This is a genomic window from Xylanibacter rarus, assembly GCF_001275135.1.
Classification (GTDB): Bacteria; Bacteroidota; Bacteroidia; order Bacteroidales; family Bacteroidaceae; genus Prevotella; species Prevotella rara.
In genome coordinates this window covers 57,672-109,424 of the sequence record NZ_LFQU01000011.1, presented here as the reverse complement: position 1 = coordinate 109,424, position 51,753 = coordinate 57,672, and the positions used below count along the sequence as shown (strand labels likewise).

General features: G+C 46.9%; 47 protein-coding genes and 1 pseudogene (1 of these 48 cut by a window edge). 34 read left to right on the top strand and 14 right to left on the bottom strand.

What is annotated here, in order from left to right; genetic code table 11:
- Nucleotides 1-52: 52 nt before the first annotated feature.
- Together ahpF and ahpC are read right to left on the bottom strand one after the other, a co-directional pair.
- The gene (gene ahpF / locus ACU52_RS07320) at nt 53-1,615 is read right to left on the bottom strand and encodes an alkyl hydroperoxide reductase subunit F (RefSeq protein WP_053398310.1); all 1,563 of its coding nucleotides are present in this window, start codon (nt 1,613-1,615) and stop codon (nt 53-55) included.
- 105 nt (nt 1,616-1,720) lie between these two features.
- Entirely contained in the window at nt 1,721-2,287 is a 567-nt protein-coding gene (gene ahpC / locus ACU52_RS07315; protein ID WP_021854734.1) for an alkyl hydroperoxide reductase subunit C, read from the bottom strand.
- 340 nt (nt 2,288-2,627) lie between these two features.
- Here ahpC and ACU52_RS07310 point away from each other — a divergent pair, with 340 nt between their 5' ends.
- The 3 genes from ACU52_RS07310 (at nt 2,628) to ACU52_RS07300 (ending at nt 7,267) form a co-directional block, all read left to right on the top strand.
- Nucleotides 2,628-3,554, top strand: coding sequence for a hydrogen peroxide-inducible genes activator (locus tag ACU52_RS07310; protein ID WP_053398315.1), 927 nt, complete (start codon nt 2,628-2,630; stop codon nt 3,552-3,554).
- Between the two features lie 332 nt (nt 3,555-3,886).
- A complete protein-coding gene (locus ACU52_RS07305; protein WP_053398309.1) occupies nt 3,887-6,133 on the top strand; it encodes an inorganic phosphate transporter in 2,247 nt (748 codons plus the stop codon).
- A 390-nt stretch (nt 6,134-6,523) separates the two neighbouring features.
- Entirely contained in the window at nt 6,524-7,267 is a 744-nt protein-coding gene (locus ACU52_RS07300; protein ID WP_162207755.1) for a head GIN domain-containing protein, read from the top strand.
- A gap of 231 nt (nt 7,268-7,498) precedes the next feature.
- Here the strand turns inward: ACU52_RS07300 and uraH are convergent, their stop codons facing one another.
- Nucleotides 7,499-7,915, bottom strand: coding sequence for a hydroxyisourate hydrolase (uraH, locus tag ACU52_RS07295; RefSeq protein ID WP_053398307.1), 417 nt, complete (start codon nt 7,913-7,915; stop codon nt 7,499-7,501).
- A 1,110-nt stretch (nt 7,916-9,025) separates the two neighbouring features.
- Here uraH and ACU52_RS07290 point away from each other — a divergent pair.
- From ACU52_RS07290 to ACU52_RS07265, 6 genes are all read left to right on the top strand, one after another.
- On the top strand, nt 9,026-9,754 hold the full coding sequence (locus tag ACU52_RS07290; protein ID WP_053398306.1) for a sugar phosphate nucleotidyltransferase: 729 nt from the start codon (nt 9,026-9,028) through the stop codon (nt 9,752-9,754).
- On the top strand, nt 9,751-10,548 hold the full coding sequence (locus ACU52_RS07285; protein WP_053398305.1) for an ATP-grasp domain-containing protein: 798 nt from the start codon (nt 9,751-9,753) through the stop codon (nt 10,546-10,548). The genes ACU52_RS07290 and ACU52_RS07285 overlap by 4 nt, the downstream gene beginning before the upstream one ends.
- Before the next feature lie 25 nt (nt 10,549-10,573).
- A complete protein-coding gene (locus ACU52_RS07280; RefSeq protein ID WP_053398304.1) occupies nt 10,574-11,509 on the top strand; it encodes a CDP-alcohol phosphatidyltransferase family protein in 936 nt (311 codons plus the stop codon).
- On the top strand, nt 11,506-12,204 hold the full coding sequence (locus tag ACU52_RS07275; protein WP_021854724.1) for an HAD family hydrolase: 699 nt from the start codon (nt 11,506-11,508) through the stop codon (nt 12,202-12,204). The genes ACU52_RS07280 and ACU52_RS07275 overlap by 4 nt, the downstream gene beginning before the upstream one ends.
- A gap of 68 nt (nt 12,205-12,272) precedes the next feature.
- Nucleotides 12,273-14,831 (top strand): DUF5686 family protein, encoded by a 2,559-nt coding sequence (locus tag ACU52_RS07270; protein WP_053398303.1) that lies wholly within the window; start codon nt 12,273-12,275, stop codon nt 14,829-14,831.
- Between the two features lie 49 nt (nt 14,832-14,880).
- Nucleotides 14,881-15,366 carry a PaaI family thioesterase gene (locus ACU52_RS07265; protein WP_053398302.1) on the top strand — a complete coding sequence of 162 codons (486 nt, stop codon included), beginning with the start codon at nt 14,881-14,883 and terminating at the stop codon, nt 15,364-15,366.
- A 198-nt stretch (nt 15,367-15,564) separates the two neighbouring features.
- On the opposite strand, the gene ACU52_RS07260 is transcribed toward ACU52_RS07265, so the two are convergent.
- The gene (locus ACU52_RS07260) at nt 15,565-15,753 is read right to left on the bottom strand and encodes a hypothetical protein (RefSeq protein WP_053398301.1); all 189 of its coding nucleotides are present in this window, start codon (nt 15,751-15,753) and stop codon (nt 15,565-15,567) included.
- Nucleotides 15,754-15,792: 39 nt separating this feature from the next.
- On the opposite strand from ACU52_RS07260, the gene ACU52_RS07255 reads away from it, so the two are divergent.
- The gene (locus ACU52_RS07255) at nt 15,793-16,809 is read left to right on the top strand and encodes a LacI family DNA-binding transcriptional regulator (RefSeq protein ID WP_021854720.1); all 1,017 of its coding nucleotides are present in this window, start codon (nt 15,793-15,795) and stop codon (nt 16,807-16,809) included.
- 100 nt (nt 16,810-16,909) lie between these two features.
- Here the strand turns inward: ACU52_RS07255 and ACU52_RS07250 are convergent, their stop codons facing one another.
- Nucleotides 16,910-17,200 carry a DciA family protein gene (locus tag ACU52_RS07250; RefSeq protein WP_021854719.1) on the bottom strand — a complete coding sequence of 97 codons (291 nt, stop codon included), beginning with the start codon at nt 17,198-17,200 and terminating at the stop codon, nt 16,910-16,912.
- On the bottom strand, nt 17,193-18,308 hold the full coding sequence (gene recF, locus ACU52_RS07245) for a DNA replication/repair protein RecF (protein WP_053398300.1): 1,116 nt from the start codon (nt 18,306-18,308) through the stop codon (nt 17,193-17,195). Before recF ends, ACU52_RS07250 begins: the two co-directional genes overlap by 8 nt.
- A gap of 210 nt (nt 18,309-18,518) precedes the next feature.
- On the opposite strand from recF, the gene ACU52_RS07240 reads away from it, so the two are divergent.
- From ACU52_RS07240 to ACU52_RS07230, 3 genes are all read left to right on the top strand, one after another.
- Nucleotides 18,519-19,214: a tetratricopeptide repeat protein gene (locus ACU52_RS07240; protein ID WP_021854717.1), complete on the top strand. Its 696-nt coding sequence runs from the start codon at nt 18,519-18,521 to the stop codon at nt 19,212-19,214.
- Entirely contained in the window at nt 19,214-19,690 is a 477-nt protein-coding gene (gene ribH / locus ACU52_RS07235) for a 6,7-dimethyl-8-ribityllumazine synthase (RefSeq protein WP_021854716.1), read from the top strand. Before ACU52_RS07240 ends, ribH begins: the two co-directional genes overlap by 1 nt.
- Before the next feature lie 89 nt (nt 19,691-19,779).
- Nucleotides 19,780-20,532, top strand: a complete 753-nt coding sequence (locus ACU52_RS07230; protein WP_193391575.1) for an exodeoxyribonuclease III — start codon at nt 19,780-19,782, stop codon at nt 20,530-20,532.
- A gap of 872 nt (nt 20,533-21,404) precedes the next feature.
- Here ACU52_RS07230 and ACU52_RS07225 read toward each other — a convergent pair.
- The 6 genes from ACU52_RS07225 to ACU52_RS07200 are packed head-to-tail and all read right to left on the bottom strand — an operon-like array spanning nt 21,405 to nt 27,488.
- A complete protein-coding gene (locus tag ACU52_RS07225; RefSeq protein ID WP_053398314.1) occupies nt 21,405-22,517 on the bottom strand; it encodes an ABC transporter permease in 1,113 nt (370 codons plus the stop codon).
- A gap of 10 nt (nt 22,518-22,527) precedes the next feature.
- Nucleotides 22,528-23,631, bottom strand: coding sequence for an ABC transporter permease (locus tag ACU52_RS07220; protein WP_053398298.1), 1,104 nt, complete (start codon nt 23,629-23,631; stop codon nt 22,528-22,530).
- Between the two features lie 49 nt (nt 23,632-23,680).
- Complete coding sequence (locus ACU52_RS07215) at nt 23,681-24,421, bottom strand: ABC transporter ATP-binding protein (RefSeq protein ID WP_082335202.1); 741 nt, start codon at nt 24,419-24,421, stop codon at nt 23,681-23,683.
- Entirely contained in the window at nt 24,418-25,359 is a 942-nt protein-coding gene (locus ACU52_RS07210) for an ABC transporter ATP-binding protein (RefSeq protein ID WP_053398297.1), read from the bottom strand. Before ACU52_RS07210 ends, ACU52_RS07215 begins: the two co-directional genes overlap by 4 nt.
- On the bottom strand, nt 25,340-26,230 hold the full coding sequence (locus tag ACU52_RS07205) for an HlyD family secretion protein (protein WP_053398296.1): 891 nt from the start codon (nt 26,228-26,230) through the stop codon (nt 25,340-25,342). The genes ACU52_RS07210 and ACU52_RS07205 overlap by 20 nt, the downstream gene beginning before the upstream one ends.
- Nucleotides 26,231-26,234: 4 nt before the next feature.
- The gene (locus ACU52_RS07200) at nt 26,235-27,488 is read right to left on the bottom strand and encodes a TolC family protein (protein WP_053398313.1); all 1,254 of its coding nucleotides are present in this window, start codon (nt 27,486-27,488) and stop codon (nt 26,235-26,237) included.
- Nucleotides 27,489-27,738: 250 nt separating this feature from the next.
- On the opposite strand from ACU52_RS07200, the gene ACU52_RS07195 reads away from it, so the two are divergent.
- Nucleotides 27,739-28,650, top strand: coding sequence for an AraC family transcriptional regulator (locus tag ACU52_RS07195; protein ID WP_053398295.1), 912 nt, complete (start codon nt 27,739-27,741; stop codon nt 28,648-28,650).
- A gap of 149 nt (nt 28,651-28,799) precedes the next feature.
- Here the strand turns inward: ACU52_RS07195 and ACU52_RS07190 are convergent, their stop codons facing one another.
- Nucleotides 28,800-29,369 carry a DUF4738 domain-containing protein gene (locus ACU52_RS07190; protein WP_082335201.1) on the bottom strand — a complete coding sequence of 190 codons (570 nt, stop codon included), beginning with the start codon at nt 29,367-29,369 and terminating at the stop codon, nt 28,800-28,802.
- Between the two features lie 211 nt (nt 29,370-29,580).
- On the opposite strand from ACU52_RS07190, the gene ACU52_RS07185 reads away from it, so the two are divergent.
- Both ACU52_RS07185 and ACU52_RS07180 read left to right on the top strand, forming a co-directional pair.
- Complete coding sequence (locus tag ACU52_RS07185; RefSeq protein WP_021854706.1) at nt 29,581-30,261, top strand: DUF4230 domain-containing protein; 681 nt, start codon at nt 29,581-29,583, stop codon at nt 30,259-30,261.
- Nucleotides 30,245-30,901, top strand: a complete 657-nt coding sequence (locus tag ACU52_RS07180) for a DUF4230 domain-containing protein (protein ID WP_053398294.1) — start codon at nt 30,245-30,247, stop codon at nt 30,899-30,901. Before ACU52_RS07185 ends, ACU52_RS07180 begins: the two co-directional genes overlap by 17 nt.
- 28 nt (nt 30,902-30,929) lie before the next feature.
- On the opposite strand, the gene ACU52_RS07175 is transcribed toward ACU52_RS07180, so the two are convergent.
- Complete coding sequence (locus tag ACU52_RS07175) at nt 30,930-31,628, bottom strand: aromatic aminobenezylarsenical efflux permease ArsG family transporter (protein ID WP_021854704.1); 699 nt, start codon at nt 31,626-31,628, stop codon at nt 30,930-30,932.
- 361 nt (nt 31,629-31,989) lie between these two features.
- On the opposite strand from ACU52_RS07175, the pseudogene ACU52_RS07170 reads away from it, so the two are divergent.
- The 18 genes and pseudogenes from ACU52_RS07170 to ACU52_RS07085 all read left to right on the top strand — a co-directional run.
- Nucleotides 31,990-32,268 (top strand): annotated as a pseudogene (locus tag ACU52_RS07170) (serine acetyltransferase); the annotation flags it as partial.
- Nucleotides 32,269-32,367: 99 nt separating this feature from the next.
- A complete protein-coding gene (locus ACU52_RS07165) occupies nt 32,368-33,864 on the top strand; it encodes a THUMP domain-containing class I SAM-dependent RNA methyltransferase (protein WP_021854700.1) in 1,497 nt (498 codons plus the stop codon).
- A gap of 2 nt (nt 33,865-33,866) precedes the next feature.
- Nucleotides 33,867-36,065, top strand: a complete 2,199-nt coding sequence (locus ACU52_RS07160; protein ID WP_082335200.1) for a S9 family peptidase — start codon at nt 33,867-33,869, stop codon at nt 36,063-36,065.
- A gap of 27 nt (nt 36,066-36,092) precedes the next feature.
- Nucleotides 36,093-37,361, top strand: a complete 1,269-nt coding sequence (gene purD, locus ACU52_RS07155) for a phosphoribosylamine--glycine ligase (RefSeq protein WP_053398292.1) — start codon at nt 36,093-36,095, stop codon at nt 37,359-37,361.
- Nucleotides 37,362-37,629: 268 nt separating this feature from the next.
- A complete protein-coding gene (locus tag ACU52_RS07150) occupies nt 37,630-38,556 on the top strand; it encodes a hypothetical protein (RefSeq protein WP_053398291.1) in 927 nt (308 codons plus the stop codon).
- On the top strand, nt 38,544-38,996 hold the full coding sequence (locus ACU52_RS07145) for a YqaA family protein (RefSeq protein WP_053398290.1): 453 nt from the start codon (nt 38,544-38,546) through the stop codon (nt 38,994-38,996). The genes ACU52_RS07150 and ACU52_RS07145 overlap by 13 nt, the downstream gene beginning before the upstream one ends.
- A 261-nt stretch (nt 38,997-39,257) precedes the next feature.
- Nucleotides 39,258-42,575 carry a DUF2723 domain-containing protein gene (locus ACU52_RS07140; protein ID WP_053398289.1) on the top strand — a complete coding sequence of 1,106 codons (3,318 nt, stop codon included), beginning with the start codon at nt 39,258-39,260 and terminating at the stop codon, nt 42,573-42,575.
- A 210-nt stretch (nt 42,576-42,785) separates the two neighbouring features.
- Nucleotides 42,786-43,397: a polysaccharide deacetylase family protein gene (locus ACU52_RS07135; protein WP_021854693.1), complete on the top strand. Its 612-nt coding sequence runs from the start codon at nt 42,786-42,788 to the stop codon at nt 43,395-43,397.
- A complete protein-coding gene (queG, locus tag ACU52_RS07130; RefSeq protein ID WP_053398288.1) occupies nt 43,375-44,505 on the top strand; it encodes a tRNA epoxyqueuosine(34) reductase QueG in 1,131 nt (376 codons plus the stop codon). The genes ACU52_RS07135 and queG overlap by 23 nt, the downstream gene beginning before the upstream one ends.
- Nucleotides 44,502-45,011: a hypothetical protein gene (locus tag ACU52_RS07125; protein WP_053398287.1), complete on the top strand. Its 510-nt coding sequence runs from the start codon at nt 44,502-44,504 to the stop codon at nt 45,009-45,011. Before queG ends, ACU52_RS07125 begins: the two co-directional genes overlap by 4 nt.
- A 1,387-nt stretch (nt 45,012-46,398) precedes the next feature.
- Nucleotides 46,399-46,683, top strand: coding sequence for a hypothetical protein (locus ACU52_RS14725; protein ID WP_082335199.1), 285 nt, complete (start codon nt 46,399-46,401; stop codon nt 46,681-46,683).
- Nucleotides 46,684-46,739: 56 nt separating this feature from the next.
- A complete protein-coding gene (locus tag ACU52_RS07115; RefSeq protein ID WP_147630808.1) occupies nt 46,740-47,462 on the top strand; it encodes a hypothetical protein in 723 nt (240 codons plus the stop codon).
- Nucleotides 47,463-47,992: 530 nt separating this feature from the next.
- Nucleotides 47,993-49,204 carry a radical SAM peptide maturase, CXXX-repeat target family gene (locus ACU52_RS07110; RefSeq protein WP_053398284.1) on the top strand — a complete coding sequence of 404 codons (1,212 nt, stop codon included), beginning with the start codon at nt 47,993-47,995 and terminating at the stop codon, nt 49,202-49,204.
- A gap of 4 nt (nt 49,205-49,208) precedes the next feature.
- Entirely contained in the window at nt 49,209-50,210 is a 1,002-nt protein-coding gene (locus ACU52_RS07105; protein ID WP_053398283.1) for a CXXX repeat peptide maturase, read from the top strand.
- The gene (locus ACU52_RS07100) at nt 50,203-50,421 is read left to right on the top strand and encodes a CXXX repeat peptide modification system protein (protein ID WP_239684894.1); all 219 of its coding nucleotides are present in this window, start codon (nt 50,203-50,205) and stop codon (nt 50,419-50,421) included. Before ACU52_RS07105 ends, ACU52_RS07100 begins: the two co-directional genes overlap by 8 nt.
- Entirely contained in the window at nt 50,418-50,669 is a 252-nt protein-coding gene (locus tag ACU52_RS07095) for a Sec-independent protein translocase subunit TatA/TatB (RefSeq protein ID WP_021964870.1), read from the top strand. Before ACU52_RS07100 ends, ACU52_RS07095 begins: the two co-directional genes overlap by 4 nt.
- Nucleotides 50,659-51,450: a twin-arginine translocase subunit TatC gene (tatC, locus tag ACU52_RS07090; protein WP_053398281.1), complete on the top strand. Its 792-nt coding sequence runs from the start codon at nt 50,659-50,661 to the stop codon at nt 51,448-51,450. The genes ACU52_RS07095 and tatC overlap by 11 nt, the downstream gene beginning before the upstream one ends.
- Nucleotides 51,451-51,712: 262 nt before the next feature.
- A protein-coding gene (locus ACU52_RS07085; protein WP_147630807.1) for a tetratricopeptide repeat protein crosses the window boundary here: on the top strand, nt 51,713-51,753 show its start. 1,576 nt of this gene lie beyond the right edge of the window; only the first 41 of its 1,617 coding nucleotides appear in the window; the start codon lies at nt 51,713-51,715; the stop codon falls past the right edge of the window.

Genomic DNA, 51,753 nt, shown 5'->3' with positions numbered 1-51,753 from the left:
ATAAAATGAAAATATGTGATTATTACCTATTGAACTAAACCGCACTCAGGCATCATATCAGTCCTCTCACCCTATCGTCGAAAGCAGAAAGGGCAGCCTTGGCACCCTCGCCCATCGCAATTATAATCTGCTTGTAAGGCACGTCGGTAACGTCGCCGGCAGCATACACGCCTGCTATAGAGGTTCTGCAATAAGCATCTGTCTTTATCTCCTTCCGCGGCGTAAGTTCCAGCTGACCTTCAAACGACTTGCTGTTTGCTGCCAGTCCTATCTGCACAAATATGCCGTCGAGCTCCACGGTCTTCACCTCTTCGGTCTTGCGGTCTTTCACCTCAATGGCCGTCACCTTCTTGCCGTCGCCAATCACTCTCATTGTCTGCATCGACGTGAATATCTCAACATTGTCAAGGCTCCTGGCCTTATCCTGAAGCACAGTGTCGGCACGCAACTCATCTGCAAACTCAAGTACGGTTACCTTTGAACATATTCCGGCAAGGTCTATGGCTGCCTCTATGCCCGAATTGCCTCCGCCGATGACTGCCACATGCCGGCCTTTATAGAACGGACCGTCGCAATGAGGACAGAAAGCCACTCCGCGGCCGATATAGTCGGCCTCACCTTCTACGCCCAGTCTGCGCCAGCTTGCACCTGTTGCTATTATCACTGCCGGCGAAACAAAGCTCTCGCCTCCTGCCGCATGGATATACTTCTGCTTACCGCCCAGTTCGGCTTTCACCACCGTTCTGTTTTCAAACACGTCAATGGCATAATGTCCGAGATGGCTCATCAGGTCGGATGCCAGCTTGTCGCCCGTGGTGTGAGGCACCGAGATAAGGTTCTCTATCCCGACAGTGTCTTTAACCTGACCGCCGACACGCTCGCCTACAACGGCTACACGGAGTCCCTTGCGAGCCGAATAGATTGCGGCAGACGCACCGGCTGGTCCTCCGCCAACAACTACAACGTCATAGCTTCGCTCAACAGGCTCGAAGCTGTCGGCAGTCTGAGCAGTGCCGAATTTTTCTTCAAGTTTAGACAGCAATGCCGACAAGTCGCCGCGGCCTACATGGATAAGCTCGTCGCCGGCATAAACAGACGGTACGCCCTGTATGCCGAGACGCTCAACCTCGTCCTGCCACAGTGCCCCGTCGATAACTTCATGACTCACCGACGGATTGAGCAGTGCCACAACATTCAGCGCCTGAACCACGTCAGGACAGTTGGTACATGTAAGCGAGACATAAGTGCGCAGCTTTATATCACCACCGATGGCTCTGATGCGGCGCGCAACAATATCGTCGGGCATGTTCTTTCCCTGTCCGTCGGCATTGAGAACTGCAAGCAGCAGCGATGAGAACTCATGTCCGCCGGGGATGCCACGGAACACGATGCCTGTGTCGGCGCCGTCTTTATATAATGTAAACTCAAGTCTGAGACTATCCTCTACGGTCAGTTCAAGCTTCAGCTTGTCTGAACATGAGCAGAAATCCTTCAAGAAGTCGCCAAACTCCTCTGCCTTTGTATGCGCAGCGCCACAAACGGCCTTAATTCCTATTTCAGACTTCAGTCCGCCAAAAAGCGATTTAACCTGATCTAATATACCTTTATCCAACATACCCGTTCTGTTTTTTCTATAAATTAAAAAATGCTGTCCGTAAAAGTCAAGAAAGGCCGGATTCGTTGACATGTCATATCAGAAAATCCGGCCGAACAATAAAGACTAAATCTTACCAACCAAGTCTATGCTGGGTTTCAGTGTTTCGCTGCCAGCCTTCCATTTAGCCGGACAAACCTCGCCGTCGTGTGTTGCCACAAACTGTGCAGCCTCAACCTTGCGCAAGAGCTCGTCGGCATTACGGCCTATGCTGTTATCTTGTATCTCTGCAATCTTTATAAGTCCTTCCGGGTTCACGAGGAATGTTCCGCGATAAGCCACGCCTTCATCTTCTTTCATCACACCGAATCCGCGGCAGAGCACGCCTGTGGGGTCGGCAAGCATTGCATATTCAATCTTCTTTATGCTGTCAGAAGCATCGTGCCATGCCTTGTGGACAAAATGTGTATCAGTGCTGACAGAGAACACCTCCACGCCCATCTGCTTCAGCTGTTCATACTTGCCTGCGAGGTCAACGAGCTCGGTAGGACAAACAAAAGTGAAGTCGGCAGGATAGAAGAAGAATAAAGCCCACTTGCCTTTCAAATCCTCGTTGCTAACTGTCTTGAAACTTCCATTCTGAAAAGCCTGTACCTTGAACTCAGGCATCTGTGCATTGATAATTGGTTCCATATTTCTATAAGTTTTTTAAATTGTTATTATTAAATTTCAGCTCTATGTCGTTTTGACAATGCAAAGATAGCTTGCGACACAAAACAAAGCAAACAGATTTTTTCTATTGCATGATAGAAAAAACCTATAACGGCCCCATAAGGCACATACAGACATGGAGCTACACCTGCCTGAAACAGGGCAAAACATGCTGCTGCAGGGACTAAGCCGCATGCGGCAGCGGAACATACAAAACGGCATACCCACAAATGATGACAACACAAAAATATTCTGTTCAAAAATTTATCTTTTCAGAATTTATGTGTATGTTTGCGACCTGAAGACAAAAAGCAACAGCAACATGACACTACAACAAATGGAATATATCGTGGCCGTCTACAGACTGCGCCACTTTGCCAAGGCAGCCGAATACTGCAAAGTAACGCAACCCACACTTAGCTCCATGATACAAAAGCTTGAAGACGAGCTGGGCATAAAGATATTCGACCGCACGGCACAGCCCGTTACTCCTACCGAAATAGGACAGAGAGTAATAGAGCAGTCGTGGAAGGTGCTGATACGCGCAAGAAAGATAAAAGACATTGTTGCTGAGGCCAAGCAGGCTCTTGGCGGAACATTCAGGATAGGCATACTGCCCACCATAGCGCCTTATCTGCTGCCGCGCTTCTTTCCTCAGCTTACATCGCAGCATCCAGAGATGGAGCTAAAGGTCATAGAGATGAAGACCGAAGAAATAAAAAGAGCCCTCGCAAGGGCCGAAATAGATGCGGCCATATTGGTAAGGCTGGACAACATGGAACATTTTGCATCTACCACACTTTTCTACGAGCAGTTCATTGCATACGTGTCGCGCGAGGACAGGCTGTTTGAGAAAAAGAGCATACGCACGGCCGACCTTAACAACGAATTTATATGGCTGCTTGACGAGGGACACTGCTTCCGCGACCAGCTGGTAAAATTCTGCGACCTTAAGGAGGCACGCACAAGCAAGACAACATATAGCCTGGGGAGCATAGAGACATTCATGCGCATGGTTGAGAACGGCAAGGGCATAACTTTCATACCCGAACTTGCCCTGCCGCAGCTTTCCGACAGGCAGCGAGAACTGATACGCCCCTTCGCCATCCCCATACCGACAAGAGAGATTATCATGATGACGACAAAGAGCTTCGTAAGGCATGCCGTGCTCAACATGCTCATAGATACAATAAAAAGCAGCGTGCCCGAAAACATGCTGAAACTGAACAACACCGAGCAGAGGGTGTAATACTACGTCTGCAACATCGGCGCATAAGGGCCGGCATGGTCAAGCGGTCTGACTCATAACGCAAAAAGACTCACCCATGCCGGCCCTTATGCCGTTATCACAGGCACAGTGCTATTCGGAACTCTTATCACCTTAACCTGCAAAAAATCAATATAACACAACGCTGCCGCCACAAAACACAAAGGTATACCTTATTATATAATACGACCAAAAAAGTGCGCAATGTCATAATTGTAACATAAATGAAACATCTGTTTAAAACCGCTGTAACACGTATTTTCTACTTTTGCAGCGTGAAATAAAACGGAATCACTCATAACAAATTACAGTTTATGACAGAAATTTATTTTTTAATTGTCGCATTTCTGCTTTTGCTTGCAGTCTTCGACCTGTTTGTTGGCGTCAGCAACGACGCGGTTAACTTTTTAAACTCGGCCATTGGCGCCAAGGTAGCCAAATACCGTACGGTGCTGATAGTTGCCTCCGTCGGTGTACTTATCGGAGCCGTGATGAGCGCCGGAATGATGGACGTGGCACGCCATGGCATAATGAGGCCGGAGAACTACACCTTTCAGGAAGTAATGACGATATTCCTGGCCGTAATGGTTACTGACGTCATCATACTCGACGTGTTCAACACTCTCGGTATGCCTACGTCAACCACAGTATCGCTTGTGTTCGAGCTTCTCGGAGGTACATTCATCCTGGCTATGCTGAAGATGCATGCCGATCCGTCACTCACCATCTACGACCTGCTTAACAGCGACAAGGCGCTGAGCGTAATCATTGCCATATTCGTGTCGGTGGCCATCGCCTTCTTCTTCGGAATTATCGTGCAATGGATTTCACGACTGATCTTTACATTCAACTACAAGAAACACCTGCGCTACACAATAGCCATATTCGGCGGTATAGCGTTCACCACACTTACATACTTCATCCTTATCAAGGGTATCGGCAAGTCGCCGTATATCGCTGAGACAGCGCGTACATGGATTGAGGAGAACACATCAATGCTGATGATTATCACACTGATAGCCTCAACAATACTCATGGAGATAATCCATCTTCTGCGCATCAACGTGTTCAAGCTGATTGTGCTTCTCGGCACATTCGCCCTTGCCATGGCTTTCGCAGGCAACGACCTTGTAAACTTCATCGGTGTGCCTCTTGCCGGTCTCGACTCTCTTAACGACTTCCTTGCCAACGGTCACGGCAACTACGACTCATTCATGATGGACTCACTCATGACATCAGCCAAGAGTCCCCTGCTCTATCTGCTTATTGCCGGAATCATAATGATCATAGCAATGGCCACATCAAAGAAGGCACAGAACGTGGTTAAGACCAGCGTTGACCTGAGCCGTCAGGATGAGGGCGACGAAATGTTCGGATCATCACGCGTGGCACGCAGTATGGTAAGAGCCACACAGGACATCGGCGAAACCGTATCAAAGATAATACCTGCCAAAGCCATCAAATGGATTGACAGCAGATTCAACAAAGAAGAAGTGATACTTGCTCAGGGCGCAGCATTCGACGAGGTGCGTGCAGCTGTCAACCTGGTGCTTGCGGCATTGCTCATCGTAGTTGGTACAAACTATAAATTGCCTCTTTCAACAACATACGTTACATTCATGGTTGCCATGGGTAGCTCACTTGCCGACCGCGCATGGAGCCGCGAGAGCGCCGTGTTCCGTGTAACAGGTGTAATATCAGTAATCGGCGGATGGTTCGTAACAGCCGGCGTTGCCTTTGCAGTCTGCGCAATAGTATGTGCCCTGATGCACTTCGGCGGATTCATCGTAATGATTGCCTTCATGTGCCTCGACATCTACCTGCTCTGGAGAAGCAACCGCAACTATGCAAAGAAAGTGAAGGAGGAGAAGAAAGACGACGTGTTCCAGCTGATGATGCGCACAAAGGACAAAGAGATTGTATGGGATCTGCTGTCAAAGCATGTTGCCCGCACACAGAGCTTCGTAACAAGATTTGCCCTCGAGCAGTACAACCGCATAGTTGAAGGCATCAGCAACGAGAGCCTGCGCGAACTGCGCCACTGCGGAAGCGCACTGAAAGAGGAGCAGTCGCAGCTGAAGAAATTCCGCCGCAAGGAACTTCTTGCAATGAGACGCATACCGGGAGACATAGCTATCGAGCGCAACACATGGTTCCATCTGGGAGCCAACAGCAACCAGCAGTTTATCTACTGTCTGAAACGTATGCTCGACCCGATAAAGGAGCACGTTGACAACAACTTCAACCCGCTGCCTAAGGTTTATCTCAACGAGCTTGAAAGCGTGCGCCGCAAGATAAGCGAACTGATGAACCACACAGAGCAGATGATTTCGACCAACAGATACGACCTGTATCAGGAGACTCTCGCCATAGCAGAGGAACTTAAGGAAGAGCTGTCTGCAATGCGCAAGAATGTGATAGACCACATGTATCAGGACAACAGCACAAACCTGAAAGTGTCGCTGCTCTATCTTAATATTCTGCAGGAGAGCCAGGAGTTTGTCAGCATCATGCGCCATCAGCTGCGCGCCGCAAGAAAGTTTCTTGAGGAAAGACAATAATAATATTCTCAGATAATCAAAACTGTTTAAACTGGGGTTGGCAACGGCCGTAAGGCCTGAGCCAACCTTTTTCGTTTTTATCCTGACCAGCCGTTGTCATCCTGCCGTATCTTTACGCTGCATCAGGCAGGCAAGCACCTGCTTTCTTTAACGGCATAACTGCCTATGCAAATAAAAGCAGACTGCAAGACAACCAAGGAAATTAAAAGACTGACAACAGCATCAATATGCAGAGTGAGCAGAACAACATACTGACCGACGTCCGACGGGATTCATAGTCAGACTTGCCTGAATATTTATTAATCTTGAAAAAAAGTCTGATAGCGTGCAACTTTTTCTGCTCCTGTTACGTCTTTATGATATAAAGAACAAAATAAAAATATGAAGAATATGAATATCAGACTACTTTTATTGCCGTTGATGGCCATTGCGCTACAGGCATGCAAGACGGAGAATGCCGTAAAAAACAGTGAAAATTATGTAGAGAGAAACATAAACGTGAACGACTTTACCGACATCAGCATTGAAGGAAGCAACAACGTCTACTTCATACAAGGGAACAAAACTTCCGTAAAAGTATCAGGAAATGAGGAAGACATAAAACGGATGAAGATATACAGCAAGGACAACACGCTGCACATCAAGGAAGAGTCGAAAAGCATATCACTGATGTCACTGCTAAGAAATCCGCGCAAGGATGTCAACGTATATGTAACCTCGCCCAACATAAGAGGCGTGTCTGTTCTCGGCTCAGGCAACTTCAGCGCCAAAGAGGGCATCGACACCGATAGGCTGAAACTTAAGATAACCGGAAGCGGAGACATTTCTATCAACAGCATAATATGCAACGAATCGTCAATAGGCGTCGTGGGCAGCGGAAGCATTGAAATAAACAGTCTCACTACGGCACAAAGCAACATGGGCATTCCTGGCTCAGGCTCGATAAGCATCAGCAACGCAACTATTAAAAACGTTACCGGCAGCATAACCGGATCGGGCTCAATAGAGCTTAACAATGCCAACATCGGCTATGCAAAAAGCAAAATAACAGGTTCGGGCTCTATCGACATCCAAGGCAAGGTGGATAAACATGATGAGAGCGTAACCGGATCAGGGAGCGTAAATGTGAGATAAGCACCGAGCGGATGTGTGCTTGAATACTGAAGAATTATTATTTACCAAAATGTTTTCTGCCGGATGTGTTACTCCCTTAATCGTCGGAACATCTTGTCTGAAACAAGACCCGGACGACGTAGACACACCGGCAGAAAACATTAATCAGCAATATGCGGCAATCAGATCTGCACATAATGCCATAAGACAAGCAGCAGACAGACCTGCATGAAGACGCAGATTGCTCCGGGTTCAGCTGCCCCGATAAGTAGAATATCCGTAAGGCGAAAGCGTTATCGGCACGTGGTAATGACTATCGTCCTTTATCTCGAACACCACGTCGATAAATGGATAGAAAGTGTCCTGTGCCTGCGACTCGAAATACGGGGCAACGTAATATGTAAGTTTATACACGCCACGGTTGTCTGCACCTGTCCTTTTCTCAAGAAAATCCTTAACGCGTCCGTTCCCGTCGGTAGTCCTTTCCTCCATGACGCTCCAGTTATTTTCACCTGACAGCTTAGACAACACAATCTTTACGCCCTGCGCAGGGCGACCGGTGTTAATGTCAAGTATATGACTCGACAACTGATAAACCTTGTCTTGAGCCATGACCGAAGATAAAGACATCATGAGCGCAATGACCGTAAGAATAACATTTTTTCTCATTACCTTAAAATTTTAGAGGTTAATATCAAATAAAACAAACAATGTTTACTCGCAATGAGCCGAAACACCGAAAGGTTTTTAGCTTGCACCACATCTCTGTCTGCCAATAGACACGTGCCAACAATCGGCGTATGACATAACAGAAAGAGAAACGGGCACTACCGCCGACGGCAAAGATAGCGAAATATTTTATATACAGGCATCATGACCTAATATTTTTTCAACAACATTAGTTTTAACCTAAATCATAATGAAAGCATCTGCCGCCATATGCTTTCATTATGATTTTTGTCGACGTTGCACAACGAGGGTATTTGAAAATTAAAATCATTTATCCGAAAATAGCGCAGAAATAGTGTGCAGACGTAAAGCATATTAAATCAGCGTGTTAGTTCAAATTCTGGCAATCTGTGCAACAAATCATCACATAAAATCCATATAAAAGGCAGCAAAATGCACTGCAAACTCACTGCTTTTGAAGTCAGAAACGTGGCTTTTGGAACGATAAAAGGCATGCTTTTACAAAAAGAAACGTAACATTTGCCGCATTTTGTAAACATGCTTTACCAAAAGCACTGATATGAACGACAAAGCATTTCTATTTCACACAAAAACTCAGACATAATCCGTCTGACACTTTGCTATGATTATCCGGCAGACATATTGCAACATGATGTACGGCGAGCACAAGCACCTCATCAATCCATAACCATCCTTTATACTATAAGGTCACCACACACTCCATGCCGTGCATGACACAAATGATGAATATACTATCTGAAATGCAGGCTGATACAGCTGCGACCTGTGCTGCCACACCTATATAAATATATATAAACGAACGTCATTGCCGCCGCTTGACGACATTACAGAACGGCACAAACCACAATAACAGACCTGCCGACATATTAAATTTTATTAATGACACTGATATGCAGATAAAATAACAAGGATATTCAAACACATTAATTTTAGGCACATTCAGAGCGGAAATGCGGCTAAGATATTGTAATTATAACCTTTATGCAAAAACAAAAATACACTAAAAAGTTTTCTACTTTCACCAATAATGGCTAACTTTGCGCACTCATTGAGTAAAAAGATATCTTTATGAAATATGCCATTATTGCCGCCGGCGAAGGTTCACGGTTGGCAAAAGAGGGCGTAAATGCCCCCAAACCTCTGGTCAAAGTCAACGGCGTTTGCCTGATTGACCGGCTGATTAGCGTGTTCATGGATAACCACGCGGAACAAATAATCGTAATATGCAACAGCAACATGACTGCCGTCAGCCAGCATCTGGCAGAGCTGAAGGAGAAAGGTCTTAACGGAACAGCCGTGCCGCTTGAATATATAGTGAAGAGCACGCCGAGCTCGATGCACAGCTTCTACGAAATAAGCAAATATCTTGAAGACGGCCCGTTCTGCCTGACCACGGTAGACACTATATTCCACGAAAAAGAATTTGCACAATACATCAAAGAGTTCAACAAATGTGTTGAGAACGGAACAGCCGACGGAATGATGGGCGTAACCGACTTTATCGACGACGAAAAGCCGCTGTATGTAGGAGCAGACAGCGACATGAATATAACGGGATTCTTCGACGAGCAGAACGGCTGCAAGCTTATTTCCGGCGGAATCTACGGACTTACCCCCGGAGCAATAACCATCCTGCGGCAGTGTATAGAACGCGGAGACAGCCGCATGCGCAACTTTCAGCGCGCGCTCGTTGCAGCAGGATGCCGCCTGAAGGCAAGGCTCTTCAGCAAGGTGCTCGACATTGACCATGCCGGCGACATAGCCAAGGCTGAAAAGTTTTTGAACGGAGAGTCATGAAGAAGGTGATAGCTATATACCGTGCCGAAAAGTTCTCACCTAACTCCGTTGAAAAAGACAAGGCCATAATGGACGCCGTATGCTCAAGACTTCAGGCAAAAGGGCACGAAACAACAGCCGTAAAGGAGGAGCAACTGGGCGAATGCGGACACGCTGACATGATTCTTACCATGGGACGCCTCAGCTCTACGCTAAACTTTCTGGAGGAACAGCAGCGTCTAGGCACAACGGTTATCAACTCGCCCGAAGGCGTAAGGGCATGCGCAAGAGCCAACATAGACAGCGTGATGCGCAGCAACGGCATACCCGTGGCACCGCTCACCGGCAACAGCGGCTACTGGATTAAGCGCGGCGACGAAGCAGCACAGAGCAAAGACGACGTGGTGTTCGCAGCAGACGAGACAGAAAGAGACAACAAAATAGCCGTTTTTGCGGCAAGAGGCATAACGCAGATTGTGGTAACCGCACACGTCAAGGGCGACCTCGTGAAATTCTACGGCGTCAGAGACACCGACTTTTTCAGGACATATTATCCCGGCGACGACGGCGTGTCGAAATTCGGCGACGAACGTGTCAACGGCAAGCCTGCCCACTATGAGTTTGACACCGCACACCTTAAGGCCGACGCCGAGAAAGCAGCATCGCTGATAAACATCGACATATACGGAGGCGACTGCATTGTGCGCGAGGACGGCTCGTATGCAATAATAGACTTTAACGACTGGCCCAGCTTTTCAAGATGCCGCGAAGAGGCAGCCGAGGCCATGGCAGAGATAATCTGCAAAAAGATGTAACGTTATAAAAAACAGAAAGAAACTTATGAGCAATTTTAAAGAGATGCTTAACGCATCACTGAAATCACAAGATACGGAAGAGTGGCTCGACGTTCACTTCACGCGCCCCATCGGACTAATGTTCGCCCTGATGTGGAAGAAGCTAGGCGTCCACCCTAACACGATAACAATATTGTCAATATTCTTGGGCGTCGGTGCCGGATGGATGTTCTCATACACAGACATAATGCACAACATTGCAGGCATCGTGCTGCTTATGTTTGCCAACTTCTGCGACTCAACCGACGGACAGCTTGCACGCCTTACAGGACAGAAGACGCTTCTTGGCCGAGTGCTCGACGGCTTCTCAGGAGACGTGTGGTTCTTTGCGATATATGCAGCCCTTTCATACCGCATGATGGGACAGACCATCCCCGGACTTGACATACAATGGGGCCTGTGGATATGGGTCATTGCCTTCATAGCCGGAGTGATGTGCCATTCGCCTCAGAGCTCGCTTTCCGACTATTACCGTCAGATACACCTGTTCTTCCTTAAAGGCAAGGAAGGCAGCGAACTCGACACTTACGAAAGTCAGATAAAGATATACAAGTCGCTGCCCAAGCGCGGAGCCTTGTTCGAGCATCTGTTCTACTACAACTACGCCAACTACTGCAAGAGTCAGGAGAAACGTTCGCCTGCTTTCCTGAAAATGATAAAGGTGATGAAAGAAAAATACGGCAGCGCATCGCAGGTGCCGGCCGACATCAGAGAGGAGTTTCTTGAGGGAAGCCGTCCGCTGATGAAGTACACCAACATCCTGACTTTCAACACGCGTGCGATATGCATCTACGTTACATGTCTGCTCGGCTGCCCGTGGGTGTACATGCTCATAGAGATAACGCTGATGAACATTCTGTATATCTACATGCACAAGAAGCATGAATCACTATGCAAGAAAATAACAAAAAAGATTCAATGACAAAAGGATATATCTTCGACTACGGCGGCACGCTCGACACAGCCGGCCGCCACTGGGGCAAGGTGCTATGGCATGCCTACAGCCGCCACAACATACCTGTAACTGAAGAACAGTTTCGCGAGGCATACGTTCATGCAGAACGCACGTTAGGCTCACACCCCATAATTCAGCCTGAATACACTTTCCACAAAACGCTCGACACAAAACTGCGCATAGAGATGGAATATCTCATGGCAGAAGGCTACTGGAACGTGTCAGAGGATGAATATGTAAAAAGCCATAAGACCATACTCGAAGACCTTTATGAAGAGGTGAAGAGAGAGACGAGTCACAGCCGCGAGGTGCTGACCCGCATAAACGAGAATCATCCGATGGTGCTCGTGAGCAACTTCTACGGCAACATCAGCGTGGTGCTTAAGGAGTTCGGACTCGACAATCTGTTTCTTAATATTATAGAGTCGGCCGTCGTTGGCATACGCAAACCCGACCCGCGCATATTCACTCTCGGCGTAGAGGCATTGAAGCTAAATCCCGCCGACACAACCGTAGTAGGCGACAGCTTCTACAAGGACATAACACCTGCCAAGAAAGCCGGATGCAAGACTATATGGTTCAAAGGCGAAGGCTGGACCGACGAAAAATATGATGAGACCATACCTGACAAGATCATAACCGACCTGAGTCAGATTCTTTAATGCAAAGGACACCGGACCCTTCATACGCTAAAAACAACAACGGTTCAAAATAAACAGAAAATCATATAATGAAAAATATTCTGATATTACTTCTTTTAATACTGGCACAGGCAGCAGGCGCACAGACAATAACAGGTGTTGTTGTTGAAGAATCCACCGGCGACACCATTCCGTTTCCCAGCGTGCAATATAAAAAAGAGAAGATTGCAACGTCGGGAAATGCCTACGGACGCTTCTCTATAAAGCGTCTTAACGGTGAGAAACTTACGTTCAGCGCCGTTGGATATCAGGAACTCACCATTCTGATAGGCCCGAACACGCCTTCAGAAATGAAAATCACGCTCAAGACTGACACCAAGCAGCTGAAAGGCGTAACGGTGAAGACGAAGCGAAGCAAATACAGCCGTAAGAACAATCCGGCAGTAGAGCTGATGAAGCGTGTCATTGCGGCTAAGAAACGCACCGACCTTGCCAACCACGACTATTATCAGTTTAACAAATATCAGAAAATAACGTTCGCCATAAACGACATTAAGCCTACCGAGCTTGAGAACGAAAAACTGAAAAAGAAAAAATGGCTGATTAACCAGATTGAGACCTGTCCGTACAACAATAAGCTCATTCTGCCGTTGTCTGTCGACGAGACAGTTACAAGAAACATATACAGAAAAGACCCTAAGACCGAAAAGTCGATAATAATGGGACAAAGTTCGTCGGGTGTCAACGACCTGATTGAAACAGGAGACATCCTGAACAACGTGCTAAAAGACGTATTCACAGACGTAGACCTGTATGACGACCAGATCCGTCTGCTGCAATATCCGTTTACCAGCCCTATCGGCAAGGACGCCATATCATTTTACCGTTTCTACATTGTCGACACCGTATACGTTGACAGAGACAAGTGTTTCCATCTGCAGTTCCTGCCCAACAACCAGCAGGACTTCGGATTCAGGGGCGAAATATGGATTCTGGCCGACTCAACGCTGCACGTAAAACGATGCAACCTGACGCTTCCAAAGAAAAGCGACGTCAACTTTGTCGACAATCTTCAGATTATACAGGAATACACCCGCCTGCCCGAAGGTGACTGGGCTTTGACAACCGACGACATGTTCGTTGAAATGTCGATAGCCAAGTTCCTAACCAAAGCCATAGTCATACGAACAACACGAATGAGCGACTATGCCTTTGACGAACTGCCCGACAAGCTGTTTAAAGGCAAGACGAAAGTACTGCATGAGTCTAATGCCATGATGCGCGACGAAGCTTTCTGGGACAAATACCGAAGCGTGGAGCTGACAAAAAGTGAAAGTTCGATGGATGCATTCATCAACAACCTGAGTCAGCAGAAAGCCTTCAAGTATATCATCTTTGGTGTAAGGGCATTCATAGAGAACTTTGTCGAGACAGGAAGTCAGAATCATCCGAGCAAGGTTGACATAGGACCTATCAACACGATGATAAGTTCTAACTTCATTGACGGAGTGCGCACTCGTATCAGCGCACAGACAACGGCTAACCTCAACCCGCACTGGTTCCTGTCAGGATATTATGCACGCGGATGGGACAGTCGCAAGAACTATTACAAGGGCGAGCTGACATACTCGTTTAACAAGAAGGAATATCTTCCGCGAGAGTTCCCTAAACGCACGCTGACATTCACTTCTACTTACGACGTATGTTCACCTTCAGACAAATTCATGCACACCGACAAGGATAACGTGTTCACGGCTCTGAAATGGACTAAGGTTGAAAAAATGATGTTCTACAACCGCCAGCAACTCTCGTTCGAACGTGAAGAGGAATGGGGATTCAGAACGACCATAAGCCTGAAGGCAGAAGAGAACGAAGCCTGCGGCGACCTTTTCTTCAAGCCTTTGTCTATGGTCGGCATGGAAGACGCCATGATCGGACAGGGAAAATTCAGGACAACCGAGGCACGCATTGAACTGAGATATGCTCCGGGTGAGACATTCATAAATACGAAGCAGCGCCGTCTGCCCGTAAACCTCGACGCACCAGTATTCACACTGTCGCACACCACAGGTATAAAAGGTTTCCTCGGAGGCGACTACGACTACAACTTCACCGAAGCAAGCATATACAAGCGCCTGTGGCTGAACAGCTGGGGAAAGATTGACATCCTGGCAAAAGGCGGCATACAATGGAACAAGGTGCCGTTCCCGCTGCTCATAATGCCGGCCGCCAACCTGTCGTATATCATCAGTGACGAAACTTTCAACCTGATAAACAACATGGAGTTCCTTAACGACAGATACGCAAGCCTTGACATATCGTGGGACTTGAACGGAAAGATATTCAACCGCATACCGCTCCTCAAAAAACTAAAGTGGCGCGAGTGGCTTGGCATAAAATGCCTTTGGGGCACACTTACCGACAAGAACAACCCTACCCTGGCAGCAAACGCAGGCGACGGTATGTTAATGGAATTCCCGGAAGGTTCATACATAATGGACAGCAAGCGTCCGTATATTGAGCTAATTGCCGGAATCCACAATATATTCAAGATTATACATATTCAGTATGTACACCGTCTGAACTACAACCATCTGCCTACGGCGACCAAGAACGGCGTAAGGCTTATGATGCGACTTACGTTCTAAGACATGGTGACACAGAAATCAGATAACAACCATAAATAATTTATTGCCTATGAGAAAGATTAAAAATCCATGGATGGATAAGGAAGGATACAACTGTTTTGGATGCAGCCCCGACAATCCAATAGGTGTACATATGGAGTTTTTTGAAGACGGCGACGACATAATAAGCTTCTGGAAACCGCAGACCCACTATCAGGGATGGATAGACACCATGCACGGAGGCATATTGTGCACGCTCATTGACGAAATAGCCGGATGGGTGATTTTCAGAAAACTGCAGACAAGCGGAATGACCACTCATCTCGAAATAAGATACAAGAAGCCGGTAATGACAACAGAACCGCAAATCACGCTGAGGGCGCACATAGCCGAACAAAGACGCAACCTGGTAACTATTGAGGTTACGCTCGAAAACTCAAAAGGCGAGATATGCACGGAAGGTAAAGCCACATACTTTGCATTCAACAAAGAAAAAGCAAAAGAAATGGGATTCACTTCATGTGAACTTGAAGGCGAAGAGCTTCTGCCCATGTAATCTCCTTATCTGCAACAAAGGTATAAATTAAATTGTCTCGACATAGCCCGAACCCTTAAGCTAACTACAGAACGGCTTAAGGGTTTGTGCTTTTTCACACATTCTGCCCCAAATGGGAGAAACAATATACTCACCATCTGACCGGACATCAGGAAACTGTCATACCCACAACCGGTGCCGCAAGCGCAAATCCCGGTATCAATCTGCACGCTTCAATAGTGCTCCTGAAAACAATATTTCACCGCTGTCAGCAACATCATTACATCTACGCATAACCTTCAGTATGCCATAAATCCGGCAATGAGCCATTGCTATTTGAGCGATTTTTATTAAAGTTACGTAAACGTTTGCGTATTTTATTTTTTTGATTACATTTGCAATAATCATTTAACTATTCCTTCAACAATTCGACAAACACAGGTAGCAATGGCAGCACGCAGAACGTCTTTAAAAGAAATGGCTGAACAGTTGGGAGTCAGCATTGCGACAGTGTCGCGCGCATTAAGAAACAGCCACGAAGTAGGTGAGGAAATGAGAACTCGCGTACAAGAGCTTGCCAAGAAGCTCAACTACCGCCCTAACCCATTCGCACAAAGCCTGAGGCAACAGAAGCCCAAAGTAATAGGCGTTGTTGTGCCGAATCTGGTAACACATTATTATGCGGCCGTACTCGACGGAATAGAAGATTTTGCAACGAAGGCCGGATATGCCGTTGTGGCAGCCAACAGCCATGAAGACCATATTAGAGAAGAAAAAGCCATTGACAACTTTGTCAGCATGTACGTTGAAGGCATTATAGCATGTCTGGCGCAGGATACTGTAGACTATTCTCACTTCACTGAAATCAACAAGATGGGTATACCGCTGGTATTCTTTGCCCGCACTTGCCTTCCTGACATATTCTCATCTGTCGTGTCAAACGGAGATGAAGCCGCACTTCAGGCTACACGCCACCTTATCGACACCGGCAGCAAGCGCATCGCATTTATCGGCGGACCAACACATCTCGACATGGTCAAGCGCCGCAAACACGGCTACCTGGAGGCTCTGCGCGAAAGAAACATCACCATTGACCGCTCTATTGTCATCAACGGCAACATCGACTACGAAAGTGCGCGAAACGAAACTCTGAAATTGCTAAAACGCGAAGACAGGCCCGACGCTATCCTTGCCTTCAACGACATCATAACCTATGCTGCCTTTGACGCAATAAAGACCCTCGGACTGCACATCCCGAAAGACGTAGCCATCATAGGCTTTACCGAAGCAGAGTCGTCTGCCTTTGTAACACCAAAGCTTTCGGCTATAATGGACCAGGCGCATCTTACAGGCGAAAAAGCATGCGACTTGCTTCTGAGAAACATCCGCGGCGACAAAAAGATTTACAAAGAAATCGTACCGATGATTCTAAAAATACGCGAAAGTTCTAACAAGCAAGAATAGGTTTGCTGCAAAATGATGGCGCAATCTGATTGCTGCTATGTTTTTTTAAAAGCAATCAGCACATCGCTACACATGCCGAAATGCGGCATGCGAAAAAACATCAGAAGAACTTTATGTCAACAATGATATTGGCGCCCACCTCCATGTTCAGATTCTTCACAAGTCTGTCTCTCATCATCGTAAGATCAGCACGCAGCGCCGGATTAAGAATCTTGACGAACAACGTCTGGTTCTTGATAAACTTTTCTGCCGTATATCCGGCAATAACCTTACCTACAACCTTATCCCACGAGTCGATGAGACGCTTCTGCTGCAGTGGCGTTTCTAGTCCGTCCTGCCTCAAACATTTCTGCAGGATATCCGCCAGAGTCTGAACATCACGCTTAAACATAGGCAACCTCCTTTGGCATAATGTCGCCGTTATCAACATAAAAGAGCCTGTAATCAAGCGACGAACTGCTCAATATACGGTCAAGATGGTCGCGGTTGGTGTCTGTCAGGAAAATCTGTCCGAACTCGTCCCCCGCAACAATCTTCACTATCTGCTCCACTCTCTGTACATCCAGTTTGTCGAACACATCGTCAAGAAGCAGTATCGGAGTGGTCTTTGAGCCAGTGCGCTTAAGAAAATAAAACTGAGCCAGCTTCAGGGCTATGACAAAAGTCTTGTTTTGTCCCTGGCTGCCCTCACGCTTTATCGGATATCCGCCAATAAGCATTTCAAGGTCATCGCGGTGAACACCATGGAGAGAATAGCCCACGGCAAGGTCTTTCATGCGGTCGCGACGGATAACATCAAGCAACGGACCTCGCTGACAATGAGACACATAGCCCAAAGAAACCTCTTCCTTATCCTGAGAGATACGGCTGTAAAACGTCTGAAACAAAGGAGTCAGCTCGGCTATAAAGTCGTTTCTCTTGTTATAAATTGTCTCTCCGTAAAAAGCCATCTGTTCCTCAAGCAGCGACAACAATTCAATGTCAGGCCCTTCCTCTGTCTTAAGCAGCGTATTTCTCTGCTGCAGAGCCTTATTGTAACGGTTAAGTGCATCGATATAAGAATTGTCATACTGCGAAATAACCACATCCATAAGCCGGCGTCTCTCTTCGCTCCCACCCTCAATTATCACCGTGTCCGACGGCGAGACAAATATCAGAGGTATCATGCCTAGATGCATCGACAGTTTCTTATATTCTTTCTTATTACGCTTAAAATGCTTTTTTGAGCCGCGTTTCATGCCGCAAAACACAGAATCCTCATCGCCATAATCGTTTACATAAACAGCATCTAACACGAAGAAATCCTCACCGTGGCGTATCACGTTGGCGTCGCTCGTTGTGTAAGCGCTGCGGCAGAACGACATATAATATACAGCATCAAGCATGTTGGTCTTTCCCTCGCCGTTATGCCCTATGAAACAGTTCATCTTGGGCGACAAGTCGAGAGTGGCCTCCCTGATGTTCTTATAATTGACTATGGATATCTTCTTTAAAAACATATTTACCGACAAATTATCAACTTGAGGACAGCAATAAAAATCATATACCGGCAATAACACATTTACGATTGCCCAATGCTGCTTTTGTCATGCAAAGTTACTCGATTTATCAATGAAAAACAAAAAAGTATGTAATAAATTTCACAATACCAGATAATTTACGTAATTTTGCCACGCTTTATAAACCGCTAATTATAAAAATAAATATAAATGGCAAATCTTAATGAACAGAAGGGCACAATGAACGACGCCCTCAACCAGAAAGAGGCTGTTTTCTTGAGACATAAGAAAACAATCTCAATCGCCATCGTGGCGATTATCCTTGTTGTAGCAGGTATCATCTGCTATGAGACCTATGTTTCAGGCCCAAAAGAGCAGGAAGCAAGCACAGCACTGGCTAAAGGTCAGGAGTATTTCTCTAATCAGCAATACGACAAGGCGCTGAAGGGAGACGGAGCCGGATATGTCGGATTCGTAAACATCGCATCTGACTACAGCAGCACAGATGCAGGCAACCTGGCAAACCTCTATGCAGGACTCTGCTATGCAAACCTCGACAAATGGAACGACGCAGTAACATATCTCGACAAGTTCTCTCCTGCCGATGATCAGATGATAAGCCCCTCTGCCGTAGCTGCACTTGGCAATGCTTACGCACACGTTAAGCAGCTCGACAAGGCCGTTGAATATCTCAAGAAGGCTGCAAGCATGGCCGACAGCGAAGCTGCCGACAACACAAACAACAGCATTTCGCCTATATTCCTGCTCCAGGCCGGCGAGATTCTCGAGAGTCAGGGCAAGAAGAGCGAAGCTCTGCAGATTTATCAGGATATAAAGACAAAGTATCTTAACTCTGCCGTTTCGCAGGATATTGACAAATATATTGAAAGAGTTTCTGTAAAATAATGGCTACCGCACTGCACAATCTTTCTGACTACGACTACGGTAAAGTACCCGACGCAAGCAACATGTGTTTCGGCATCGTCGTTGCCGAATGGAATCCTGAAATAACAGGAGCACTGCTCGAAGGTGCCGTAAGGACACTAGAGAAACACGGAGCACTGCCTGAAAACATACACGTAAAGACAGTTCCCGGAAGCTTCGAACTTATCTACGGCGCACACCAGATGACGCTCAACGGCGGATATGACGCAATAATCATCCTCGGAAGCGTTATCAGAGGCGAGACTCCTCACTTCGACTACATCTGTCAGGGCGTAACCTACGGCATTGCACGTCTTAACGCCAAGAGCGAGATTCCGGTAATCTACGGACTGCTCACCACCAACGACCTGCAACAGGCTAAAGACCGCAGCGGAGGAAAGTTGGGCAACAAGGGTGACGAGTGTGCAATTGATGCCATAAAGATGGCAAAATTCTAATTTTACATAGAAACCGATAAAAGTATAAATGAGGGCAGATTTAACAAAGTCTGCCCTTTATTTTTTTAACCCATATAAAACCACTCATCATTATGAAGCTAATTTCATGGAATGTAAACGGACTGCGGGCCTGTGAGGGAAAAGGTTTCAGCGACATATTCAAACAGCTCGACGCCGACTTCTTCTGCCTTCAGGAAACAAAGATGCAGGAAGGACAGCTCGACCTGAAGTTTGACGGCTATGAGTCTTACTGGAACTATGCCGAGAAAAAAGGCTATTCCGGCACAGCCATATTCACTAAACATAAGCCGCTGAGCGTAAGCTACGGACTCGGAATAGAGGAGCACGACCACGAAGGACGCGTAATAACTCTCGAGATGGAAGATTTCTACATGATAACCGTATATACGCCAAACTCTCAGGACGGACTGAAGAGGCTTGACTACAGAATGAAATGGGAAGATGACTTCCGCGAATATCTCATGCGCCTCGACAAGGTGAAGCCCGTAATAGTGTGCGGCGACATGAACGTGGCTCATAAGGAAATCGACCTGAAGAATCCGAAGACAAACAGAAAGAACGCCGGATTTACCGACGAGGAGCGCGACAAGTTCAGCCAACTGCTTGCAAGCGGCTTTACAGACACTTTCCGCTACTTCTATCCCGACAAGGAAGGCATTTACTCATGGTGGTCTTACCGCTTCAAGTCGCGTGAAAAGAATGCAGGCTGGCGTATCGACTACTTCGTCGTGTCAAACCGCCTGACAGAAAAAATAAAATCTGCAAGCATCCACACCGAGATATACGGCTCCGACCATTGTCCGGTTGAACTTGTGCTGTAAAACACTCATTGTTATTGAAAAGCAGGCTAAATCTGTCTTTAGATTTAGCCTGCTTTTTTATTTTCTATAAAGAACACTAAAACCAAAACTGCATTAACGACAAATAAAGCTGATAAAACTACTCGCATAAACAATAATATTGTAATGCGATATGCCACCTTTTGCCGTGCGAAAGACGGCATATTGCGATGTGAAACATGGTATATCTGAATGCAAAAGGGGGCATATTGGAAAAATAAGGAGCGTTGTTTGGATAAATAGCAATATGACAAGAACGTGGGGTAATGATGATAATGTCATAAAAATCTGATATTCACAACACGGCATTAAACCAAAATTTTTAATGACATTGTCAACAAATAACAATTATAAGTTTAACTGGAATCAACCTTAATCAGGGAAAAAACGGTGTGAAGTCAACCGAAATCAGGAAAGGACACATGCGGAGAAAAACAAAAAAGTTTTTCTGAAAAACTCATCACTCGTCACATCGGCATATAAATATCTGTAACACAACAAGATAGAGTGTGACGAGTTGGATTTTCAACTCATCACATTATGGCATTTTTATCTCCAAAATGCCTTTTGTGACTTTGGCTGACCGGGATTTTCACTGCAGTGTGACGAGTTGAAACGCCAACTCGTCACACTGCAACATATTGACAATCAACATGTTAAAAGCAAATGTGACGAGTGACGAGTTTTTTTAGGAAAAAGTATTATACTTATTGCTCTACAGATTTTATCAACCATTGTTCTATCGAGCCGAGACATCCAAAGGCCTTAATAAAAGGATGCAGCAAACACGATAGCGGCAGGGCGGAACGGCGGCTGAAAGATAAAGCCAGGTACCGCATGCCACGCTGAAAAGGCTATGCACTCTTCTTGTAGCTGCATATAGCCCATGTCCACGATACGGCGGCATAAGCCAGCATAGCGAAAAACTGCATCTGAAGGTCGGCAAAGCCGCTGCCTTTAAGATAGAGCGCCCGCAACACCTCGATGAAATAGCGCAGCGGATTGACATAGGTGATGAGCTGCGCCCACTCGGGCATGGCAGACACCGGCGTAAGCATGCCGCTCATAAGGATGAATATCACGAGGAAAAAGAACATAAGCAGGGCCGCCTGCTGCATGGTGGAAGAATAGTTGGACACAATGAGTCCAAGACTCGACACGATGAGCAGAAACAATGTGGCATAGAGAAACAGCAACAGGATGCTGCCTGCCGGGAGCATTCCGTAGATGAGCCACGCAAGAAACACCGACCACGCAAGCATGAACAGACCTATGAGCCAGTAAGGTATCAGTTTGGAGAAGATAAAACTAAACCGTCCTACCGGCGTTACGTTTATTTGCTCTATCGTGCCGCTCTCCTTCTCGCCGACGATGTTCAGCGCAGGCAGAAAGCCTATGAGCAGCGTGAGAAGCATGGCCATAACAGCCGGAATCATGAACATCTTGTAGTCGAGCTGTCCGTTATAAAGAAACCTCGGCCTGACGTCTGCCCCGGCAAGGCTCACGCCCGAAGCATCAATGCCGTGCTCCTCGCCAAGCTGCGCTGCATAGTCGGCTATTATCTGAAGCATGTATGCCTGAGCCAGCATGCCCTTCATGCCGTTGACGGCGTTGGCCTCAACATTAATGTCTGCCACGCCCGTCTTTACAAGATTCTGCTCAAAGTCGTGCCCTATCTCAACAGCCACGTCGGCACAGCCGCCGTCTATGCTGCGCATGGCTGCCGAATGACTGCCGCAATAGTCTGCCAGCGAGAAATATGCCGATGCGTCTATCTTCTGCACAAGGAGCCGCGAAAAAGAGCTGTGGTCGTTGTCGACGACACAGAACTTAAGGTTCTTTATCTCTTGATTGGCGGCAAACGGAACCACTATGAGCAGGACAAGAGGCAGCATGACAAACAATCTGGGCAGAATGGCGTTGCGCCTGATCTGCAAAAATTCCTTCTCTATCAAATATCTTATCACCATAACGCAGTTATAATCTTACTTTAAACAATTTAAGAGATACGCCAAGCAAAACCGCCTCCATGACAGCCATTACGGCAGCGTCGGCAGCCACATAAACGGCATCTGCCCCCTGAATCATCAGCTTGCGCGCCGCGTCGATATACCACCGCGCCGGAACAATGGCCGAGATGTCGCGCAGAACTGCCGGCATGCTCTCGAGCGGAAACACGAGCCCTGACAGGTATATGGTGGGCACGATGAGCAGCAGCGACAGTATCATGGCCGCAATCTGCGTGCTGACAAGCGTAGAGATTAGCAGTCCGAGCGTGAGCGACACGAGTATGTAGAGCAGCGTTACGCCGAGAAAGCATATCAGGCTGCCCGCCATGGGCACATGCAGCATATAGAAAGCCAGCAGCAGTATTGCCGCAAGGTTTATGCAGGATATCACGAAGTAAGGAACGAGCTTGGCAAGGATGATGCACGCCGGCGGCAGGGGCGACGCCAGAAGCACCTCCATGGTGCCGCTCTCCTTCTCGCGCACGATGGCTATGCTGCTCATCATGGCGCAGATAAGCAACAGAATCATGCCTATAACGCCCGGCACAAAGTTGTATTCGCTCTTCTGCTGCGGATTGTAGAGCATGCGCGTAACGGGAACTATCGTGAAGCCACGGCCTACGGCATCTCCCACGACATCGCTCTTGGCAGCCGCAAGCACCTGCTCGACATACTGCACACGCACGGCAGCCTGGTTAGGCTCACTGCCGTCGGCAAGTATCTGCACACGGGCATCGCCGCCATGGCGAATATTGTCGGCAAAGCCGCTCTCGAAAATCACCGCCACATCTATGTCGCCGCGCCTGAACATGGTTTCAACCTCCGGACGGCTGTGAGGCGCGGCTGCCATGACGAGATAACGGCTGGCGGCAATATGCCCGCAAATCTTAGATGTAACAGCGTCGTGAGACAAGTCGAGCACTGCCACGCGAACATTCTTAACCTCTGTGGTGACGGCATATCCGAACAGCACTATCAGCACTACGGGATAAACCAGCAGGATAAGCATGGTGCGCCAGTCGCGCAGGATATGGCAAAACTCCTTGTGGACAAAAGAAATAAACCGTCTCATATCATATAATTATCATTAACACGAAAAACAATACTGACATCGCCCTGCCCTAAGTGCGCCTGGCCCTGCGGGCAAGACTGAAAAACACATCATACAGACTGTCGGCTCCAAAGCTCTTTTTGAGCGCAGCGGGAGTGTCGAGAGCCTCAATCTTTCCGTCTACCATTATTGACATTCGGTCGCAATATTCGGCCTCGTCCATATAGTGAGTGGTGACAAACACAGTTATTCCGCGGTCGGAAGCCTGATATATCTGCTCCCAGAAGCGGCGCCGGGTAACAGGGTCGACGCCTCCCGTAGGCTCATCAAGAAACACTATCTCCGGCTCATGGAATATGGCAAGCGCAAAAGCCAGCTTTTGTTTCCAGCCGAGCGGCAATGACTTTACGAGAGAGTTGCGCTCGCCCTCGAGCCCCAAGTCGGCAAGCATGCCGGCTGTACGCCCGGCTATCTGTCTGCGCCCCATGCCGTATATGCCGCCGAAGAGTCGCATGTTCTCAGCCACGGTCAGGTCGTCGTAGAGCGAAAACTTCTGACTCATGTAGCCAATGTGGCGCTTCACCTGCTCTGCCTGCGAAGCAACGTCGAAGCCTGCCACCACAGCCCTGCCCTCCGACGGGCGGCTCAGTCCGCAGAGCATGCGCATGGCCGTGGTCTTGCCGGCGCCGTTGGCACCGAGAAATCCGAATATCTCGCCGCGTCTTACGCTGAAAGATATATGATCGGTGGCAACAAAACTGCCGAAACGCTTTGTGAGGTTTTCTGCTATTATAACTTTTTCGTCTGTCATTTTTCTGATGTTTTCATTAATGCCATAAAGCAGTCTTCAACCGAAGGACTTATCTCCGTTATGCCGACTTCGGCGTAGCCCTTTGCTGTGAGCCACGAGCGCAGGGCGTCAGGGGTTGCACCTGGCACGAGCGTAACATGATAGGCAGCACCGAACGAGAACGAAGTGGCAACGAGCGGACATGCCTTCAGTCCGGTCATAAGTCCGTGCATGTCGGCAGCCATGACAGCAAACAGTCTGTCGGCATAAGCCTCAACAATGCCGACAGGTGTGTCGGTCTGCATAAATCGGCCGCCCTGCATAAGCGAAATGCGGTCGCACCACGACGCCTCGTCCATGTATGGCGTTGACACAAGCACGGTTAGTCCGTGTTCATCGCGCAGTTTTTTCAGCATGGTCCAAAATTCCCGGCGCGACACAGGGTCGACACCCGTTGTAGGTTCGTCGAGGAACAGCACTCGCGGAGCATGGATAAGGGCGCAGCAGAGCGCAAGTTTCTGTTTCATTCCGCCCGACAGCTTGCCCGCCCTGCGGTCCTTGAAAGGCTCTATCTGACGGTAGATATCAGCCACAAGGGCATAATTTTCCTCAACGGTAGTATTGAACACAGATGCAAAGAACTTTAGATTTTCCTCTACCGAAAGATCCTGATAGAGCGAGAATCGCCCCGGCATATAGCCTATGCGGCGGCGTATGTCGCGATAGTCGGCCACAACATCAAGTCCGTCTACGCCAGCCTTGCCCTCATCAGGCAACAGCAACGTGGTTAGTATGCGGAAAAGAGTGGTCTTGCCGGCGCCGTCGGGACCGATGATGCTATATATCTCGCCCTCGTCAACGCTGAATGAGAGCTGACTGAGAGCCTCGGTCTTGCCATATTTCTTGCAGAGACCGTCGGCCCATACTATACCCCCGGCATCAGAACCTGACGTCGCCATACATTCCTATTTTAATTAGACCGTCGGTGTTTCTTACAGAAATCTTCACAGCGTAGACGAGATTTGAGCGCTCGTCGCGGGTCTGTATAGTCTTGGGAGTAAACTCCGCCTTGTCTGATATCCACGTTATCACGCCCTGATACTCGCGGCGCTTGTCATCGCCCTCGTCGGCATACACCCTGACTTTCTGCCCTATCTTTATCGAATTGAGCTGACTGGCTGTTACATAAGCCCGGAGTTTCATGTCGACAACATCGGCTATCTTAAACAGAGGCTTGCCCGTTGTGGCATACTCGCCCTGCTCAGCGTACTTCTCGAGCACCGTGCCGCTGATGGGCGACACGACATGACACTTGCGCAACTGGTCGATAACCTCGCGGCGCTGTATCTCTGTGGCAGTCATCTGACTGTTAAGACTGCTTGTGCTCTTGCCGAGCGACGACTGCTGGGCGGCAAGACGGCGGCGCAGCACACGCACGTTGCTCACTGCATCGTCGAGCATCTTGCGGTTGGCGGCATTGTCCTTCACCAGAGCCTCATAACGGCGCTGCTCAGCCTCGGCCTTGGCCAGTTCCTGACGCGTGGCTGCTATCTGTGTCTCTATGTCAGGACGCTGCGTGGCATACACATCCTTTGTGGCGCCGAGCTGCAAGGCGCGCAACTGGAGCTGAACGGTGTCGATTAGTCCTACCTGACTGCCGGCCTGAAGGCGGTCGCCCTCTTCTACGGTGAACGAGAGCAGGCGGCCGTTCTGCTCGGCAGAAACTATCACCTCTGTGGCCTCAAACATGCCCGTGGCGTCATAGTCGGAACTGCCTGAAGAACATGCCGCAAGGGCCACGGACAAGAATATAAATGCAAACTTTTTCATACGGCTAAAAGTTGTTTATGTTTTTAAGTTTATATATTTCCTGTAAAAGCTGTATCTCATGAAAGGCCTTTGTGAGCCTTGCCTCGCTAACGGCATTGATGTCGCGCAGCATCTCATTGACGGTTTCGGTGCCGTTTGCCACCTTGACATCAGCCTTTGAGCGTATGTTTTCACGCAGGGCTATTATCTCGTCGTCCTGACTGATCTGGCGTCGCAGACTCTCTATGTTGCCGCGCTGCAGCTCGCTCTGCAGGCCGGTATTGAAGAGAAAAGCCTCACGCTCGGCCTGTATGTTGAGTCTTTCGGTCTCAATCTTGCGCTTATCGTTGGCACGTGTATACAGACTACCAAAGTTCCACGTAAGCGTCGCGCCAACTTTATAATAAGCCTCAAAGCCGTTTTTAAGCATGTTAAGTGCCGGATTGCCATAACCGCCCTGCAGGAACAGACCTAAACGCGGGCGCAGATACGTGTCGAGACTCTTGAGCTGCTGGTCGAGCAGACGGTTCTGCGCACTGTAAAGGGCGAGTTCAGGACGATTGTTGACCATACCCGAAACATCCGACTCAGCCGGACGGACAAGGCTCACGCTGCCGGATAGCGGCTTGCCGATGAATGTTGAGAGCATCTTCAGATAAGTGGCACGCGACGTAACAAGACCCGTTTCTGTCTGAGCGGCCTTCACCTGCTCCACCTTAACGGCGTCAAGATCGGTCTGGTTGGCCACTCCCCCGCGCACCATTCCGCTTATAGCCTGATAGCTCAGCGACAGGTCGTCTTGCAGAAGCCTTACCTGCCTTATCTGTTCGTCAAGGAGCAATATGCCGAAATAAAGCTGATCTATGCGCTCGTAGACATCATAAATGGCCACGTTAACCTGCTCACGCTCCACGTCGCTGCGCGCGTCTTCAAGCCGCTTAGACGAACTGACGCTGCCGCCGTCGTAAATCTGCTGACTGACATTAACACTGACATCATACTGGTCTTTAGGAAGCGGACTGATTTCTACGCCCGGTATGTCTACCGGAAGCCGCGTAACCTCGCTCTGATAAGAGGCGCGGGCATTGAGAGAAACCTGCGGAAGCCATGCCTTGGAGACATTGCTCACCGACAATGAGCGACTCTGCTCAACCAGGCGAAAACGCTTTATGAGCGGATAATTGGCCCGGGCGAGCTCCCTGCACTCGTCGAGCGTTATCTGAGAGAAGGCCGACACGAACGACAAGGCCAACGCAATAAAAACAATTAAACGTTTCATATCACTGTTATTCACATATAATTAATATTTCATACAAATATGCCCGCTGCAAGATGTAGCAACTAATGCAATACAGGCTACTAAAAGAACACAGTGCAAAGGTAGCAAATAATAACACTACAAGTATTATCCTATAAAGCTATAAAATGTCCCTTTTGTACTTAAAATATCGTAAAAAAGGTGTAGATATGAGTATTTTATTGCCTTTATTCCACATTTTCATTATTTTTGCACTCAAAAAATACGTTTTATGAAGACAAACAACATGTATCCTGAACGTTTTTCATTCTCCGAGATAAAATCCATGTTAGGAAATATCGACGAGCAGAAAAACGCACTACAGATTATAGGCCGCGACGTCGGCATGCTGCGCACAGGACACAAGCTGTTCAGTAACCTGCTTCAGACAGGCACACCTTATATTATAGAAGACTGCCGTCTGGGATTTATCAAGGCGGGAGAAGCCAGCATAACGATAAACCTGAGAGACTATAAACTGGAGAAAAACTCGATAGCATTCATAGGAAGAGGGAGCATAATACAGGTGAACCACTTTTCGGATGACTTCGAGATGTGCGGCATGATGATAAGCAACGAGAAGATGAACATGGTGTTCAGCGGAAAAATTCCGGGCGAATACAACCGCAACGCCTATAACTTTGTGGCCACACCAGGACAGAGCGACATAAACATTGCCGACAGGATGTTTCTGTCGGCATGGGAGATTGCACGCCAGAAAGACTGTCCTGACGAAACTATAGACGGGATAATATATTCGCTGATCCACTACTATAAGTTTCTGAAAAACAAGCACAACGACACCGACGAACACAACAAACCCCATAACAGGGAGATGTTCGACAGGTTTATACAGCTGGTGAGCACCTACAACAAGAAGGAGCACGCGCTGTCGTTCTATGCCGACAAGATGTGCGTAACGCCGCGCTATCTCGGCGTTGTGATTAAGGAGACGAGCGGAATAACTGCAAAAGAATGGATAGACCGCGCGCTGATAACCAACGCAAAGATAATGCTGAGATACGGCAACACGCCGATAGCGCAGATAGCCGAGGAGCTAAACTTCCCCAACCCGAGCTTCTTCTGCAAGTTCTTCAAGCGTATAACCGACATAACTCCGCATGAGTTCAGACAGCGGAAATAGCCAATCAGACCGGCATACATATTCTGCAAAAATACAAAAGCATATCTTTCACACTGCAAAAGGTATGCTTTCGGCATGTAAAAGGCCGTCTTTTAGGAGCTAAAAGACGGCCTTTTACAATCTACTGATTATCAATATGTTACAACAGTCTATACACCTTCATCCTCATAGTCGGGCTGATCGCTGTTAGAGTCGATGCGCAAGTCTTTCTGAATGCTCACTCCTCCTGTACGCGAAATAGTGATGATGAGCGGCACATAGTCGTCGCTGAGCACGTCGGGGGCACCCACACTGGCTGCGAATTTCAGATTGTCGCCGTCTGCCTTCTCAAGCACGATGCCGAGCAAGGCGCTCTTCTTGGCATACTCTTCACCGATATATGACGAGAAATCAGACTTGGTGAACTTGCGGTTGAAAAACTCTGACCCGTCAGGGCGTACGACGCTCAGCGTTATCACGTTGTCGTAATACTTGTTACCGCTGTCGTCTACAATCAGCGGCAGACCGGTGTCTGACCTGCGGCTTATCTTGACATTATAAGAACTTCCTATCCAACTCACGGCATCCTCATAATCAGAATTCTGCATCTTCACAGGAGCTGAGGGCGCCTTCTTTACAGGTTTATGGGCAATGATGTTGCTCGGTTGTTTCTTCTCGCTGCAAGACACGGCGGCGACCGACATCAGCGCCATAAAAATCAATGTGTGCGTTAATTTCATTTCAGTATTTTAAGAATTACTCGTGCAAAGATAATGCAAATAGCACGAAGAACAAAATAAAAATAATTAAACGAGCCTTAAATTTGATTTGACTGTTACACAATGAGAAAAACAAACGGGCTTTAACATCAAAATAATATAAAAGACGCAAAAAAATAACGGTTGAATGACGCCGTAATTATAACTTTTTTGATTAACTTTGTAATCAAGTATGAAAACAATAATATTATATCTGGCACTCGCGGCAATGATGCTTACGGCATGCACAGACAGAAAGCCCGTGAAAAGAGAAGCCGAAAAGATAGACACCATACCTGTCATGGTGATGCAGATAAAGAAATGCGCCAAGCTGTACACGGCTGAATATCAGGTGCACAAGATTGTAACGCACGACGACCAGGTGAAGCTGAAAGGCTCGTTCCTGCAGCAGAAGTTCGACTTCTCCGTGCCGCTCACGACGAGAAAGATAGCCATACCGATAGACGCCACGCTGAAGGCATATATCGACTTCGGCAACTTCTCTGAAAAGAACGTAAGGCGCAACGGCGACAAGATAGAGATAATACTGCCCGACCCGAAGGTTGAGCTGACCGGAAGCCGCATTGACCACAACGAGATAAAGAAGCACGTGTCGCTGATAAGGTCGAACTTCAGCGACGCCGAAATGGCCAACTACGAGAAACAGGGACGGGCGGCGATAATCAGCAGCATACCGCGGCTGGGCATACTCGACATGGCCAAGGAGAGCGCAGCGCATGCCCTGATACCAATGATAACCAAAATGGGATACAAGGAGGAGAACATAACCATAACGTTCAGAAAGAAATTCACCGACAGCGACCTGCCGATGATTCTTGAAAATAACACTATCGAAAATGGAAGAATTCAATAATAACTACCGCCGCAAAAGGAGCAAATGGGCCAGCATGTGGCTGATGATAGGACGCCTGAAGCTATCTATAATATTCATCGTCATCCTTGTAGCCATCATTGCGTCGGCATATCTTGTCAGGTCGTGCAGGGGCAACGAGGCCACAGTATACGTAGACGACAAGATCGACATAACGCCGACACAGGTGCTGGCGATGAAAGAGATAGGCGAATGGGAGTTTCTGTCTATTGAAAACGAGGAAATGATAGACACCGTGAGGAAAGGCTTCTTTAAGGACGACGAGCTGATACGAATATACTACGGCACACTGCGCCTCGGATTCGACATGAGCGAAGCCAAGGCCGACTGGATAAAAGTCGACAAAGACACGCTCGTGATAACCCTGCCGAAGATAAAGCTGCTCGATGAGAACTTCATAGACGAAGCCCGCACAAAATCGTTCTTCGAGTCGGGCTCATGGAGCGACAAGGACAGGGCCGACATGTATAAGCGCGCCTATGCAAAAATGAAGGCAAGATGCCTTACAAAAGAAAATATAGAAAACGCACAGGACAACGCCAAAAGGCAGTTTACGCAGATGCTGAAGGCAATGGGCTTTGAGCATGTAAACATAAGCTTTGAAGGAAACCAAACACGCTGACACCGGAAAAACCGACAGCCAGAAGGCATCAGAAGAACAGGCAGAACACTCCTGCCCCGATAAACAGGACGCCCACGCCGACACTGACCCAGCGCTGAAGAACATGCATGCGCTCCTTCATGGCCGACAAGCCGGCAAGGCCGTAAGCCACGGCCCAAGCCATAAGCACCGTAGGTATGGCTGTGGCAACAGAAAAGACCACGGGCAGCATGAATCCGCCGTGCGACTCGACAGAAAGAGGCATGAGCATGCCGAAATAAACCACGGCACTCTCAGGACAGAACGACAGGGCAAGAAGAAGCCCCAGAGCCATGCTGCCTCCGGCCCCATGGAAGCGATGTCCGCGTGAATGCACATTGGGACAATGCTCATGGCGGTGGATCAGATGGCCGAGCATGAAATATAATCCGATGACTATGAGCACCGGAGCCAGCAGACGCTCGCCCCACTCGCTGAACCAGTGGCCCAGCGACAGCATGTCGGCACCGTTGCGCAAAACAACGATAAGCACCATGCCAAGCACCGAATAGGCAATCATCCGGCCGAAGGTGTAGAAAAGTCCGTTAAGAAACACTCGGCGACGGTTAGCCACATCGCGCGCAATATAGCCCATGGCTGCAATGTTGGTGGCAAGCGGACAGGGGTGAAGTGCCACTATAAGACCAAGCAAAAACGCCGTCAACAAAGGAAACTGAGTATGCTCTATTATGCCGTGTATCCAATCCATATCATCTGAAAATAATAAGAATAAAAAACAAAAACAAGCCTGAAAACCATGCAACAGTATGCCACATTAAGCATAGGCATCGCTTTTCGACATGCAAAGATAATGCAAGTTGAGAGCAGAACAAAACAAATTTGGCTGTTTTTTGACAAAGCCGGCCCGACAAGTTGTATGCCTGCCAATGTCAAAACATATAAAAACAAAAGCTAAACAGCATGACGCCACATGCCGCGAAACCGCACGGACAAGCCACATGCAACATCATATAACAGATATGAAAAAGTCAAACGGAATAAAAGTAAAAAAATTTGGCTTTTAATTATAAATGAATTAATTTTGCAGAAATTATAGATATAAAAATTGCATGAGCACTGATAATTTAACGAAGATTCTCACCACGACAACAGAACGACTGTCAAAGCCGGAATCTCATAAGGAATTATTTCACCGGCATCGTGACGGGGATCGGCTTCCTTCAGGCAAGACGCTTAAAGAAATCATAGAGCTTTCGCGTTCTATCTTGTGTCCCGGATATTATGGGAAGCCGACGGTAAATATCAGAACAATCACATATCATATCGGAATTAACATAGAGCGGCTGCACAAGTTGCTGTCAGACCAGATTGCAGCAGGCCTGTGCTTCGTAGCCCAAAAGACATAGAACTGCAAAAAAGGAAATATAAAAAATCAAATTAACCCAATAAAACAACCACTCGCAAAATAACAAAGAAAAACCTTTATAATGGAACAAGAATTTGAACTCATCGCCAAAACGTTCATGGGTCTGGAGCCCGTTTTGGCACAGGAGCTGACAGAGCTTGGAGCTAACAATGTGCAGACAGGACGACGCATGGTGTCGTTCACCGGTAACAAGGAAATGATGTATCGGGCTAACTTTCAGTTGCACACGGCAATAAGAATTTTGAAACCTATTGCACACTTCAAGGCAGACACGGCCGACAAGGTGTATGACGAAATAAAGAAAATAGACTGGACACAGTATCTCGACCTGAAAAAGAGTTTCTCGGTTGACTCGGTTGTGTTCTCTGAGGAATTCAGACATTCAAAATTTGTGTCTTACAAGGTGAAAGATGCCATAGTAGACCAGTTCCGCGAAAAATTCGGAAAGCGTCCTAACATATCAGTGGCCAACCCGGACATTCGCCTGAACATGCACATCGCCGAAGACCAGTGTACGCTGTCGCTCGACTCGAGTGGTGAAAGTCTTCACAGAAGAGGATACAGACAGGAGTCTGTCGAGGCTCCTCTCAATGAGGTTCTCGCTGCCGGAATGATTCTTATGACCGGCTGGAGAGGCGAAACAGACTTTGTTGACCCGATGTGCGGATCGGGAACTCTGCCCATAGAGGCTGCCCTGATAGCCCACAACATGGCCCCCGGTCTGTTCAGAAAGGAATATGCCTTCGAGAAATGGCCCGACTTTGACCGCGACCTTTTCGACCAAATTTACAACGACGACTCTAATGAGCGCGAATTTACTCACCACATATATGGCTATGACATCGACCTTGCAGCCGTTACAAAGGCGCGCCTAAACGTCAAGGCTGCCGGCATGACAAAATGCATAACCATAGAACAGGCTGACATAAAGAACTTTAAGCAGCCTGCTGAAAAGGCTATAATGGTGACAAACCCGCCTTATGGTGAAAGAATATCTACACCAGACCTGCTGGGAACTTACCGCACTATAGGCGAAATACTGAAACATCAGTTTAAGGAGAACGATGCATGGGTGCTCAGCTATCGCGAGGAGTGCTTTGACCAGATAGGCCTGAAACCATCAATAAAGATACCTCTCTACAACGGTTCGCTTGAGTGCGAATTCCGTAAATATCAGATATTTGACGGCAAGCTGAAAGACTTCAGAAGCGAAGGAAACATCCTGAAGACCGAAGAAGAGAAACGCGCCATGGCCGACAAGCACCGCTTCAAGAAAAACCGCGAGTTCAAGAAGCGCATTGAAGAGGAAGATGACAACGAGGAAGGCGACATCCGCACGTTCAAATTCCACAAGATTTCGTTCAAAGACAGCGGCGACGGCGGACGCGAGCGCAGAAAAGGCGGCCGTGAGCGCAGAGACTTTGACGACCATAAGGATTTTAGCTACGACAAGCGCAAGGGCCGCAACTTCGACGACAACGGCGACAGGGGCGGACGCAAAGGTGGAAAAGGCTATAAAGACAACAAAGGCAAACGCGATCACCGTAAAACGTTTTGATTATGAAACATAAGAATATTGCGGCTTTAGCCAAATTGGGTTTATTTTCATTACTGATGATGCTAACAACAACAGCTGTAAATGCCCAGAAGCAGTTTACGCTCGAAGACCTTAACTTCGGCGGCAAGAACTACCATAACATGGTGCCTAAGAACAGGTATCTTACATGGTGGGGTGACCAACTCGTGAGAACAGACACGGAAGAATGCAGCCTGGTCAACAAGAAAACCGGCAAAGAGACCGTGATGTTTACTGTTGACGACATCAACAAATGGGCAGGAACAGACGACAGCACCAAAATCCGTCACCTGTTCTATGCCTCATTCCCCTATCCCGAAAAATCACTCGTACTGATCAACGGCAAGAAAGAGCGCATGCTCATCGACTTCAAGTCGAAAAAGGTTGTATGGCGCCAAAGCTGCGAAGGCGAAAGCAACGCAGAATGGAACGCCGCATCAAGAGCTGTTGCTTTTGTAAAGGATGACAACCTGTTTGTTACCGACGGCGAAGGCAAAACCACTCAGCTGACAACCGACGGAAGCAGGGAGATTGTTTACGGACAGAGCGTACACCGCGATGAATTCGGAATATATAAAGGCACATTCTGGAGTCCCGACGGACAGAGTCTGGCTTTCTACCGCATGGATCAGAGCATGGTTGCCGACTATCCGCTCGTTAACATCGACACACGCATTGCCACCGAAACGCCAATAAAATATCCTATGGCGGGCGAAACAAGCCATAAGGTTACAGTGGGCGTTTATAACCTGAAGACAGGAAAGACAATATATCTGAAAGCAGGCGACCCAACAGACCGCTATTTCACAAACATAGCATGGAGCCCCGACTGCAAGAAAGTTTATATGATAGAGCTTAACCGCGACCAGACAGACATGGCGCTCGTAAGCTATGACGCAACAACAGGCAACAAGCTCGAGACTCTCTATAAGGAACATAACGACAAATATGTTCATCCGGTAACTCCTATCACATTCTTGCCTTGGGACGACAGCAAGTTCATACTGCAGAGTGAGAAAGACGGATACAACCATCTGTATCTGTTCAATACCAAAGGCGAGCAGCTCAAGCAGATAACAAGCGGCAAATGGCTTGTACTTGAACTCGTAGGATTCAACGAGTCGAAGAAAAGTGCAATCATACTTTCAACAGAATGCAGCCCCATCCAGAACAACCTTTATATGGTTAACATAGAGACCGGCAAGCGCACTCTGCTTGACAACGGCAAAGGCTTCCACGCTTCAACACGCGGCGCAGGAGGACATTGTGAGATGATTCTGTCAAGCACCGGAAAATATCTTTATGACAACTACAGCGAACCAGATGTGCCGCGCAAGATAAACATTGTAAGCACAGGCGACGCTAAAAACGTCAACTATTTTACAGCTGCCGACCCATGGAAAGGCTACAATGTACCAGAGTATTCTTGTGGAACCATCAAGGCTGCCGACGGCACCACAGACCTGTATTACAGAATGGTGAAGCCGATAGGCTTTGATCCTAACAAGAAATATCCTACCGTTGTATACGTTTACGGAGGCCCCGGCATACGCAACGTGGAGGCACGCTGGCACTATGCGAGCCGCAGCTGGGAAACATATATGGCTCAGAAGGGCTATCTGCTCTTCATCCTCGACAACAGAGGTTCGTGCGACCGCGGACGCGACTTTGAGCAGGCAACATTCCGCCACCTTGGCGTAGAGGAGATGAAAGACCAGCTCAAAGGTGTAGAATATCTGAAGAGCCTTGCTTATGTAGACACCACACGCATGGGAGTTCACGGCTGGAGTTTCGGCGGATTCATGACAACATCGCTCATGACAACCTACCCCGACGTATTTAAAGTAGGCGTTGCAGGCGGTCCGGTAATCGACTGGAAATGGTATGAAGTGATGTACGGCGAGCGTTATATGGACACACCGCAGGCCAACCCTGAAGGTTATGCAGAAACAAGCCTGATAAACAAAGCAAAGAACCTGAAAGGCAAACTGCAGATAATAATAGGCACTGTCGACCCGACTGTAGTTCCGCAACATGCCATCTCATTCCTTAAGGCTTGCATCGAGGCAGGCACGCAGCCCGACTTCTTTGTATATCCCGGCGAGGGACACAACATGATGGGTCATCAAAGCGTACACCTGCATGAAAGAATAACACAATATTTTGAGGATTATCTAAAGTAAAAACGATAAACAAATCTTATCATAAAAATGAAGATATTATTATTGGGCGGAGGCGGCCGCGAACATGCACTGGCATGGAAAATAGCTCAAAGCGACAAAGTTGAGAAACTATATATTGCTCCGGGCAATGCCGGAACAGCCAATGTAGGCGAGAATGTTGACATAAAGGCTGACAACTTCGGATCACTGAAGGACTTTGCCGTAGAGAAAGGCATCAACATGGTTGTTGTAGGACCGGAAGATCCCCTGGTAAAAGGCATCTATGATGAATTCAAGAATGATGCACGCACAGCCAACATCCCCGTCATCGGTCCGTCAAAGCAGGGAGCTGTTCTTGAAGGATCAAAAGATTTTGCCAAGGGATTCATGCAGCGCCACAACATACCGACAGCAAGATACCAGACATTCAACGGCACAAACATTGAGGAAGGACTGAAATTTCTCGAAACGCTCCAGCCTCCTTATGTTCTAAAGGCTGACGGCTTGTGTGCCGGCAAGGGTGTTCTTATTGTTCCGACACTTGAAGAAGCCAAGAAAGAATTCAAGGAAATGCTCGACGGAATGTTCGGCAACGCATCGGCAAATGTTGTAATCGAAGAGTTCCTGAGCGGTATCGAATGCTCAGTATTTGTACTGACAGACGGCAAGAACTATAAGATCCTGCCTGAGGCAAAAGACTACAAGCGCATAGGCGAACACGACACAGGCCTCAACACCGGCGGAATGGGCAGCGTAACTCCTGTGCCCTTCGCAACAAAAGAATGGATGCAGAAGGTTGAAGACCGCATAATCCGCCCGACCGTAGACGGACTTGCAGCAGAAGGCATCGACTATAAGGGCTTCATCTTCTTCGGTCTTATCAACGTCAACGGCGACCCGATGGTTATCGAATACAACTGCCGCATGGGCGACCCAGAGACTGAGAGCGTGATGCTGCGTCTGAAGAGCGACATCGTAGACCTCTTTGAAGGCGTGGCCAACGGCGATCTCGACAAGCGTGAAATTGAATTCGACGAGCGTGCAGCCGTATGCGTAATGCTTGTAAGCGGCGGATATCCCGAGAAATATGCCAAGGGCTACACCATCAGCGGCATTGACAAAGTTGAAGGAAGCATCGTGTTCCACTCCGGTACTGCCATCAAAGACGGCAATATCGTCACGGCAGGCGGACGCGTGATAGCAGTAAGCTCTTACGGAAAAGACAAGGAAGAAGCCTTGAAGAAATCGTTTGAAGAAGCTCAGAAGATTGAGTTTAAGGACAAATACTTCCGCAGCGATATAGGACAAGACCTCTAGACGGAAGGTAACATTGAAGGTCAAGACGGTGTGTCAAAATATGTAGTTACAGGAAAAGGCTGAAATAAGTTCGTGCCCGATGAGCAGAAACAAATAGAAACAGCCCGTTAAAACAGCTTTAAATCTGCCTTAGTTACAAGGGAAGACTGTTAACAAATAACGGAAGCATCCTTTAACAATATTTTGTCACACCATCTTCTATTATAATAAGGTGTTCTTATTGGAACATATATTTCCATTATAATTAAAGAATTTAAGGTTTTCAGAAGTGGTAAAAAGATTACAGAACAAAATAGCGGGAAGCCGCTTCGCACTGCCGGTGACGGCAGTTTATTCAATTATGATATGGCTGGCAGGCGGCCTTATCGCAAATCAGCTGTATCTTCATTTCCTGTTGTTCGGACTTTCTGCCTATTTGATGGTCGAACTCAACAACAGCAACTCGCTCATACGCATCTACAGCCGTATGGTTTCCTGTTCGTTTATGGCACTTACGCTCATGTCTGCTTTTCTTTTCGATTCCACAGACGTGTGGGTCGTCCAGTTTTGTATTGTTGCCACATATCTTATTCTGTTCAAATGCTATCAGAACAAGCGCTCGCAAGGCTTGGTGTTCTATGCATTTTTCTTCATCGGCATTGCCAGCATCTTTTTCATTCAGATATTATACTTCGTACCATTCCTATGGATAATGATGCGTGCCAACCTCATGTCGTTCAGCATGCGTTCGCTCCTGGCGTCACTCATCGGCATAACAGCGCCATACTGGTTTCTGTCGGGATATTTCATCTTCAACGGCACGGCCGACCTTCTGCTCGCCCACATAGAGTCGATAGCTCAGTTTGCATCGCCATTCCAGTTTGACTTCAGCAATTATCACATAATAGCTACTTTTGCTTACATCACGATTATCGCTGCAATAGGCAGCTTCCATTTTCTGCGCAACAGCTATAAGGACAAGATAAGAACCAGGATGATTTATGAGATTCTCATAACAATGACCGCCATAACCTTTGTCTTTATAATATTACAACCGCAGCACATAAAGCCGCTGTTAAGCATAATGACAATAAGCACGAGCATACTGGCAGCCCACTATATAGCACTGACAAATACAAAGCTGACAAACATCACGTTCTGCTGCCTGACAGCAGGTACCTTAGCACTAACAGCATATAACTTATGGATTCCCTGATAGAAATTCTGACAAACTACGGATATGTAGGAATGCTGATTTCTGCATTCCTTGCGGGCAGCATATTCCCCTTGAGCAGCGAGGTGGTTATGCTTGCGCTTCTTGCTGCCGGACTCGACCCGTGGCAGCTGGTTATTTACGGCACAATAGGCAACGTGCTCGGAAGCATGCTCAACTATGGCATCGGCATGCTCGGACGCATAGACTGGATTGAAAAATACCTGCACGTGAACAAAAAAGAACTCGACAGAGCCAAACGGTTCATGGCCGGCCGTGGCGCATGGATGGGCTTTTTCTCCTTTCTTCCGATCATCGGCGAAGGCATAACAATAGTACTCGGCCTGATGCGCTCTAATGTTGCCATAACCGTCATAAGCGTTATAATCGGAAAATTTCTGCGATATGCGCTCATCATCTACGGCGTTGAAATTTTCGTGTAGCCTAAAGCTGCGGTGCATATATGATAATACATTGAATATCAAAAAGTTACGCACACAACTATAAAGCATACACAGCACATATTGACATGCCGCGAGATGCGGCAGAGGGCCAAAAGCCACACAACATGTTATGCCTTAGGCAGTTACACAAACTCAAGATAATATTAAAACAAATTAATTTATTTTGTTTTATCTCTGATTTACATTATCTTTGCACGTATTTTATTGAAAATTGAAATTCATAAAAAACAGTTATATTCAATGAAACAATTTAAATTAGTGGACAATATTCTAGGCTGGTTAGCTTTTTTTATTGCAGCCTTCGTATATTGTAGCACCATTGAGCCGACAGCCAGTTTCTGGGACTGTCCGGAGTTTATTACAACAGGGTATAAGTTAGAAATCGGTCACCCGCCCGGTGCACCTTTCTTCATGCTCACAGCCAATCTGTTCTCTCAGTTTGCCAGCGATCCGTCGCAAGTGGCCCTCATGGTGAACACTATGAGCGCACTTCTCAGCGCAACATGTATTATGTTCCTCTTCTGGACCATAACACACCTGACACGCAAACTTATTCTGAAAGACTGGAGCCAGCTGACAACAGGCAAGCTCATTGCCATTGAAGCCAGCGGTCTTGTGGGAGCATTGATATATACATTCAGCGACACATTCTGGTTCAGTGCCGTTGAGGGTGAGGTTTATGCCTACTCTTCAGCGTTCACGGCCATTGTGTTCTGGCTCATACTAAAATGGGAAGACCATGCCGACGAGCCTCACAGCGACCGCTGGCTGGTGCTTATCACCTACATGACCGGACTGAGTATCGGTGTCCACCTGCTCAACCTCCTTTGTCTTCCGGCCATTGTCCTGGTGTTCTATTACCGCAAGTTCCCCAATGCCAACCTCAAGGGTTCTCTCATAGCCCTCTTCATATCGTTTGTGCTTGTTGCAGCCATCCTCTACGGCGTGGTTCCGGGCATCATCAAGGTTGGCGGATGGTTCGAGCTGTTCTTTGTCAACGTGCTGGGCTGCCCGTTCAACACCGGCGAGATTATCTACATCATACTGCTCGTGGCCATCGTCATATGGGCTATCTATGAGAGCTACAACAACAAGAACCAGAAGCGCGAGAACATTTCGTTCCTGCTCTCTGTTGCCATGCTCGGCGTGCCGTTCTACGGTTTCGGCATATCTGCCTTCATCATCGGCGTAATAGTTCTTGCAGCCCTGTGGTTCGTACTCAAATGGAAGCGCGGCAAGGAGCTGCTCGTAAGCTCACGCATCAAGCACACAGCTCTGCTGTGCATGCTTATGCTTATGATCGGATATTCAAGCTATGCCCTCATCGTCATCAGGTCTTCGGCCAACCCGCCTATGGACCAGAACTCTCCCGAGGACATCTTCACGCTGGGAAGCTACCTCAGCCGCGACCAGTATGGCGACAGCCCGCTGCTCTTCGGACAGGCTTACACCTCTCAGGTGCAGTTTGACCGCGACGGCGAATACTGCAAGCCGCGCATGAAGCAGGGCGCACCTATATATCAGCGCAAGGAGAAAGCTTCTGCCGACGAAAAAGACTCTTACTTCATAGTTCGCTATAAAACCGACTACATCTATGCACAGAACATGGTGTTCCCGCGTATGTGGGATGCCGCACACGCTAGTGCATACGAGAGCTGGATGGGCGGAGTTGACGGCACACAGGTGCCTTACGACCGCTGCGGCGAGCCTATAACCGTGAAGATGCCTACACAGATAGAGAACATACGCTTCTTCCTGTCTTATCAGTGCAACTTCATGTACTGGCGCTACTTCATGTGGAACTTTGCCGGACGTCAGAACGACATTCAGGGCAATGGCGAACTTGAGCACGGCAACTGGATTTCTGGTATTCCGTTCTTCGACAACTGGCGCCTGGGCGACCAGAGCAAGCTGCCTGATGACCTGAAGGACAACAAGGGACACAACGTGTTCTATTGTCTGCCGCTGCTGCTCGGTCTCATCGGTCTGTTCTGGCAGGCTTACCGCGGACAGCGTGGCATACGCCAGTTCTGGGTAGTGTTCTTCCTGTTCTTCATGACAGGTCTGGCCATCGTCATATATCTTAACCAGACACCTATGCAGCCGCGTGAGCGCGACTATGCGTATGCAGGCTCGTTCTATGCTTTTGCCATCTGGTGCGGTATTGGCGTTGCAGCCATCATCGATCTTCTGAAGCGACTCAACATCAACGGCACTGCCGTGTCTGCAATAGTGTCTATCCTCTGCCTGCTCGTTCCTATACAGATGGCAAGCCAGACATGGGACGACCACGACCGCAGCGGACGCTACACATGCCGCGACTTCGGACAGAACTATCTGATGTCTATGCAGGACAAGGGCAACCCGATTATATTCACAAACGGAGACAACGACACATTCCCGCTCTGGTATAATCAGGAAGTTGAGGGAGCAAGGACAGACGCACGCGTCTGCAACCTGAGCTATCTGCAGACCGACTGGTATATCGATCAGATGTGCCGCCAGGCTTACAACTCTCCTTCTGTGCCTATCACATGGCCGCGACTCGACTACTGCTCAGGCACCAACGAGTATGTTGAGGTTGTACCCGAACTTAAGCAGCAGATTCTCGACTTCTATAAGACCAACCCGAAGGAGGCAAAGGCCACATTGGGCGACAATCCGTTTGAAGTAAAGAACGTCCTCAAGCATTGGGTACGCGACGGCAAGGACGACATGCACGTCATACCTACCGACACGCTGTATCTGACCATTGACAAAGAGGCCGTAAGAAAGAGCGGCATGATGATGGCGAGCGACTCTATACCTGATCAGATGATCATCTCGCTCAAAGGCAAGAACGCTCTTTACAAAGGCGACCTGATGATGCTCGAGATGATTTCACAGTGCAACTGGACACGTCCTGTCTACGTGGCTATCACTGTTGGTCAGGAAAACTATATGAACCTTGGCGACAACTTCATACAGGAAGGTCTGGCTAACCGCATCACACCGTTCACGACAAATGCTCCGGGCATGAAGAACTTCGACACAGAGCGTGTTTACACCAACCTCATGACACGCTTCAAGTTCGGCGGTCTCGACAAGAAGGGCATCTATCTCGACGAAACAGTGATGCGCATGTGCTACACTCACAGACGTCTCTTTGCACAGCTTGCGCTCAACCTGATACAGGAGGGCAAGAAAGACAAGGCAGCCAAGGCCCTGGCATATGCAGAGAAAGTCATACCGGCATACAATGTGCCGATGAACTATCTCAGCGGTGGTATCGACATAGCCAAGGCTTACGCCCTGCTGGGCAACAAGGCCAAGGCTAAGGAGGCCATCAACTCAGTGTTCAAGAACGCACACCAATATATGGTTTGGTACAACTCGCTCAGCGGAAGCCGCTTTATGCAGTCGCAGCAAGACTGCATGATGCACCTCTACGTCATGAACTCTTGCATCGACATAGCCCACATGATAGACAACAAATGGGCAGAGAGCCTCATGAAGCAGTTTAACGCCGATGCTGCCACATATCAGAGCAAAGGCGGACGACTGATGGGCGAAGAATAATTTATAATTGATAATTGAGAGTTGAGAATGGATAATTATGATGCTCTCACGACCTTTAAGCCAACTGTCAAAGAGTTGGCTTGAAGGAATATACGAGAGAATGCCTCTAAAGGCAAATCATAATTGGCTTACGTCTAGCTTAATTTCTCCATTCGCGACTCTCAATTATAAATTTGAATAAACTTAACATCAGAAAGAAAAAGAAAAAAGATGATTATAGAACAGCCGGCCAAATGGCTACGTTGGCTCTACCCGAGGGCAACATGGAGAATGGACAAGAACGAGAAGGCGGTATACCTCACCTTCGACGACGGGCCTATACCCGAATCAACGCCGTTTATCCTGAAGACCTTGGCCGAATATGGGGCTCACGCCACATTTTTCATGGTTGGAGAAAACGTAAGCAAGCACCCCGAGCTGTTCAGGCAAATCGTCGAAGCCGGCCATCAGGTGGGCAACCACACATACAACCACTGGGGCGGCTTTAAGCACTCTACCAAAGCCTACAGCGCAAACACCGAAAAGGCAAACCGCCTTATCAACGCGCATCTGTTCAGACCGCCGCACGGGTGGATGCTGTGGGAACAGTATTTTTGGCTGGGGCGCAAATACCGCATCGTGATGTGGGACCTCGTTACACGCGACTACAGCAAATGGCTTACTGCCGAAGACGTGCTGAAAAACGTGAAGCGATACACGCGCAACGGCTCTATCATCACGTTTCACGACTCGCTGAAGAGCATCGACAAACTGAGATACGCTCTGCCGGAGGCACTGAAATGGCTAAAAGAACAGGGATATGAGTTTAAAACTTTCGAGTGAAACGATAAAAGCCGAGGCACGCAACCTCGGCTTTTTTGCTTGTGGCATAGCCAAGGCTGAGCCAGTTGAAGCCGAAGAGGCAGCAAGATTCGCTGCATGGCTCGGACGTAAGGGCCATGCTGGCATGGACTATATGTCTGCCAATACTGACAAAAGGCTCAACCCGCAGCTGCTCATGCCCGGCGTAAAGAGCATCGTCTGCGTTGCGCTCAGCTACGCTCCGTCAAGCCGCATACCCGCCGACGAGCCACAGCTCGCCGCCTATGCCCTGGGCCAAGACTATCATTACATAATGAAAGACAAGCTGCGCAAGCTGGCCTCAACACTCGGACTAACTGAACGCACAGACAACAACGCCACACTGGCGGCAACACTCCCCAAAGCAGACAAACCATGCAGCGCAAATGCCGCCTCACAATCCTCACTCGGCAGCGCCCCAAATAACCTACCCGTCCACAACCAAAAGAGTAATCAAAATTTTCAATTTTCAATTCTCAATTCTCAAATCCCCACCTTCCGCGCCTTCTGCGACACAGCTCCGGTGCTCGAACGCTATTGGGCGATGAAGGCCGGACTGGGTTGGATTGGGCGCAACCATCAGCTTATAATCCCCCATGCCGGCAGCATGTTCTTCCTCGGAGAGCTGTTTGTCGATGCAGAACTTGAATACGACACTCCCCTGCCCTCACGTTGCGGCAACTGTCACGCCTGCACAGACGCCTGCCCCACCGGCGCCCTGCATCTGACAGACGACAGCCGGCGCACAGAGTTCAGCTCAGACCGCTGCCTCTCTTACCTGACCATAGAGAACCGAGACGACATTCCGCAGGAATATGCCTGCAAGATGGACAACTGCATCTACGGCTGCGACCGCTGCCAGGACGCCTGCCCGTGGAACAGGTTTGCGCAGGGCACAACTGAAGAGCAGCTCCGCCCGCGCGAAGAACTGCTCAACATGACACGTGAAAAATGGACATCACTGACCGTGGACGACTATCGCCGGCTCTTCAAAGGCAGCGCCGTAAAGCGTGCCAAATACGACGGACTGATGCGCAACATAAAGGCTGCGCTGCAAGATAACGACAACAATAACAATGACAAGATATGAAACAGATCAGCAAAGACATCGTGCTGGCTGCCGTGGTGAGAAGTTTCTTCAAATACTTCGTCACCGGAATAATAGAGTCGCAGCACGGCACCGACATCCAGAACGGCTTTGAGCCGATAAACGTAAAGAAAACCATGCTCAACCACTATGAGCACATTTCGCGCTATTTCAATCGTGAGGCATTCTTTGCCCTGATGCGCCTCAACTTCGCAACAGAGGAGATGGAGCAGCAGCTGCGCGAGTTTATGAAACCCGGAACCAGCGACATGGAGCTTGTCCGCTTTGCCTGCCGCACTGAAGACTTCTATCAGGCCATGGTGAACGAATATAAGCGCAACTTCGAACTGCTGTTGTGCGGCCGTCTGGAGCAGCAGGATGAGCACGACGCCAACTACACACGCCTGCCCGAAGGCGGCACGATAGACGCCGAAATGGCAGAAAAGATTATCGGCGAAATTGCCGCTCACGCTTACTCGCACGGCAAGAACATCGGCAAAATCCATTAACCACGAAAGCTGATTAATAAGGGTAAGAGTTCCCAGACAACATCTTTATCCGCACAAATCACAATGCAAGCAAACACAATCATTTGCTTACATTGTGATTTTTCGTAAGCATCAATAACCACATTCTTCCCGAAAAATCGCAATCAGGCACGAAAAACAGCCATTTTTCGTGTGCATCTGTAATTATCTTTATACCAACACGATATGCATATATCAATAATTTTGTGCAAAAATCTCATACTGTTAAAAAACATTACTCGCCCACTTTTGGGTCGTAACTCATAGAGTAACGGTTAAAAACCCTGCCACTTTTGATAAGAAACTCACCCATCTACCTCGCCAAAAACAGCATAATAACGCACAACATCACGCCTTCTGCATCTAAAGACCCATCATTCTAGCACCCAAAACGCCATAAATTGCATAACTGATCCAATAATAAGCACTAAAAATTCTCTATATTCCAACTTTCACACGACAACAACCAACTGACGTTTTAACATGAATTACACATATTTAGTTACACTATAGAAACATCAAAACATTAAAATATCTACAAATAAAGTTGATACAAAAATACAAGTTAGTTGAAGATAAAAGAAAACAATTCCATAAAATAGCTATCTATTCATTTCATATTTAACACATAATCAAATGTATACATAATGTTAACATTCTTTTAATTTTAACATAATTATTCTTTATTTTATTTGGGTAAAACTTTAAAAAACAATATATTTGCAATAAAAAAATACTCATAGGAAAATAAATATATAAAAAATCAACAAGGACGTTTGCGGGCGCTGTCTTCGACAGTCAAATCTTGCGAATCAGAATTCTCTTCGAAGATATAACGACGGAAACGTCCATCTTAGATAAGATTCTCTAAGCAACACATATTTTTTATATAGTAAAAAATTATGAAATTAATATAATTGTTCATTTTAAGTCAATACTTATCATTAATATTAATAAATTCAATATTTTTTCATCTTTTTATTTGCCAAATAACAAAAATAATGTAATTTTGCAATAACTCATATAACCGAATAAGGTAAACATGAGTTATTTACTGATATAGGACGTTTACAAACGCTATCTTCAACAGTCAAATCTCGCAAATTTGGACTCTCTTCGAAGATATTGCAACGAAACGTTCATGTGAAGTGTATTATATATGTATGTAACAGTTTCTGTTTCATACAATATCAATATATCTTGACGTGGGCAGACTGCGTTGTTTATCCTAAGAGAGAGGCAATGCGAGAGCCTGACTGTGGGATAAGCGATAAGTAGAAACTCCCACGTCTTTTTTTAGTATCTTACACATTACATTATTTGCCTGACTTCGGGAGTTTTATAAGGCGTTATAAAAATATTTTATATTATGGAGAATGAGAAAACCAAAAAACAAGAAGAGCTTCAATCACGTAGAGACTTTTTTAAAAAAACGGTAAAAGGAGTATTGCCTATAATCGGTGCAATAGTTTTAGCAAATTCACCATTATTAGCTAAGGCTGATAAAATAGAAATGGGATGCACAGGAACATGCTATGGAACATGCAAAGGCAGTTGTGAAGGATGCAGATATACATGTACGGGAGATTGTAAAAATGCCTGTACAAGCTGCAGATATACTTGTTCTGGAGGTTGTAAAAATACAAGTAGGTAATTTCGCATAAAAGACATATATGGATTAATAATAACATTTGTTATTAACAATTAGTCATGAAAAATGAAAAAGAAGAACTCCTGCATCGAAGGGAGTTCTTTAAAAAAGCAGCAAAAGGGACATTACCTATTATAGCTGCAATTGTAGCTCCACCTTTATTAGTTGGATGTGATAAGAATGAAGATTTTACAGGCTGCGCCGATTGTTCTGGAACATGTGCATCTGATTGTTCTTCTTCTTGCATAGGCCAGTCATCTTCCTCTACATGTTCTAACTGCGCAAATAATTGCATGGGAGGATGTGATACGACATGTTCAAATACATGCAAAAATAATTCAACCAATAGTTCTGATTCTGATGAAATTTCAAAAGCGACAGGAGCATTGAACGGATATGAATATGTAGACTTAGGATTAAGCGTAAAATGGGCACGGTATAATATAGGAACCTCAGAACCTCAAAAATATGGTTCATATATGGAATTTACAGAAGGTGCTACAGGTAACAAATACATTGATGTTAGGTTAGCACTTTTATCTGCAGGACTTGAAAAAGGAGATTCCATCTCGGCAACATCATTTGATTCAGCAACAAAAAGATGGGGAAATTATTGGAGATTACCAACTAAGAAAGAATTTGAAGAACTAATTGAAAATTGTACATATAAAGTAACAACATACAAAAACATTAATGGTGCAATATTTAAAAGTAAAAAAATGGGAAAAGCATATTTCTACCTTTCTCTGGCCGTATTGATTTTGAGAAAAAAGAATATGTAGGTATATGTTGTTACTATTGGACTGGAACTATTCAATATTTAAAAGGCAATGGTGCTTATGCTTATTTTTTCTCTTCCATGCCAAAAGGGATAAGCTATGATAACATAGCCAATCAAAAATATTCAATACGTCCAGTTACAGAAGGGAATTTAGGTCCTAATACTTGCGGTGGAGGATGTAGTTCTAATTGTGCTAGCAATTCCACAAGTAGTTCTTGCTCAAGTTGCAGTTCTACATGTTCAAATAGTTGTAAAACAAGATGTGATTATAATTGTGCTGCAACATGCGACAATCATTGTTATGGGTCTTGTAATGACTCATGTGGAGGAAGTTGTAAATATTTAAACTCTAGATCAAATTGTTCAGGATGTGCACAAACATGTTATAATCGTTGTTACCATGATTGCAGTTACGCTTGCAGTACTAATTGTCAATCTTCATGCGTAAATGGTTCAAAATGAAATTATCGATAACAAAACACATGCTTGAGACACATTTGCTACCATACAATTTAAAATATTTGAATTAATATGACTATAAAAGAAAATGACAAAGGATGGCAATCAGGAATGGCAAAGTCCATCACATTTATTGTCACCAAAGACTGCCAGCTTGCCTGCAAATATTGCTACCTCGTAGGGAAAAACTCGAAAGAGCGTATGCCCTGGGAGGTGGCAAAACAAGCAATAGACTATATCCTCGACCATGAGAATGATATGAAAGAGGAAAGCGTTGTGTGGGACTTTATAGGCGGAGAACCTTTCCTCGAAATTGACTTGATAGACAAAATATGCGACTATCTTAAAACCGAGATGTTCCGCAGAAACCATCACTGGTTTAACTCTTACCGCTTTTCATTCTCAACAAACGGAATAAACTATCACACGGACAAAGTGCAGCGTTTCATTGAGAAGAACCACAACCATCTGTCAATAGGAATTACCATTGACGGCACAGAGCGCAAACACGACCTCAACCGCGTATATAAAGGCGACGGACGAGGCTCCTATGCCGATGTGGTGCGCAATATTCCGCTGTGGCTCAAGCAATTTCCCAATGCCGGAACAAAGGTTACTATAAGCAGTGCCGACATACCTTACATCAAGGAGAGCGTGCTGCATCTTTACGGACTAGGCATTCACGAGGTGAACATCAACTGCGTGTTTGAAGACGTATGGAAGAAAAACGACGACCTGATGTTTGAAGACCAGCTGATGCAGCTCGCCGACGCAATAATAGACGGGGGATACTACCGCGATTACGCATGTTCGTTCTTCTCTGAACATTTGGGCAAACCGCTCGACTGCGTTACACAGAACCAGAACTGGTGCGGCGCTGGACGCATGCTTGCCGTAGATGCCGAAGGCAACTTCTATCCGTGTACGCGATTCGCACAATATTCTCTGCGCGACAAGAAAGCATGGATAATAGGCAACATTCATGACGGAATAGACAAGAACAGGCTGCGCCCGTTTCTTACACTCGACCGCTGCACGCAAAGCCCGCAAAAGTGTATCGACTGCGAGATGGCCGAAGGCTGCGCATGGTGTCAGGGCGAAAACTACGACGCCGCCGACACACCAACTATATACCAGCGCTCAACGGCTATATGCCTGATGCACAAAGCGCGCGTAAGGGCCAACAACTATTATTGGAACAAGCTGTTCCGCAAGTTGGAACTTGAAAACGCACGCAAGGAATACGAGGAGAAAAAACCGAAGTTGAACCCAAAAACTTGCTAAAGCCATGATACAATATCTTGTTATCCTGCTCGACGACACGTCTGTGTCGTTCTGCCACTACAGCAATGGGCACAAAGAACGCAGGCTCATGCCTGCAGACACTCTAAAAGCCGGCATATTATACGGAATGAAAGAGAATCTGAACATACAGTTTGTTTATCCCGACTATGATCTGCCAGAAGAATATGATAAAATAATAGAATCGGTAGACCACAGCAAGATAAAGCCGGCAAGCCGGCAGAAAGGTGCCGACATGATTGTGATTGACGGCATGGAAGAGGCAGGCAGAACTGACGTGAGAAACGGAGCGGCATACGTGCTGCGCACCGACAAGGCAGGGCTGTTCGGCGGACACGACATAATAGTAAAGCTGCTTCAGAATGCCGACAGGCTGAACATAACGCTGACAGACGTGGAAACATTCACCGACGACGACTTTGACAAATACAAGGACATGCTGAAACAGCTGGCTGCAGGCGTTGAAAAGATGTATGCTGAAGGACATTCACCGCAGCTCAACATACTTACAGACCGCATGATGCTCGACAAGATGAACAACTGCGGTGCGGGCGACACGACAATAACACTTGCGCCAGACGGCAACTTCTACGTATGCCCTGCATTCTATCAGCAGCCCGGCGGATATGCTATTGGAAATCTGAAAGACGGACTTGACATAAAGAACAGCCAGCTATACAGGCTCGACCATGCACCGCTGTGCCGCATATGCGACGCCTATCAGTGCCGCCGCTGCATATGGCTCAACCGCAAGACCACGCTTGAGGTGAACACGCCGTCGCACGAACAGTGTGTTGTGGCTCATCTTGAACGCAATGCATCGCGCGAACTTCTTATTGCAATAAGAAAGCACGGAACGTTCTTACCCGACCGTAAAGAGATTGACAAAATAGATTATTTAGACCCCTTTGACGTAAAAAAGAATGGTAAAGAAAGTAATAGGACAGGTAACTGTCGAAGAAAAAAACGAGATTCAAACTTTGTTTGAACGTAGAAACGGCCTTAACGAACTGGCTAAGATTCTGACGGCCGACAACAACGAGCTGTATGAGAAACTGGTAAAGGATCTCGGCGAGACCGGCACCAAATTTCAGGCATGGTGGGACCGCATGAGCGACAAATATCAATGGGAAAGCGCTGAAGGCGGCAACTGGGAGATAAACTTCGAAACATGTGAAATTTATTTAGTACAGCAATGACATCACTATTTTTGTTTATAGGCACAACTGAACTCCTACTCATAGGAGCCATCGCCCTGCTGCTTTTCGGAGGCAAAAAACTGCCCGAAATGATGAAGGGCTTAGGACAAGGCGTAAGAGAATTTAAAAAAGGAGTTAACGACATTAATACATCCATAGAGGAAGATACGAAAAAAGAATCTGCTGAAAATGCCACTGTTGAAGATCATAATACAGAAAAAGGCAACAAAGTAAATAATGAAAAATAGCGAAAATAATGGAATGATGACTTTTGGCGGACATCTTGAGGTGTTGCGCCAAATGATTTTTAGAATACTCGGAGTAAGCAGTCTGTTTGCAATAATTGTATTTTGCTTTAAAGATACAACTTGGAACATTCTGCTTGCGCCAAGTGAATGGAATTTTGTTTCTTACACATTTACCGAACATATTATGCACATGTTAGGGCTGCATAATTTCCATTTTGACGAATTTCACGTTAAGCTGATAGCGACAGATTTGTCAAGCCAATTCATGACACATCTTTCCACATCCATATATTTAGGTCTATTGATTTCATCCCCATACATTCTGTACGAGCTGTTCCATTTTGTTTCACCTGCATTATTCGAGAATGAGAGAAAATACTCGGCAAAAGTAATTTGCGCAGTATATTTTCTTTTCATCATCGGAATTCTGATAAGCTACTACATGCTGTTCCCTATTTCGTTCAGATTTCTTGGAACTTACAGTGTCTCAAACAGAATAGAAAGCACAATAACCCTTGACAGTTATGTTTCTACATTCATAACCATGACTTTACTCATGGGTGTTGTGTTCCAGTTGCCCGTAATATCCTTTGTCCTTGGTAAAATGGGAATAATAAACGCAACAATACTTTCAAAATACCGTAAACACGCATTTATTATAATTCTTACAATTGCCGCAATAATCACACCCGGGCAAGACATCCTAAGTCTGATATTGGTTACTCTGCCATTGTATTTGTTGTACGAAATAAGCATCAAAGTAGTAAAAAAGGCATGCTGATTTAAAATTACATCTCAAGAAATTATTTTATAAAAGGATACACCAAAAGTGTACCATAATCATAATCAACCAGTATAGACCGGACACACGTTTTTATATAAAATATAACTTTCTGTAGCAGCAGTCTGTCAAATTTTTCATAACTTTAAGTAAGATATGATGCGGCTCGGCAATGCAAAATCAAAAAACATCAGTTTTTTGTTTGCCATTGCTCTCGCCTTTTTATATCTTTGCATTTATCACAAATAAAGAAACAGACATCATGAAATTATTGCGGATTATTGCTGCCGTCGTTACGGCATT

What these genes read in the sequence shown, in the direction of transcription:
- ACU52_RS07195 (WP_053398295.1), top strand. Translation starts at nt 27,739, where the DNA reads ATGAAGACAAACAACATGTATCCTGAACGTTTTTCATTCTCCGAGATA.
- ACU52_RS07305 (WP_053398309.1), top strand. Translation starts at nt 3,887, where the DNA reads ATGACAGAAATTTATTTTTTAATTGTCGCATTTCTGCTTTTGCTTGCA.
- ribH (WP_021854716.1), top strand. Translation starts at nt 19,214, where the DNA reads ATGGCTACCGCACTGCACAATCTTTCTGACTACGACTACGGTAAAGTA.
- ahpF (WP_053398310.1), bottom strand. Translation starts at nt 1,615, where the DNA reads ATGTTGGATAAAGGTATATTAGATCAGGTTAAATCGCTTTTTGGCGGA.
- ACU52_RS14725 (WP_082335199.1), top strand. Translation starts at nt 46,399, where the DNA reads ATGGAGAATGAGAAAACCAAAAAACAAGAAGAGCTTCAATCACGTAGA.
- ACU52_RS07280 (WP_053398304.1), top strand. Translation starts at nt 10,574, where the DNA reads ATGAGCAATTTTAAAGAGATGCTTAACGCATCACTGAAATCACAAGAT.
- ACU52_RS07220 (WP_053398298.1), bottom strand. Translation starts at nt 23,631, where the DNA reads ATGAGACGGTTTATTTCTTTTGTCCACAAGGAGTTTTGCCATATCCTG.
- ACU52_RS07250 (WP_021854719.1), bottom strand. Translation starts at nt 17,200, where the DNA reads ATGTTTAAGCGTGATGTTCAGACTCTGGCGGATATCCTGCAGAAATGT.
- ACU52_RS07285 (WP_053398305.1), top strand. Translation starts at nt 9,751, where the DNA reads ATGAAGAAGGTGATAGCTATATACCGTGCCGAAAAGTTCTCACCTAAC.
- ACU52_RS07160 (WP_082335200.1), top strand. Translation starts at nt 33,867, where the DNA reads ATGAAACATAAGAATATTGCGGCTTTAGCCAAATTGGGTTTATTTTCA.
- queG (WP_053398288.1), top strand. Translation starts at nt 43,375, where the DNA reads ATGAGTTTAAAACTTTCGAGTGAAACGATAAAAGCCGAGGCACGCAAC.
- ACU52_RS07190 (WP_082335201.1), bottom strand. Translation starts at nt 29,369, where the DNA reads ATGAAATTAACGCACACATTGATTTTTATGGCGCTGATGTCGGTCGCC.
- ACU52_RS07180 (WP_053398294.1), top strand. Translation starts at nt 30,245, where the DNA reads ATGGAAGAATTCAATAATAACTACCGCCGCAAAAGGAGCAAATGGGCC.
- ACU52_RS07300 (WP_162207755.1), top strand. Translation starts at nt 6,524, where the DNA reads ATGAATATCAGACTACTTTTATTGCCGTTGATGGCCATTGCGCTACAG.
- ACU52_RS07215 (WP_082335202.1), bottom strand. Translation starts at nt 24,421, where the DNA reads ATGACAGACGAAAAAGTTATAATAGCAGAAAACCTCACAAAGCGTTTC.
- ACU52_RS07275 (WP_021854724.1), top strand. Translation starts at nt 11,506, where the DNA reads ATGACAAAAGGATATATCTTCGACTACGGCGGCACGCTCGACACAGCC.
- ACU52_RS07255 (WP_021854720.1), top strand. Translation starts at nt 15,793, where the DNA reads ATGGCAGCACGCAGAACGTCTTTAAAAGAAATGGCTGAACAGTTGGGA.
- uraH (WP_053398307.1), bottom strand. Translation starts at nt 7,915, where the DNA reads ATGAGAAAAAATGTTATTCTTACGGTCATTGCGCTCATGATGTCTTTA.
- ACU52_RS07135 (WP_021854693.1), top strand. Translation starts at nt 42,786, where the DNA reads ATGATTATAGAACAGCCGGCCAAATGGCTACGTTGGCTCTACCCGAGG.
- ahpC (WP_021854734.1), bottom strand. Translation starts at nt 2,287, where the DNA reads ATGGAACCAATTATCAATGCACAGATGCCTGAGTTCAAGGTACAGGCT.
- ACU52_RS07270 (WP_053398303.1), top strand. Translation starts at nt 12,273, where the DNA reads ATGAAAAATATTCTGATATTACTTCTTTTAATACTGGCACAGGCAGCA.
- ACU52_RS07210 (WP_053398297.1), bottom strand. Translation starts at nt 25,359, where the DNA reads ATGGCGACGTCAGGTTCTGATGCCGGGGGTATAGTATGGGCCGACGGT.
- ACU52_RS07145 (WP_053398290.1), top strand. Translation starts at nt 38,544, where the DNA reads ATGGATTCCCTGATAGAAATTCTGACAAACTACGGATATGTAGGAATG.
- ACU52_RS07290 (WP_053398306.1), top strand. Translation starts at nt 9,026, where the DNA reads ATGAAATATGCCATTATTGCCGCCGGCGAAGGTTCACGGTTGGCAAAA.
- ACU52_RS07115 (WP_147630808.1), top strand. Translation starts at nt 46,740, where the DNA reads ATGAAAAATGAAAAAGAAGAACTCCTGCATCGAAGGGAGTTCTTTAAA.
- ACU52_RS07110 (WP_053398284.1), top strand. Translation starts at nt 47,993, where the DNA reads ATGACTATAAAAGAAAATGACAAAGGATGGCAATCAGGAATGGCAAAG.
- ACU52_RS07240 (WP_021854717.1), top strand. Translation starts at nt 18,519, where the DNA reads ATGGCAAATCTTAATGAACAGAAGGGCACAATGAACGACGCCCTCAAC.
- ACU52_RS07265 (WP_053398302.1), top strand. Translation starts at nt 14,881, where the DNA reads ATGAGAAAGATTAAAAATCCATGGATGGATAAGGAAGGATACAACTGT.
- ACU52_RS07095 (WP_021964870.1), top strand. Translation starts at nt 50,418, where the DNA reads ATGACATCACTATTTTTGTTTATAGGCACAACTGAACTCCTACTCATA.
- ACU52_RS07140 (WP_053398289.1), top strand. Translation starts at nt 39,258, where the DNA reads ATGAAACAATTTAAATTAGTGGACAATATTCTAGGCTGGTTAGCTTTT.
- ACU52_RS07125 (WP_053398287.1), top strand. Translation starts at nt 44,502, where the DNA reads ATGAAACAGATCAGCAAAGACATCGTGCTGGCTGCCGTGGTGAGAAGT.
- ACU52_RS07205 (WP_053398296.1), bottom strand. Translation starts at nt 26,230, where the DNA reads ATGAAAAAGTTTGCATTTATATTCTTGTCCGTGGCCCTTGCGGCATGT.
- ACU52_RS07175 (WP_021854704.1), bottom strand. Translation starts at nt 31,628, where the DNA reads ATGGATTGGATACACGGCATAATAGAGCATACTCAGTTTCCTTTGTTG.
- ACU52_RS07200 (WP_053398313.1), bottom strand. Translation starts at nt 27,488, where the DNA reads ATGAAACGTTTAATTGTTTTTATTGCGTTGGCCTTGTCGTTCGTGTCG.
- ACU52_RS07165 (WP_021854700.1), top strand. Translation starts at nt 32,368, where the DNA reads ATGGAACAAGAATTTGAACTCATCGCCAAAACGTTCATGGGTCTGGAG.
- recF (WP_053398300.1), bottom strand. Translation starts at nt 18,308, where the DNA reads ATGTTTTTAAAGAAGATATCCATAGTCAATTATAAGAACATCAGGGAG.
- tatC (WP_053398281.1), top strand. Translation starts at nt 50,659, where the DNA reads ATGAAAAATAGCGAAAATAATGGAATGATGACTTTTGGCGGACATCTT.
- ACU52_RS07105 (WP_053398283.1), top strand. Translation starts at nt 49,209, where the DNA reads ATGATACAATATCTTGTTATCCTGCTCGACGACACGTCTGTGTCGTTC.
- ACU52_RS07185 (WP_021854706.1), top strand. Translation starts at nt 29,581, where the DNA reads ATGAAAACAATAATATTATATCTGGCACTCGCGGCAATGATGCTTACG.
- purD (WP_053398292.1), top strand. Translation starts at nt 36,093, where the DNA reads ATGAAGATATTATTATTGGGCGGAGGCGGCCGCGAACATGCACTGGCA.
- ACU52_RS07310 (WP_053398315.1), top strand. Translation starts at nt 2,628, where the DNA reads ATGACACTACAACAAATGGAATATATCGTGGCCGTCTACAGACTGCGC.
- ACU52_RS07260 (WP_053398301.1), bottom strand. Translation starts at nt 15,753, where the DNA reads ATGATTATTGCAAATGTAATCAAAAAAATAAAATACGCAAACGTTTAC.